The sequence below is a fragment of the Kutzneria sp. NPDC051319 genome (assembly GCF_040682195.1).
In the GTDB taxonomy this organism is placed as follows: domain Bacteria; phylum Actinomycetota; class Actinomycetes; order Mycobacteriales; family Pseudonocardiaceae; genus Kutzneria.
The window spans coordinates 1-56968 of record NZ_JBFBAM010000013.1 but is presented as its reverse complement, the minus strand read 5'-3'; the positions used below and the strand labels follow the sequence as shown (position 1 = coordinate 56968).

The 56968-nt window shown below is 70.4% G+C and carries 51 protein-coding genes (1 of these 51 cut by a window edge); 26 read left to right on the top strand and 25 right to left on the bottom strand.

All coding sequences use genetic code 11. The features are described from left to right. On the bottom strand, positions 1–1113 hold the beginning of the coding sequence (locus AB0M73_RS15840) for a BTAD domain-containing putative transcriptional regulator (RefSeq protein WP_363891332.1). Its footprint begins 1752 nt before the window's first position; the window shows 1113 of its 2865 coding nt (coding positions 1–1113); it begins with the start codon at positions 1111–1113; the stop codon falls past the left edge of the window. Positions 1114–1319: 206 nt separating this feature from the next. Here AB0M73_RS15840 and AB0M73_RS15835 point away from each other — a divergent pair, with 206 nt between their 5' ends. Further along, complete coding sequence (locus AB0M73_RS15835) at positions 1320–1799, top strand: hypothetical protein (protein WP_363891331.1); 480 nt, start codon at positions 1320–1322, stop codon at positions 1797–1799. Between the two features lie 29 nt (positions 1800–1828). Then, entirely contained in the window at positions 1829–2626 is a 798-nt protein-coding gene (locus AB0M73_RS15830; RefSeq protein WP_363891330.1) for a hypothetical protein, read from the top strand. A 29-nt stretch (positions 2627–2655) separates the two neighbouring features. On the opposite strand, the gene AB0M73_RS15825 is transcribed toward AB0M73_RS15830, so the two are convergent. Then, complete coding sequence (locus AB0M73_RS15825; protein WP_363891329.1) at positions 2656–3543, bottom strand: hypothetical protein; 888 nt, start codon at positions 3541–3543, stop codon at positions 2656–2658. 676 nt (positions 3544–4219) lie between these two features. Continuing rightward, positions 4220–5956, bottom strand: coding sequence for an ABC transporter substrate-binding protein (locus AB0M73_RS15820; RefSeq protein ID WP_363891328.1), 1737 nt, complete (start codon positions 5954–5956; stop codon positions 4220–4222). 124 nt (positions 5957–6080) lie between these two features. Here AB0M73_RS15820 and AB0M73_RS15815 point away from each other — a divergent pair, with 124 nt between their 5' ends. Next, positions 6081–6275 carry a hypothetical protein gene (locus tag AB0M73_RS15815; RefSeq protein ID WP_363891327.1) on the top strand — a complete coding sequence of 65 codons (195 nt, stop codon included), beginning with the start codon at positions 6081–6083 and terminating at the stop codon, positions 6273–6275. 9 nt (positions 6276–6284) lie between these two features. On the opposite strand, the gene AB0M73_RS15810 is transcribed toward AB0M73_RS15815, so the two are convergent. The 4 genes from AB0M73_RS15810 to AB0M73_RS15795 all read right to left on the bottom strand — a co-directional run bounded on the left by AB0M73_RS15810 (position 6285) and on the right by AB0M73_RS15795 (position 10965). Continuing rightward, positions 6285–7343, bottom strand: a complete 1059-nt coding sequence (locus tag AB0M73_RS15810; RefSeq protein WP_363891326.1) for a ferrochelatase — start codon at positions 7341–7343, stop codon at positions 6285–6287. Between the two features lie 19 nt (positions 7344–7362). Next, positions 7363–8169, bottom strand: coding sequence for a DUF4142 domain-containing protein (locus tag AB0M73_RS15805; protein WP_363891325.1), 807 nt, complete (start codon positions 8167–8169; stop codon positions 7363–7365). An 83-nt stretch (positions 8170–8252) separates the two neighbouring features. Next, on the bottom strand, positions 8253–9584 hold the full coding sequence (gabT, locus tag AB0M73_RS15800) for a 4-aminobutyrate--2-oxoglutarate transaminase (protein WP_363891324.1): 1332 nt from the start codon (positions 9582–9584) through the stop codon (positions 8253–8255). A gap of 13 nt (positions 9585–9597) precedes the next feature. After that, a complete protein-coding gene (locus AB0M73_RS15795; protein WP_363891323.1) occupies positions 9598–10965 on the bottom strand; it encodes an amino acid permease in 1368 nt (455 codons plus the stop codon). Positions 10966–11082: 117 nt separating this feature from the next. Between AB0M73_RS15795 and AB0M73_RS15790 the strand changes: the two genes are divergently transcribed. Both AB0M73_RS15790 and AB0M73_RS15785 read left to right on the top strand, forming a co-directional pair. Next, positions 11083–12522 (top strand): PucR family transcriptional regulator, encoded by a 1440-nt coding sequence (locus AB0M73_RS15790; protein ID WP_363891322.1) that lies wholly within the window; start codon positions 11083–11085, stop codon positions 12520–12522. Position 12523: 1 nt separating this feature from the next. Beyond that, positions 12524–13699 carry a helix-turn-helix domain-containing protein gene (locus tag AB0M73_RS15785; protein ID WP_363891321.1) on the top strand — a complete coding sequence of 392 codons (1176 nt, stop codon included), beginning with the start codon at positions 12524–12526 and terminating at the stop codon, positions 13697–13699. Here the strand turns inward: AB0M73_RS15785 and AB0M73_RS15780 are convergent. Together AB0M73_RS15780 and AB0M73_RS15775 are read right to left on the bottom strand one after the other, a co-directional pair. Then, positions 13659–14690 (bottom strand): adenosine deaminase, encoded by a 1032-nt coding sequence (locus tag AB0M73_RS15780; protein ID WP_363891320.1) that lies wholly within the window; start codon positions 14688–14690, stop codon positions 13659–13661. The genes AB0M73_RS15785 and AB0M73_RS15780 overlap by 41 nt on opposite strands. A gap of 39 nt (positions 14691–14729) precedes the next feature. Beyond that, positions 14730–15290 (bottom strand): TetR family transcriptional regulator, encoded by a 561-nt coding sequence (locus AB0M73_RS15775; protein WP_363891319.1) that lies wholly within the window; start codon positions 15288–15290, stop codon positions 14730–14732. Between the two features lie 235 nt (positions 15291–15525). Between AB0M73_RS15775 and AB0M73_RS15770 the strand changes: the two genes are divergently transcribed. Together AB0M73_RS15770 and AB0M73_RS15765 are read left to right on the top strand one after the other, a co-directional pair. Continuing rightward, positions 15526–17796 carry a molybdopterin cofactor-binding domain-containing protein gene (locus AB0M73_RS15770; protein WP_363891318.1) on the top strand — a complete coding sequence of 757 codons (2271 nt, stop codon included), beginning with the start codon at positions 15526–15528 and terminating at the stop codon, positions 17794–17796. Positions 17797–17809: 13 nt separating this feature from the next. Then, positions 17810–18286 carry a (2Fe-2S)-binding protein gene (locus AB0M73_RS15765; RefSeq protein ID WP_043724913.1) on the top strand — a complete coding sequence of 159 codons (477 nt, stop codon included), beginning with the start codon at positions 17810–17812 and terminating at the stop codon, positions 18284–18286. A gap of 66 nt (positions 18287–18352) precedes the next feature. Here AB0M73_RS15765 and AB0M73_RS15760 read toward each other — a convergent pair whose 3' ends face one another. Next, positions 18353–18967 carry a helix-turn-helix domain-containing protein gene (locus AB0M73_RS15760; protein WP_363891317.1) on the bottom strand — a complete coding sequence of 205 codons (615 nt, stop codon included), beginning with the start codon at positions 18965–18967 and terminating at the stop codon, positions 18353–18355. Between the two features lie 100 nt (positions 18968–19067). Here AB0M73_RS15760 and AB0M73_RS15755 point away from each other — a divergent pair, with 100 nt between their 5' ends. The 4 genes from AB0M73_RS15755 (at position 19068) to AB0M73_RS15740 (ending at position 23764) form a co-directional block, all read left to right on the top strand. Further along, positions 19068–20105 carry an aldo/keto reductase gene (locus tag AB0M73_RS15755; protein WP_363891316.1) on the top strand — a complete coding sequence of 346 codons (1038 nt, stop codon included), beginning with the start codon at positions 19068–19070 and terminating at the stop codon, positions 20103–20105. Positions 20106–20161: 56 nt separating this feature from the next. Next, entirely contained in the window at positions 20162–20698 is a 537-nt protein-coding gene (locus AB0M73_RS15750; RefSeq protein WP_363891315.1) for a PadR family transcriptional regulator, read from the top strand. Beyond that, positions 20695–21912, top strand: a complete 1218-nt coding sequence (locus AB0M73_RS15745; protein ID WP_363891314.1) for a cytochrome P450 — start codon at positions 20695–20697, stop codon at positions 21910–21912. The genes AB0M73_RS15750 and AB0M73_RS15745 overlap by 4 nt, the downstream gene beginning before the upstream one ends. A gap of 202 nt (positions 21913–22114) precedes the next feature. Continuing rightward, positions 22115–23764 carry a DUF885 domain-containing protein gene (locus AB0M73_RS15740; RefSeq protein WP_363891313.1) on the top strand — a complete coding sequence of 550 codons (1650 nt, stop codon included), beginning with the start codon at positions 22115–22117 and terminating at the stop codon, positions 23762–23764. On the opposite strand, the gene AB0M73_RS15735 is transcribed toward AB0M73_RS15740, so the two are convergent. From AB0M73_RS15735 to fabG, 4 genes are all read right to left on the bottom strand, one after another. Beyond that, positions 23747–24376, bottom strand: a complete 630-nt coding sequence (locus tag AB0M73_RS15735) for a response regulator transcription factor (RefSeq protein WP_363891312.1) — start codon at positions 24374–24376, stop codon at positions 23747–23749. The two genes, AB0M73_RS15740 and AB0M73_RS15735, sit on opposite strands and share 18 nt — an antisense overlap. Beyond that, a complete protein-coding gene (locus AB0M73_RS15730) occupies positions 24373–25503 on the bottom strand; it encodes a sensor histidine kinase (protein WP_363891311.1) in 1131 nt (376 codons plus the stop codon). The genes AB0M73_RS15735 and AB0M73_RS15730 overlap by 4 nt, the downstream gene beginning before the upstream one ends. Positions 25504–25707: 204 nt before the next feature. Then, positions 25708–26475 (bottom strand): enoyl-ACP reductase FabI, encoded by a 768-nt coding sequence (gene fabI, locus AB0M73_RS15725; protein WP_043724907.1) that lies wholly within the window; start codon positions 26473–26475, stop codon positions 25708–25710. 32 nt (positions 26476–26507) lie between these two features. Continuing rightward, positions 26508–27212, bottom strand: a complete 705-nt coding sequence (gene fabG, locus AB0M73_RS15720; protein ID WP_363891310.1) for a 3-oxoacyl-[acyl-carrier-protein] reductase — start codon at positions 27210–27212, stop codon at positions 26508–26510. A gap of 82 nt (positions 27213–27294) precedes the next feature. Here fabG and AB0M73_RS15715 point away from each other — a divergent pair, with 82 nt between their 5' ends. Both AB0M73_RS15715 and AB0M73_RS15710 read left to right on the top strand, forming a co-directional pair. Beyond that, positions 27295–30009, top strand: coding sequence for an FAD-binding and (Fe-S)-binding domain-containing protein (locus tag AB0M73_RS15715; RefSeq protein WP_363891309.1), 2715 nt, complete (start codon positions 27295–27297; stop codon positions 30007–30009). A gap of 508 nt (positions 30010–30517) precedes the next feature. Beyond that, on the top strand, positions 30518–31663 hold the full coding sequence (locus AB0M73_RS15710) for a DUF222 domain-containing protein (RefSeq protein ID WP_363891308.1): 1146 nt from the start codon (positions 30518–30520) through the stop codon (positions 31661–31663). 58 nt (positions 31664–31721) lie between these two features. Here the strand turns inward: AB0M73_RS15710 and AB0M73_RS15705 are convergent, their stop codons facing one another. Next, positions 31722–32810 carry a terpene synthase family protein gene (locus tag AB0M73_RS15705; RefSeq protein WP_043732437.1) on the bottom strand — a complete coding sequence of 363 codons (1089 nt, stop codon included), beginning with the start codon at positions 32808–32810 and terminating at the stop codon, positions 31722–31724. A 126-nt stretch (positions 32811–32936) separates the two neighbouring features. Between AB0M73_RS15705 and AB0M73_RS15700 the strand changes: the two genes are divergently transcribed. Genes AB0M73_RS15700 through AB0M73_RS15685 form a run of 4 tightly spaced genes read left to right on the top strand, consistent with a single transcriptional unit; the run spans position 32937 to position 37245 of the window. Beyond that, the gene (locus AB0M73_RS15700; RefSeq protein WP_363891307.1) at positions 32937–34226 is read left to right on the top strand and encodes an MFS transporter; all 1290 of its coding nucleotides are present in this window, start codon (positions 32937–32939) and stop codon (positions 34224–34226) included. A 9-nt stretch (positions 34227–34235) separates the two neighbouring features. Further along, positions 34236–34895 carry a response regulator transcription factor gene (locus AB0M73_RS15695; protein ID WP_363891306.1) on the top strand — a complete coding sequence of 220 codons (660 nt, stop codon included), beginning with the start codon at positions 34236–34238 and terminating at the stop codon, positions 34893–34895. 2 nt (positions 34896–34897) lie between these two features. Continuing rightward, positions 34898–36247, top strand: a complete 1350-nt coding sequence (locus AB0M73_RS15690) for a HAMP domain-containing sensor histidine kinase (RefSeq protein WP_363891305.1) — start codon at positions 34898–34900, stop codon at positions 36245–36247. Continuing rightward, on the top strand, positions 36244–37245 hold the full coding sequence (locus tag AB0M73_RS15685; protein WP_363891304.1) for a TAXI family TRAP transporter solute-binding subunit: 1002 nt from the start codon (positions 36244–36246) through the stop codon (positions 37243–37245). Before AB0M73_RS15690 ends, AB0M73_RS15685 begins: the two co-directional genes overlap by 4 nt. Positions 37246–37267: 22 nt before the next feature. On the opposite strand, the gene AB0M73_RS15680 is transcribed toward AB0M73_RS15685, so the two are convergent. Then, positions 37268–37576 (bottom strand): antibiotic biosynthesis monooxygenase, encoded by a 309-nt coding sequence (locus tag AB0M73_RS15680; protein WP_363891303.1) that lies wholly within the window; start codon positions 37574–37576, stop codon positions 37268–37270. 96 nt (positions 37577–37672) lie between these two features. Here AB0M73_RS15680 and AB0M73_RS15675 point away from each other — a divergent pair, with 96 nt between their 5' ends. Genes AB0M73_RS15675 through AB0M73_RS15665 form a run of 3 tightly spaced genes read left to right on the top strand, consistent with a single transcriptional unit; the run spans position 37673 to position 40193 of the window. After that, positions 37673–38572 carry a sigma-70 family RNA polymerase sigma factor gene (locus AB0M73_RS15675; protein WP_363891302.1) on the top strand — a complete coding sequence of 300 codons (900 nt, stop codon included), beginning with the start codon at positions 37673–37675 and terminating at the stop codon, positions 38570–38572. Between the two features lie 53 nt (positions 38573–38625). Beyond that, entirely contained in the window at positions 38626–39135 is a 510-nt protein-coding gene (locus AB0M73_RS15670; protein WP_363891301.1) for a hypothetical protein, read from the top strand. 23 nt (positions 39136–39158) lie between these two features. Then, positions 39159–40193, top strand: a complete 1035-nt coding sequence (locus tag AB0M73_RS15665; protein WP_363891300.1) for a class I SAM-dependent methyltransferase — start codon at positions 39159–39161, stop codon at positions 40191–40193. On the opposite strand, the gene AB0M73_RS15660 is transcribed toward AB0M73_RS15665, so the two are convergent. Together AB0M73_RS15660 and AB0M73_RS15655 are read right to left on the bottom strand one after the other, a co-directional pair. Continuing rightward, the gene (locus tag AB0M73_RS15660; protein ID WP_363891299.1) at positions 40175–40933 is read right to left on the bottom strand and encodes a GNAT family N-acetyltransferase; all 759 of its coding nucleotides are present in this window, start codon (positions 40931–40933) and stop codon (positions 40175–40177) included. The two genes, AB0M73_RS15665 and AB0M73_RS15660, sit on opposite strands and share 19 nt — an antisense overlap. A gap of 89 nt (positions 40934–41022) precedes the next feature. After that, positions 41023–41712, bottom strand: a complete 690-nt coding sequence (locus AB0M73_RS15655; protein WP_363891298.1) for an alpha/beta hydrolase — start codon at positions 41710–41712, stop codon at positions 41023–41025. Positions 41713–41780: 68 nt separating this feature from the next. Here AB0M73_RS15655 and AB0M73_RS15650 point away from each other — a divergent pair, with 68 nt between their 5' ends. Beyond that, complete coding sequence (locus AB0M73_RS15650) at positions 41781–42644, top strand: AraC family transcriptional regulator (RefSeq protein WP_363891297.1); 864 nt, start codon at positions 41781–41783, stop codon at positions 42642–42644. A gap of 525 nt (positions 42645–43169) precedes the next feature. On the opposite strand, the gene AB0M73_RS15645 is transcribed toward AB0M73_RS15650, so the two are convergent. Next, entirely contained in the window at positions 43170–46085 is a 2916-nt protein-coding gene (locus AB0M73_RS15645) for a tetratricopeptide repeat protein (protein ID WP_363891296.1), read from the bottom strand. Between the two features lie 314 nt (positions 46086–46399). On the opposite strand from AB0M73_RS15645, the gene AB0M73_RS15640 reads away from it, so the two are divergent. Continuing rightward, a complete protein-coding gene (locus tag AB0M73_RS15640) occupies positions 46400–47593 on the top strand; it encodes a hypothetical protein (protein WP_363891295.1) in 1194 nt (397 codons plus the stop codon). Further along, positions 47581–47895 carry a hypothetical protein gene (locus AB0M73_RS15635; protein ID WP_363891294.1) on the top strand — a complete coding sequence of 105 codons (315 nt, stop codon included), beginning with the start codon at positions 47581–47583 and terminating at the stop codon, positions 47893–47895. Before AB0M73_RS15640 ends, AB0M73_RS15635 begins: the two co-directional genes overlap by 13 nt. Here the strand turns inward: AB0M73_RS15635 and AB0M73_RS15630 are convergent. Continuing rightward, on the bottom strand, positions 47835–49829 hold the full coding sequence (locus AB0M73_RS15630) for a tetratricopeptide repeat protein (RefSeq protein ID WP_363891293.1): 1995 nt from the start codon (positions 49827–49829) through the stop codon (positions 47835–47837). The two genes, AB0M73_RS15635 and AB0M73_RS15630, sit on opposite strands and share 61 nt — an antisense overlap. Before the next feature lie 341 nt (positions 49830–50170). Here AB0M73_RS15630 and AB0M73_RS15625 point away from each other — a divergent pair, with 341 nt between their 5' ends. Continuing rightward, a complete protein-coding gene (locus tag AB0M73_RS15625) occupies positions 50171–50896 on the top strand; it encodes an SDR family oxidoreductase (protein ID WP_363891292.1) in 726 nt (241 codons plus the stop codon). On the opposite strand, the gene AB0M73_RS15620 is transcribed toward AB0M73_RS15625, so the two are convergent. The 3 genes from AB0M73_RS15620 to AB0M73_RS15610 are packed head-to-tail and all read right to left on the bottom strand — an operon-like array spanning position 50886 to position 54409. After that, positions 50886–51755, bottom strand: a complete 870-nt coding sequence (locus AB0M73_RS15620; RefSeq protein ID WP_363891291.1) for a helix-turn-helix domain-containing protein — start codon at positions 51753–51755, stop codon at positions 50886–50888. The two genes, AB0M73_RS15625 and AB0M73_RS15620, sit on opposite strands and share 11 nt — an antisense overlap. Next, positions 51748–53217 carry a carotenoid oxygenase family protein gene (locus AB0M73_RS15615; RefSeq protein WP_363891290.1) on the bottom strand — a complete coding sequence of 490 codons (1470 nt, stop codon included), beginning with the start codon at positions 53215–53217 and terminating at the stop codon, positions 51748–51750. Before AB0M73_RS15615 ends, AB0M73_RS15620 begins: the two co-directional genes overlap by 8 nt. Next, positions 53207–54409, bottom strand: coding sequence for an acetyl-CoA acetyltransferase (locus AB0M73_RS15610; RefSeq protein WP_363891289.1), 1203 nt, complete (start codon positions 54407–54409; stop codon positions 53207–53209). The genes AB0M73_RS15615 and AB0M73_RS15610 overlap by 11 nt, the downstream gene beginning before the upstream one ends. 204 nt (positions 54410–54613) lie before the next feature. Between AB0M73_RS15610 and AB0M73_RS15605 the strand changes: the two genes are divergently transcribed. Then, positions 54614–54754, top strand: coding sequence for a hypothetical protein (locus AB0M73_RS15605; RefSeq protein WP_198047486.1), 141 nt, complete (start codon positions 54614–54616; stop codon positions 54752–54754). A 90-nt stretch (positions 54755–54844) separates the two neighbouring features. On the opposite strand, the gene AB0M73_RS15600 is transcribed toward AB0M73_RS15605, so the two are convergent. Next, complete coding sequence (locus AB0M73_RS15600) at positions 54845–55075, bottom strand: RNA-binding S4 domain-containing protein (RefSeq protein ID WP_363891288.1); 231 nt, start codon at positions 55073–55075, stop codon at positions 54845–54847. A 43-nt stretch (positions 55076–55118) separates the two neighbouring features. On the opposite strand from AB0M73_RS15600, the gene idi reads away from it, so the two are divergent. Further along, positions 55119–55691 (top strand): isopentenyl-diphosphate Delta-isomerase, encoded by a 573-nt coding sequence (idi, locus tag AB0M73_RS15595; protein WP_363891287.1) that lies wholly within the window; start codon positions 55119–55121, stop codon positions 55689–55691. Here the strand turns inward: idi and AB0M73_RS15590 are convergent. Further along, positions 55681–56853, bottom strand: a complete 1173-nt coding sequence (locus AB0M73_RS15590; RefSeq protein ID WP_363891286.1) for an MFS transporter — start codon at positions 56851–56853, stop codon at positions 55681–55683. The genes idi and AB0M73_RS15590 overlap by 11 nt on opposite strands. Between the last annotated feature and the right edge of the window lie 115 nt (positions 56854–56968).

The following is a 56968-nucleotide window of genomic DNA, read 5'->3' as shown; positions in this document are numbered from 1 at the left end:
GCCGCGCAGCAGCTGCCCCAGGGCGGCGGCGGGTTGCAGCGGCGGCTGCTGCGGGTCGAAGCCACGCAGGTTGACGTAGAGCTGCCCGTCCGGGAACTGCCCGGCGATGCGGTGCGCGACGTGCACGGCCAGCGCGGTCTTGCCGATGCCCCCGCTGCCGTCGATCGCCGAGATCACGGCGACCGTCCGGTCGCCACCGACCAGCACGTCCTCCAGCTGCGCCAGCTCACCCACGCGTCCGGTGAAGCCGGGCACGTCGTGCGGCAGCTGAGCCGGCTTGGGGACGGCGGCCAGGCCGGTGCTGATCGGCGCGGCGGCCGGGGCCGGCGCGGCGGGCTTGTCGGCGATCAGGTCGCGGTGCAGTTCCCGCAGCTCGGGGCCCGGTTCGATGCCCAGCTCGTCGACCAGCACGCGGCGGGCGTCCTCGAACACCTCCAGGGCGTCGGCCTTGCGCCCGGCGCCGTAGAGCGCGGTCATCAGCAGCGCCCGCGGCCGTTCGCGCAGCGGCTGCTGGCGCACGACCGGCGACAGCTCGGCCACGGCGTCGTCATTGCGGCCCAGCGCGATCAGGGAGTCGGCCAGCGACTCGACCGTGGCCAGCCGCAGCTCGTCGACCCGAGCCCGTTCGCCCGCGACGAACGGGCAGGAGATGCCGTCGAACGGCAGCCCCCGCCACAGCCGCAGGGCCGACTGGAGCTGGACCACCGCGCCGTGAAGATCGCCTGAACTTCGCGCGATTCTTGCCCGTTCACGCAGCTGCTCGGCGCGATCGCAGTCAAGTGCGCCCGGATCGAGCCGGAGCATGTAGCCGGAATTCGCGCCGGCCGAGACCAGAAGGGCGCTGGGCGCGCGACTGGGCCGATCGGGTTCGAGGGCGCGGCGCAGGGCCGAGAGGTAGGTGGAGACACTGCCGCCGGCAGTCGTCGGCGGATCGTCGCCCCACAGGGCATCGACCAGTTCCGTGCGGCCGACGGCGCGATTCGCGCGCAGTGCCAGCAGCGCCAGCAGGGCGCGCTGCATCGGGGGACCCAGTGCGATCTCGCGATCCCCGAGGATCGCCCGCACCGGTCCCAGCACCTCGACCCGCAGCGGAACCCCGTTCGCCGCGTGCACCTTTCCACCACCTGCCCCAGCAGAGCCGCGCCGGGAGCATACAGCGCGAACGAGAATGCGAACCGTTGTCAGTTCTCTCACGGACAGTGGGCGTTGATGACGCTCGGCGAACCTGGACAACCGCCCGGCGCGCCGAAGTGGCAATCGATCACTCTTCTGGAGCAGACTGTCGCTTCCGCAGTGTGACGTAGATTACGGAGGCGCCAGTGCGCGTCGAGTTCTCCTGGGAGCCGGAAGCGGCCGATCGGCGCGACGCCCTGCGCGCCGTCGCGCCCGCGGTCCGATGGGCTCCCGCTTTCGCGGTCTGCCTGGTGGTCGTGGCGGCCGTCCTGTTGCTCGCCGACAACACCTCGGCGGCGGTGCTGAGCCTGGTGGCTGCCGCCGCGGTGGCCATCGGCGTGCCGTGGCAGGCCAGTCTGCTCTACCGCGACACCCTGTCCGCGAACCAGCGCGTGCGGGCCACCGCCGACGAGTTCGCGCTGCGCATGCACGGCATGGGCCTGCCCGACGAGCTGGCCTGGTCCTGCATGCAGAGCTGGCAGGAGACCGAGCACGGCATCGTGCTGCGCATCGGCGCCCGGGCCCACGGGCCGGTGTACGCCGTGCCGCACCGGGCTTTCGCGCTCCCGGCGGATGAGCACATGTTCCGCGAATTGCTGATCCGCCGGGTGGGTCCGACCGGCTGATCCGATCCGCCTCTGTAATGTCGTGAGGCGTGTCCTGTCCGAGCGCGACGTTGGTCGTGTGGACGTCAGCCTGGCTGCACGGCGTTGCCGCGGCCGACGACGTCCTCGACGCCCTCCAGATCTGGGCCGAGCTGCACGAGGTGGTGGCCGACGACGACGGCACCGCCACCGCGCTCGACCTCCCCGGCCCCGACGAGATGCCGGCGGCGCCCGCGATGCTGCTTGCGGCGCTGCGGCGCACCCAAGCCGGCGACGGCCGCCTGGTGCTGCCGATCCCCGGCGACACCCGCGGCCTCGGCGGCAACGGCCCGCTGAGCGCGACCGCGGTGCGGGCCGGGCAGGCCATGGTGCTGCCCGAGGCGGGCCTGGGCATCGTGCCCCGTCTGGTGGCCGATCAGGTGATCCGCTGGACGGTGTTCGACCACCCGGAGATCACTCCTCCGGAGCACATCCCGCTGGGTGAGGCCGAGCACGCGCTCTCCGGCGCCATGCGCGAGGCCGCCAGCACGCTCGTGGACCTCGATGTGGCCCGGCACCGGCCGAACGTGCGCAAGGACATCGAGTCCGTGCTGGCCTCCCAGCCCATGCCGGCGTGGCCCAACGGCATGCCGGCGCGGTCGCTTCGGGTGTTGCAGCGGGCATCCGAGGTCGCGGCCATCCTGGAGGTCGCCGCCGGCGACGCCCCCGGTGGCGCGATGTCGGCATCGGCCACGCGGGGCCGGGACGAGGCCCTGCGGCCGCTCACCGACGCCGTGCGCCGGGCGCGATGCGCGGCGGTGGACGAGGCCGTCCGGGTCCTGGGCGAGCACGCCAACAAGAGCCGGTAGGGCCCCGTCCACCGAACACCGAGCCGGGCTCAGCTGAACTGGACGGCCATCGCCAGGTTGATGAACGACGGCGTCGGGTTCGGGCCGCCGAAGCACGCCACCGCGTTGAGCGGGCTGGTCGTCGAGAACGACGGCGACGCCGTGCCGAAGATCGCGGTGAGCTGCGCGGCCGTGGTCGTCGATCCCTCCTGGACGGCCACCACGGCGTTGGCGTTGCCGCACTCCAGCGTGGAATGCCCCAGCTTGACGAAGAACAGCGTGGAGTCGATGAAGCCCGACGCCGGGTAGGTGATCGAGGTGACCCGGCCCGGCTGGGTGCTGCCGAGCGGCGGGAACTTGCCCGAGAACGGGATGAATCCGTTCACGGTCGGGTTCTGGGTCATGGTCAGCGTCACCTGGCCGGGGCCGCCCGGCTGCGGCACGAGGGCCACGATCGCCGGATTGGCGCCGTCGGCCACGATCTGCCCGGTGTCGCGGGTGGCCGAGTGCGAGTCGAAGGTCACCAGGTGGTGGTCGCCGGTGCGCTGGAAGGCGATTTCCCAGTTGCCCTGCGGGTCGGTGGCGATGGCCGGGCTGGTGCCGGGCTGCGCGTTGAGGCCGGCGCCCAGCGCGTGGCCGCTGCCGTTGATGTCGACCCAGACCCGGTCGTCGATGGCCGTGAAGGCCATGTCGAAGGTGCCGTCGGGCATCAGGATGAGGCTCGGGCTGGTGTTGCCGGCCAGGAACGACGGGGTCTGGTCGGTGGCGCCGGGGAAGACGCCGAGCTTGGCCGTGACGGTGGTCAGCCGGTCCTTGGTGTCGTGATAGGCCACCCGCACCTGACCGGCCGCATTGACCGCGATCGACGGGCTGGTGCCGGGCGCGGCCTGGAAACCCTGGCCGGCGATGTGGTCGCCCTGTTGGGCTCGCTGAACCACACCAGGCCGTCCTTGGCCACCCACGCCGCCACGAAGCCGCCGCCCAGCGACCCCGGCACCGGGGCCACCACGGGACTCGTGCCGGGGGCGATGTCCCCGTGCGAGAAGCTGCACACTCCATTGTGGATGGGGATGTTCAGGCCGTTCGCCTCGCCGCCCTCGGAGAACTCGATCTCCACGGCATGGGTCGAGCTGATCGTCATGCTCGGGCTGGTGCCAGGGGCCACCGGGTACGGGGCCGGGCTGCACGCCGTCTGTTTGACCTGGCTTCCGCCGGTGACGCTGTTGGCCAGCCACAGGGAGTGGTCCGACGCCGCGAACGCCTCGTCGAAACTGCCGTCGGGCAGCGCCGCCAGCGACACGCTGCTCTGCGGGGCCATCGCCGACGGCGTGACGTTGACCTGGCCGGCCGGGTTCATCTCGACCAGCCGGCTGGAGGGGGCCTGGAAGGCGACCTCGAAGCCCGGGGACGTGGCCGCCTGCGCGGCCGAGGGAACGAGCGGGCTGAGGGTGATGGCCGCCAGCGCCGCCAACGGCGCGGTGACTCTGTTCAATCGCTTCACCCCGACAGGTACCCGTGGGAGTTACAGCGCTCGGCTGAAGTGCCCCCCATGCAGGGAAGGACGCCTTACCCGCGTTCAACGAGGGTAAGGCGTCCTTCCCTGCATAACCGGGGTCAGCGCTTCACGCCGACCGCGGCGTAGTCGTACATGCCGTAGCCGTCGGACACGAACAGGTTGGTGCCGTTGGCCGGCCGGTACAGCAGGGACTTGGCCACCAGGCCGGGCAGGATGTAGGCGTCGTCCATGACCTTCTGGTCGACCTGGCCCCAGATCTGCTGCCGCGCGGTGGCGTCCTCGGTGATGGCCGCCTTGTCCACCAGCGCGTCCACCTCCGGGTCCTTCACGCCGAGGTTGCTGTTGCCGCCGGAGGCGCGGATCACCCGGCTGTCGACGATCTGGCTGAAGTAGCCGAAGCCCTCGGGCCAGTCGGCCTGCCAGCCGAAGACCATCAGGCCCAGCTGGTTGTTCTTGGCGTAGTCGGGCTTGCCGGCGTACAGCTTGCCGTAGTCGCCCTGCGGGAACGGCTTGATCGTCAGCTTGATGCCGACCTTGGCCAGCGACTGCTGCAGCGCCTCGGCGGTGGCCTTCTCGCGCGGCCGCTCGGCCCGGTAGGAGACGTTGGTGCTGAAGCCACCGGCCTGCCCGCAGGCCGCCAGCTCCTGCTTGGCCTTGGCCTCGTCGCCGGCGTTGTTCGGCGTCGGGTACGGGTTGAACGCCTGGGCGCCGGGGATGACCGGCGGCTGGAGGTTGGTGGCGATGGTGCCGCCGACGGTGCCGCCGTACGCGGCCTGGTAGGACGCCTTGTCCGCGCCGTACTCCACGGCTCGCCGGCAGTGCACGTTGTCCAGCGGCGCGACGTCGCTGTTGATCGCGGTGTACCAGAGCCGGGCGCTGGACGGGTTGTCGGCGTTGGACTTCAGCTTCTGGTCGCCCAGCACCTTGCCCTGCGCGGCGGCCTGCACGCCGACGCCCGTGACGTCGAACTCCAGGTCGCCGGACAGCAGCCGCTGGTCGATGTCGTCGGCGTTGGTGTTGAGCGCGACGTCGAACTCGTCGGGCAGCGCCTTGCGCAGCGGATCCGTCTTCTGGTCCCACTGGTCGTTGCGGACGAGCGTGAAGTTCTTGCCCTGGTTGTTCTGGCCGAACTTGTACGGCCCGCTCGACACCACGTGCTTCTTGTAGTCGCTGCCGGCGTCCTTGGCCGCCGGGACCGGAATGGTCGAGGGCAGCATGGCGAAGTAGTCGAACGCGGCGAACGGCTGCTTGAGGTGGAAGACGATGGTCGTGTCGTCCGGGGTCTCGATGGCCTTCAGGTCGCCCTTGTCCTTGTACGGCGAGGTGTAGCCCTGTAGATCGAGGTAGTCGTTGAAGTACGTCGGCCCGTCCGGGAACACGGTCTTGTCCAGCGACCGGGCCACCGCGTACTTGACGTCCTTCGAGGTCACGGTCGTGCCGTCCTCGAACTTCACACCCGTGCGGATGTGGTAGGTCCAGGTCTTGTCGTCGTCGCTGGCCTTGCCCAGGCCGGTGGCCAGGTCCGGCACCAGCTTGGCGCCGGCCGGGCCCGGGGCCGGCGCGAAGGTGAGCAGGCTGCGGCCGAACAGCCGGGAGAAGTCCCACTCGTAGCTGTAGTACGAGTCGGCCGGGTCCAGCGAGTCCCAGTCACCCGAGTTGGCCATGCGGACGACGCCGCCCTTGGCGTCCGAGGGGTTGAACACCTTGCCGACGGCCGCGTTGAACTGCCCGGCGCCGCCGCCCGAGCCGTTCGACCCGGAGCCGCCGCAGGCGGTCAGGCCCGTCGCGAGCACGGCAGCGGCGCCCACCGCCGCCATGATCCGCTTTCTCTGCATGATCTGGTCAACTCCTCATCTCCGGCAGGGGTTGGACGAGTTCACCAGAATCCGGCGGGCGAGGCGAGGCCGGCTCGGTGAATTGGCGTCATGTGGCACACATCGGCGGGCATAGAGTGACGTCGTGAAGACATGGGTGTTCGTCGCGCTGGGTGTGGTGCTGGTGCTGCTCGGCGCGTTGTGGTCGGCGCAGGGTTTCGGCTACGTGACCGGCAGTTTCATGACCGGATCGAAGCTGTGGGCCACCATCGGCCCGATCGTGGTCCTGCTCGGCCTGTGGTCGCTGGTCACGGGCGTGCGGCGGACCCGCTCCCGCTGAGCACTCTCCTCAACGGGACGGGGACGCTGCCCGATCGGCCGCCGGCCGCCGGGCCGGCGGCTCGCAGCACGCCACGGCGCAGAACTCGCCGTTGACGGTGCAGCCCAGCGTCGACAACGTCGACAGCTTGCGGGGCTCGGCGGCGGCGAGGTGCTCCTGGACCAACTCCAGGACCATGGCGGCGAACCGCTGGTCCGGGCCGGGCGTGGCGGCGCGGGCGAAGCCCATGCCGTGCTCCTCGGCGCGCTCGCGGGCCTCGGTGTCGAGGTCCCACACGACCTCCAGGTGGTCGCTGACGAAGCCGACCGGGCACACCACGAGGTTGGCGACGCCCTTGGCGTGCAGGGCATCGACGTGGTCGACGATGTCGGGGTCGAGCCACGGCACCTGCGGCGGCCCGGAGCGGGACTGCCAGACGACGTCGTACTCGGCGACGCCCAGCTCCGCGGCGATCAGCCGGGCGGCCTCGGCCACCTGCTTCGAGTACAGGTGGCCGCCCAGCTCCGAAGGGCCGGCGCTGGCGTCGAAGGAGTTGGGGATGGAGTGGGCGGTGAACACGAGCCGGTAGTCCTCGAAGCCGGCGGCGGCCTCACGCACGGCGTCGGCGAAGGGCAGCACGAAGCCGGGGTGGTCGAAGTAATGCCGGAGCTTCACCAGCTCGGGGGCGTTCGCGACGGCCGCCCGCGCCCGCAGGATGTCCTCGTCGTACTGGCGGCAGGCCGAGTAGCCGCCGTAGGCGCTGGTGGGAAAGACCAGCGCACGGCGAACACCGTCGGCCAACATCTCGCCGACGGTGTCCTCGATCATGGGATGCCAGTTGCGGTTGCCGAAGTAGACGGGAAGGTCCAGGCCGGCCGCCGCCAGTGCCGAGCGGATCGCCTCGATCAGGTCCCGGTTGAGCCGGTTGATCGGGGAGACGCCGCCGAAGTGCAGGTAGTGCTGCGCCACCTCGTCCAGCCGCTCCGGCGGGACGCCGCGCCCCCTGGTCACGTTCTCCAGGAACGGGCGGACCTCGGCCGGTCCCTCCGGGCCACCGAAGGACAGCAGCAGCAGCGCGTCGACACTCACGGCCTCCATCTAAGCGCTGTCACTCCGGGATCGCAGACCCGGCCCTCCGCTTGCCGCTGGAGCCGCCCCGGCGCAGGATCGGCACCAGGATCGCCAGTCCGGCCATCAGCGCCGCGATGATGAACACCCCGATGCTGCTGTTGTTGTTGGACGTGATCTGCGCCGCGGTGGTCACCGGGGTGACCGGCGGCGCGGTCGGCGAGTTCAGCGCGCTGTAGTTGACCAGACCGGTCTGCTCCAGCACGGTGATGTGGTCGAGCACCGTGGCCATACACTGGTTCGCGAAGTCGCGGATCAGCGAGTTGCGGGTGCCGGTCCGCACTTGCGAGAGCAGCTGGTAGACCGAGCCGTGCTGGTCCCGCAGCGGCCCGACGAAGGCCCGGTCGAAGTCGATGCCCGGCCGCTGTTGCTGCATGTTGGTCAGGAAGCCCTGCTGTTCGGGCAGCGGCTTCGTCGGCAGCGTCACCCCGAGCTGCTGGGCGATCTGCACGTTCATCTTGTTGAGCATGGTGTGGCCCTGGATGAGGTGCTGCCCGGCCAGCCGGACCGACGGGTTGCTGGTCATGGTCTGCGCCATCTCGCCGCTGGGCAGCTCCCACGAGCCGGCCAGCGCGACCTTGACCAGCATCAGCCGGTCCGCGGGTCCCACCGGTCCCCACTGGCTCTGTGTGACCTGGGTGCCGACGTCCAGCGGGTTGCTCGGGTCGATCTGACCGGGCGGCGTCGCGGCCTGGGACTGGCCGACGGAGCAGCCGGAGAGCGGCAGGAGGGCGCCGATCCCGAGCACGACGAGGACGGCGGCCTTGCGCACCGCGCGAGAGATCACCGGTCCGACCACCTTTCCTGGATGCGATTGCTATCCGGCATTACGGGGTGGACCGGTGACCCGATCACTCGCGACGGTCGCCGTTACCTTATCGTGATCTGAATCGCTTCAGCGAGCACGTCGAGACCGTCGTTCAGGACATCCGCCGGGATCACGAGCGGCGGCAGCAGCCGCAGCACGTTGCCGTGCGTGCCGGCCGTGAGCACCACGACTCCCCTTGCGTGGCAAGCCTTCGCGATCCTCCCGGTCAGTTCCGGGTCCGGCTCCAGGGTGCCCGGCTTCACCAGCTCCACGGCCAGCATCGCGCCCCGCCCGCGCACGTCGCCGATGGCCGGGAAACCGGCGGCCAGCTCCCGCAGCCGCGGCAACGTGATGTCCTCGATCGCCTTGGCCGCGGCGTTCAGGTTCTGCTCCCGCATGATGCGGATGGACGCCAGCGCGGCGGCGCAGGCCACAGGATTGCCGCCGTAGGTGCCGCCCAGGCCGCCGCCGTGCACGGCGTCCACGATCTCGGCTCGGCCCGTGACAGCGGCCAGCGGCAGGCCGCCGGCGATGCCCTTGGCCGTGGTGACGAGATCGGGCACCACGCCCTCGTGGTCGCTGGCGAACCAGGATCCGGTGCGGCAGAAGCCGGTCTGGATCTCGTCGGCCACGAACAGCACGCCCCTGTCCCGGCACCAGTCGGCCACGGCCTTGAGAAAGCCCGGCGCCGGCACGATGAAGCCGCCCTCGCCCTGGATCGGCTCGATCAGCACGCAGGCCACGTTGTCCGCGCCGACCTGCTTGTCCAGCAGGTCCAACGCCCGCGCCGCGGCCTGCTCCCCGGTCAGCCCGGCGGGGTCGCGGAACGGGTAGGACATCGGCAGCCGATAGACTTCGGGCGCGAACGGCCCGAAGCGGTGCTTGTACGGCATGTTCTTGGCCGTCAACGCCATCGTGAGGTTGGTGCGGCCGTGATAGGCGTGGTCGAACACCACCACCGCCGGCCGCCCGGTGGCGTGCCGGGCGATCTTGACGGCGTTCTCCACCGCCTCGGCGCCCGAGTTGAACAGCGCCGACCGCTTCTCGTGCGAGCCGGGCGTCAGCTCCCCGAGCTGCTCGCACACCTGCACGTAGGCCTCGTACGGCGTGACCATGAAGCAGGTGTGGGTGAACTTGGCGACCTGCTCCTGCACCGCCGCGACGACCTCCGGCGCGGCGGCGCCGACGCTGGTCACGGCGATGCCGGAACCCAGGTCCACCAACGTGTTGCCGTCCACGTCGTGCAGCAGGCCGGCGCCGGCGGACTCGACGAAGACCGGCAGCGTGCTGCCGACGCCGGCGGCCACCGCCCGCTGCCGGCGCTGCTGGGCGGCCTGCGACTTGGGCCCCGGGATCTCGGTGACGAGGTGGCGGGCGATAGTGGGCGTAGCCACGAGGTTTCCTTTCTTATACAGAGGTTCGGACCCGGGCGCGCTGCCGGACGAAGCTCACGACCAGGACCAGCGCCGCGACGAGCAGGCTGAGCAGCAGTTGCGAGCGGGCGTCGGCGTCGAAGGCCATGCCGGCCAGCAGCACGATCATCGCCACGATCGACACCCAGGTCAGGTACGGGTACCCCCACATGCGCAGGGTCAGTCGCTCCGGCGCGTCCCGCTCCAGCTGGCGCCGCATGCGCAGCTGGGACACGGCGATCACCAGCCACACGAACACGGCGATCGCGCCGGAGGAGTTGGTGAGGAACAGGAACACGGTGTCCGGCGAGATGTAATTGAAGACCACCGTGACGAAACCGACCACAGTGGACACCAGCACCGCCGCCGTCGGCACGCCCGTCCTTCCGATGCGGCCCAGGAACCGCGGCGCGTCATTGCGGTTGGACAGCGAGAACATCATGCGGGACGCCGTGTACAGGCCGGAGTTCAGGCAGGACAGCACCGAGGTCAGCACGATCACGTCCATCACGACACCGGCGGCCGGCAGCCCGATCCGGTCCAGCACCGCGACGTACGGGCTCTTGGCCACGCCGGCGTCGTCCCACGGCAGCAGCGTCACCACGATGGCGATGGAGCCCAGGTAGAACACGATGATCCGCCACACCACCGAGCGCACCGCCGACCGCACGGCGTGCCCGGGGTCGGCCGACTCGCCGGCGGCGACGGTGGCGATCTCCGCGCCGAAGAAGGAGAACACCACCACCAGCATCGCCGCGAACACCGGTGAGGCGCCGTTGGGCAGGAAGCCGCCGTGCCCGGTCAGGTTGGACAGGCCGGGCGAGCTGAAGCCGGGCAGCAGCCCCAGGATCGCCACGATGCCGACCAGCAGGAACACCGCGATCGCGGCGACCTTGATGGAGGCGAACCAGAACTCGAACTCGCCGTAGGAGCGGACCGAGAACAGGTTGGTGACGGTCAGCAGGGCCATCAGGATCAGCGCGCACGTCCACTGCGGCACGCCGGGCAGCCAGCGGTGCACGATGGTCGCGCCGGCGGTCGCCTCGACGCCGAGCACGACGACCCAGAAGAACCAGTACAGCCAGCCGATGGTGAAGCCGGCCCACGGGCCGATGGCGCGGTCGGCGTAGGCCGAGAACGACCCGGTCTCCGGGTTGGCCGCCGACATCTCGCCGAGCATGCGCATCACCAGGATCACCAGCAGGCCGCACACCGCGTAGGCGATCAGCGCGCCCGGCCCGGCCTGTTTGATGGCGGCGCCGCTGCCCACGAACAGGCCGGCGCCGATCACCCCGGCAATGGCGATCATGCTCAGGTGACGTCGTTGCAGGGTGGACGCCAGCTTCGGCGGTGACGTGCTCACGGGCGGCTCCTCATGGCAGGGCTGTCGGTCAACGGTGGTCGGCGGGACCGCCGCGGCCAAGTAGCCTGTTTGGACAAGTCGAGGAGAATTGTTCGCCGAACTGTCGAGGACCGCCGAGTGACGCCCACTCTCGCCGCGCTGGTGGACCGGCCCGACCTGGGTCTGCTGGTCCGTGCCGGCGCCGCGCACCTCGACCGGCCGGTGCAGTGGGTGCACACCAGCGAGCTGGCCGATCCGACGGCGTTCCTGGAAGGCGGCGAACTGCTGCTGACCACGGGTCTGTGGGTGCGGTCCGGGGCGGCGGCCTACATCAGGCGCCTGCACGAGGCCGGGGTCGCCGGGCTGGGGTTCGGCACGGGGCTGACGCACGCGGCCGTGCCGGCGGCGGTGATCAAGGCGGCCGAGGCGGTCGGGTTGCCGGTGATCGAGGTGCCGCGGCAGGTGCCGTTCATCGCGATCAGCAAGGCGGTGGCCAAAGCCGTCGCCGCCGCCGAGTACGCTGCCGTGACCAGGGCTTATCAGGCCCAGCGGGCACTGACCTCGGCGGCGGTGAGAGCTGACGGCGTGACAGCCGTTACCCGGCAGCTGGCCCGCCGCCTCGATGCCTGGGCCGTGCTGCTGGACCCGCGCGGGTCGGTCCGAGCCGGCGACAGCCCGCTCCTGGACGCGCTGCGCGCGGAGCTCCCCCGGTTCCACGCCGGGCCGGCCAGCCTCACGTACGAGTCGGACGGCGTGGAGATCACCGTGCAGACACTCGGCGCCGGCGAGCGGATCCGTGGCTTCCTCGCGGTCGGCCGGGCCACCCGCCTGACGCCGGCCGATCAGCAGGTCCTGACCACCGCGGCCTCGCTGTTGACGGTCAGCTTCGAACGGCCGCAAGCCGTGGAGGCCGCGACCCGGCGGCTGCGCGGCGGGCTGCTGCGGCTGTTGCTGGCCGGGGAGATGGAGCTGGTGGCCGAGATCGCCGCCGATCTGTGGGGCGAGCTGCCGGCGGCCCCGGTGCGGGTCGTGCTGGCCGCGGGGCCGTCGCGCCACCGGCAGACCGCCGTCGACCGGGCCGAGGACACCGACGCCTTCCATGCCCCGCACGGGGATTCGCTGCTGCTGGTGATCGCCGCCGACGCCGAGCCGGCGCTGCCGGGGCTGCACGCCGGCGTCTCCGATCCCGTCGACTACGCCGGCCTGGACCAGGCCCTGAAGCAGGCGCAACGGGCGCTGGCCACGGCCGCCCGGACCGACCTGCCGGTGGTTAGGTTCGCGGAGCTGGCCGACGACGGCGTGCTGCGACTGGTCGATCCCGAAGTCGCGGGCGTGTTCGCGGACCGCTTGCTCGCCCCGCTCGTTGAACACGATGCGACCGGTCGTGGCGAGCTGATCGCGTCGCTGCGGGCCTGGCTGGCGCACAACGGCCAGTGGGATCCGGCCGCGGCGGCGCTCGGCGTGCACCGACACACGCTGCGGCACCGGCTCGCCCGGGTCGGGCAGCTGCTCGGCCGGGACCTGGACTCGGCCGACACACGCGCGGAACTGTGGTTGGCCCTGCGTCTGAAGGACTGAGATGGACACGATCGCGGCACAGCAGCTGGCGGCGGGTGTGCGGACGCGGGTGCCGGGGCTGGCCGACGAGCTGGTGCGCATCATCGCCGTGCAGAACCCGGGCTACCGCCGGGTCGGCGTGGTGTCCGACGAGGACCTGCGCAAGTCCTGTCACGACAACATGTCCAGCGTGCTGGCGCTGATCGGCCGTGACGACGCGACCGAGGAGTTCTACGCCGCCGCCCGCTGCACCGGCCGCCGCCGCGCCGAGCAGCGCATGCCCCTGGACGACGTGCTGCGCTCCTTCCGCCTCGGCGGGCGGCTGCTGTGGCAGGCACTGGTCGACCAGGCCCGGTCCGACGGCAGCGTGGACGCCGAAGGCCTGTTGGAGATCGCCAGCTGGCTGTGGGAGGTCGTGGACTCGACGTCCGCGCATGTCGCCGCCGCCTATCACGCCGCCGAGCAGCAGCTGGTGCGCATCGACGAGCAGCGCCGCGCCACCCTGTGGGAGGGCCTGCTTCGCGGCCGGGCCAAGGACCTCGCCTTCGCGCACGAGGCCGCCCGCATCATCGGCGTTCCTGTCGACGGTCCGTACGCGGCGGTCGTGGCCGATGCCGACGCCTCCCCCGCGCTGGGCCGGCTGCTGGCGGAGCACGGCATCCACTCGGCCTGGCAGCTCCGCGCCCACACGCTGGTGGGGCTGCTCTCCTTGGATTCACCCGAACTGGGCATTGTGCTCAAGGTGCTGCGCGACGCGCTGACCGTGCCGGCCGGGGTGTCGCTGGTGGTGCACGGCCTGGCCGACGTGGACGTGGCCTACCGCCAGGCCACGCTGGCCCGGCGCTCCGTGCAGCCGGGCCGGGTCGAGGTGGCGGCGCTGGCCGACCGCCTGCCCGAGGCCATGGTGCTCAGCTCGCCGGAACTGGCCGAGGAGCTGATCCGGCTGCGGCTGGGGCCGCTGCTGAAGATCCCCGCCGGCGAGCGGCGGATCCTGTTGGACACCTTGGAGACCTGGGTCGCCACCGCCGGCTCGGTCAGCCGCACGGCCGAGCTCGTGCACTGCCACCGGAACACGGTGATCAACCGGCTGACCCGGATCGAGGCCGTCACCGGCAACGACCTGTCCGACGTGCCGCATCTGGAGTTGTCCTTGGCGCTCAAGGCTTCCTGGCTGCTGCCGCCGGGCCCGCTGGCCTGATCTCGTCCACCGCGGCGATGTGGGCGGCGATGCGGTGCGGCTCGTCGAAGGAGGCTTGGAAGCTGTTGCGGGCCAATTCGGCCAGCGCCGTCTCGTCCAGCCCGAGATGGGTTCGCACGGCTTCGTAGTTGTCGTTGACGTAGCCGCCGAAGTAGGGCGGGTCGTCGGAGTTGACCGTGACGAGCACGCCGGCCTCGGCCATGGCCCGCAACGGATGCGCGGCCATCGACGGCACCACCCGCAGCGCCACGTTCGACAGTGGACAGACGGTCAGCGGGATCGCCTCGTCCCGCAGCCGGGCCAGCAGGGCCGGGTCGGTGGCCGCGGCGACGCCGTGATCGATGCGTTCGGCCCGGCAGATGTCCAGCGCCTCGCGGATGTAGTCGGCCGGGCCGTCCTCGCCGGCGTGGATCGTGGTGCGATGGCCACGGGCGCGGGCGGTCGCGTAGTAGTCGGCGAACTTGGCCGGCGGGTTGCCCCGCTCGGCCGCGCCGAGCCCGATGCCGAGGATCCGGTCGCCCCACGGCTGGATCAGGTCCAGCACCTCCAGCGCGGCGGCCTGCGGCCGGTGCCGCTGAGATGTGATGAGCAACGCGCCGTCGATGCCGAGATCGGCCCGCGCGTCGGCGATCGCCGCCAGCACGCTGTCGATCTGGTCGGCGATCGGCACGCCCGCGTCCAGAAACGTCTGCACGCCCAGGAACATCTCGGCCCGCCGGACGCCGTCGGCCGCCGCGCGGGTCAGGTAGGCGTGGGCCAGTTCGTAGAAGTCCTGCTTCTTGCGCAGCACCGAAGCCGCGCGGAACAGCAGCGGCAGGAAGTGCTCCAGGCCGGTGAACGTGTAGGCCGCGCGGGCCTGGTCGACGTCGGCCCAGGGCAGGTCCACGCCGTTGCGGGCGGCCAGCGTGAACAGCAGCTCCGGCTCCAGCGTGCCTTCCAGGTGGACGTGCAGCTCGGCCTTGGGCAGTGTCGAGATGAACGCGTCGGTCATGGGCCCGCCTCCCGGCGAAAGTGAACTGATCGATTCACTTTACCGCAGCAGGCCGGCGACCGCTCCGGCGTGGACGGCGTCGATGCGGGCCCTGGGCTCGCCGCAGACCAGCTGCATCTGCAACCCGCGCCACAACGCCACCACCGCTACCGCAGTGCCGCCCGGATCCTCGAGGTCCGGCGCCGCCCGCAGCGCCTCGGCGACCACGGCAATCCATCGATCACGGGTCTGGGCCAGGAACTCGGCGTGCTGGTCGGGCCGGTCGACGGCCGCGCCGAAACGGGAGAAGAACAGCCGCAGATGCGGCAGCCGCGCCGGATCGGCGATGTGCCGCCAGGCCGCGACCAGCCGGTCCGCCGGGCTGCCCGGCGACCGCAGCAGCTCAGCCAGCCGGTCGAGCAGCTCCGTGCCGCCGAGAATGTCGTCGACCGCCGCCGCGAGCAGCTCGTCCAGCGAGCCGAAGTGGTAGAGCAGCATGCGGTTGTTGGAGCCGATGCTCCGGGCCAGCTCGCTCAGGGACAGGCCGTTCACGCCCCGCGCGAGGACCAGCTCGCGCGTCAGGGCCAGCAGGCGAGCCCGCTCGCCAGGACCACTCGCCACCGGCCGATCGTAACCAGCCGCCGAACGGCTGTGCACAATGGCCGGTCTCCGCAGTCACGGGCCTTTCGGACCGTCCACACGGCATCCGCGTCGGTTCCGGCATCCGGCCGCCGGATCCGCGTTTCCCGCGCGCCGCACCGGATCCGCCCGTTGTGCAGCATGCACAATCTGACTGGGCCAGAAGTAGGCACGCCCGTCATGGCGACCCCCTGTGATCGGTGCCACACTCCGCGCCATGGCCGAAGACCTCCGTCGCCGTAGGTTCCTCGCGTATCTCCTCGCCGCACCGACCCTCGCCGTCGCCGTGCAGTGGATCGATCCGCAGCGGGCCGACGCCGCCGTCCCCACCCTGCCGCAGCCCGAGGAGATCTTCGACCTCGGCGACCTGCAGAACCTCGCCGCCGCCCCGACCGCGAACCTGGTGTCCGTGCAGGTGAACCGCGACGGCTCGGTGGCCTTCGCGGTGCCACGGGCCGAGGTCGGCCAGGGCATCACCACCGCCGTCGCGATGATGGTGGCCGAGGAGATGGACCTCCCGCTCGACAAGGTCACCGTCACCCTGGCCGACGCCCGCCCGGAGCTGCTGATGAACCAGCTCACCGGCGGTTCCAACTCGGTGCGCAGCATCTACACCCCGGTCCGCACCGCCGCCGCCGTGGCCCGCCAGCGGCTGGTCGCCACGGCCGCGAAGCAGTGGGGCGTCAAGGATTCCGAGCTCACCACCCGCGACGGCGTGATCAGCCACGCCAGCGGCCGGACCGCCACCTACGCCTCGCTGGCCGTGGCCGCGGCCAGCTCCAAGGTCGAGGCCGCGACCGTGCAGCTCAAGTCCACTTCGGACTTCACGGTGCTGGGCACGCCGCAGAACCGCATCGACGCCCGCGAGGCCGTCATGGGGCGCAAGACCTTCGGCATGGACATGCAGGTGCCCAACGCCAAGCCGACCATGGTCCGCCGGCCGCCGACGATCAACGGCACCGTCCGCTCGCTCAACAACAAGGCCGCCGTGCTGGCCATGCCCGGCGTCACCGACGTCGCCGTCGTCTCCCGCGGCGTCGCCGTGCGGGCCGACACCTTCGGCCAGTGCATCGACGGCCTGCGGGCGCTGGACGTCACCTGGGGACCGGGCACAGTGGACGGTGAGTCCGACGAAACCGTGCTGGCCAAGCTGAAAGCGGCCGAGCTGCCGATGCTGGTGCCGGGCCTGCTGACGGAGGTGCTCGACGCCGAGTTCACCTTCGCCTTCGCCAGCAACAGCCCCCTTGAGCCGGACAACGCCATCGCCGACGTGCGCAAGGACTCCGCCGAGATCTGGTCCAGCCTCAAGGTGCCGATCGTGGCCCAGGAGAACATCGCCGCCCAGCTGGGCCTGCCGATCGGCGCGGTGAAGGTGCACGTGGCCCAGGGCGGCGGCTCGTTCGGCCGGCACCTGTTCCACGACGTCGCCGCCGAGGCGGCCGAGATCTCGCAGAAGATGGGCAAGCCGGTCAAGCTGATGTGGTCGCGCACCGACGACTTCCGTCAGGGCCGCACCCACCCCATGTGCACCTCGCGGATCCGCGTCACCCACGCGCTGGGCAACGTGATCAGCTACGAGCAGCGGCACACCAGCGTGCAGACCGAGTTCAGCCACGGCCTCGGCGAGATGCTCACCTCCTTCGCGGCCAAGCTGCCCATCGCCGGCAACCTCAGCTTCGCCGAGTCGATCTTCCTGCTGACCCAGTCGTCCCCGTACAACTTCGGCGTCACCACCCAGCTGCTCAACGAGATCCCGCTCAAGTTCAACACCGGCTCCATGCGCAACATCTACTCGCCCAACGTGGTCACCGCGCAGGAGCTCGTGGTGGACCGGCTGGCCGTGAAGATGGGCAAGGACCCGGTGTCGATGCGCCGCTCCTTCCTGCGGGACAACCGGTTGAAGGCCGTGTTCGAGAAGGCCGTCACCGAAGGTCAGTGGGGGCGGGCCCTGCCCCAGGGCGTGGCGCAGGGCATCGCCGTGCACGCCGAGTACCAGGCCGCCGTGTGCTGCCTGGTGGAGATCGACTGCCGGCCCGAGACCGTCAACCGCCCCGTCACCGACGGCGTCACCGGGCCTCGGGTGACCAAGGCGCTGATCGTCGTCGACCCGGGCTTCGCCATCAACCCGCGCGGGCTGGAGGCGCAGATGATCGGCGGCATGAACGACGGCATCGCCATGGCGCTGACGTCCAGCCTGCACATGCGCGACGGCATCCCGCTGGAAGGCAGCTGGGACAACTACTTCTACACCCGCCAGTGGAACACGCCGCTGGAGATGCGGGTGGTGATCGCGCCCAGCGGCGGCACTCCCAGCGGCGCCGGCGAGCTCGCGGTCGCGCCGTCCATGGCCGCCGTGGCCTGCGCCTACGCCCGGGCCACCGGCACCGCGCCGACGTACTTCCCGATCAACCACGGCACCCTCGGCTTCGAGCCCTACCCGACCGAGCCGTCCACGCCTGAATCGCCGACCAACGGCCTCGACTCCTGAGGAGACCCGCCGCATGTCCAGTCACACCTTCGTGCTCAACGGCGAGCGGGTCACCGTCGAGGTCGCCGACGACGTCCGGCTGCTGTGGGTGCTGCGCGACCTGCTCGGCGTCACCGGGCCCAAGTACGGCTGCGGGCTCAACGTCTGCAAGTCCTGCACCTCGCACATCAACGGCAAGGCCTTCAACCCCTGCTCCGTGCCCGTGTCGGCGATCAAGGCCGACGACGAGATCACCACCATCGAGGGCCTGCCGGCCACCGTCGGCCAGGAGCTGCACCCCATGCAGGAGGCCTGGCTGGAGCAGGACGTCGCCCAGTGCGGCTACTGCCAGCCCGGGCAGATCATGACCGCCGTCGCCCTCGTGCACCGCGTCCGCGCCGAGGGCCGCGCCATCACCGACGCCGACCTCGACCAGATCCGCAACATCTGCCGCTGCGGCACCTACTCCCGCATCCGCACCGCCATCCGCTCCGGCGCCGCCAAGATGTGAGCCGCTGCTCTGCCACATGCGCTTCCCCTGTGCGTCCAGGTGACACTCAGGAAGCGCATGTGGCGTTCACGTGGGGCGACGGTAGACGCCGTGCCACCAGATGAGGGCCAGTTCGCGGGCGAAGGCCTCGTCCCGGCTCGCGTCCTCATTGGTGATGTGGTCGAAGATGGCCCGCTCGCCGCCCGGCACGATGACCCGGGTGGCGTGGACCAGGTCCACGCCACCCGGCGTGCGTCCGGCCGCCTGCTCAGCCCTCAGCACGTCGATCGTGCGCTCCGTGAACTGGGCGAGCCGCTGCCGCCAGAAGTCCCGCACGATCGCGTCGTAAGTGGCGACCTCCGCGACCGCCAGCAACACGGCGGCGTGCTCCCGGTACACCCCCATCACCGCCACGAACGCGGCCGCCATGCCGTCCGCGTCGGTCGTCGGCTCCCAGGCCGAGGCGATGCCGAAGGACGTGTCCATCAACGTCGTGGCCAGCCGCACGAGCAGCTCGGTCTTGTCCCGGAAGTGGGCGTAGAAGGTCGAGCGGGCGACGCCGGCCTCGGCCGCGATGTGCTGGATGCCGAGCTCGGTGAAGTTCGCGCCGTCGTCCAGCAGCCGCCGGGTGGTGGCCAGGATGTCCGCCTCGGCCGAGGCTCGTCGCGCGGCGTTCGACGCGCGTCGGGTGATCGAGGGCATGGGCAGAACCTAGTGCACGTCCAGCCACTGCGACACTACACAGTGTCCGGACAGTGTGTAGTGTCGAAGCGGATGGACGTCGCACCAGAGGAGTGATCCCGTGAAGTACCGCCTGCTCGGCCGCACCGGAGTGTGGGTGTCCGAACTGTCCCTCGGCACCATGACCTTCGGCGGCGCGGACCACCCCGTGTACAGCATGATCGGCGCGCTCGGCCAGGCCGAGGTGGATCGGGTCGTGGGCACGGCGCTCGACGCCGGGATCAACTTCATCGACACCGCCGACGCCTACGCCGACGGCGAGTCCGAGCAGCTGCTCGGGCAGGCCATCGGCAAGCGCCGCCGGGACGTGGTGCTGGCCACCAAGCTGATGGCCCCGGTCGGGCCGGGCCCCAACGACCAGGGGCTGTCCCGACTGCACGTGGCCCGGGCGCTGGAGGACAGCCTGCGCCGGCTCGGAACCGACTACATCGACCTCTACCAGATCCACAACTACGACCGGGTGACGCCGATCGAGGAGACGCTGGGCGCGCTCGACGACGCGGTGCGCCAGGGCAAGGTCCGCTACATCGGCGCCTCCAACCTCGCCGCGTGGCAGATGAGCAAGGCGCTGGGCATCTCCGCGCGGCACAACCAGGCCGGGTTCGTGGCCAATCAGATCCACTACTCGCTGGTGTCCCGCGACGCCGAGCGCGACCTGGTGCCGATGGCCGAGGACGCGGGCCTGAGCCTGACCGTGTGGAGCCCGCTGGCCAGCGGCTTCCTGTCCGGCAAGTTCACCCGGGACGGCGTGCCCGACCAGGACACCCGCCGGGCCCGGGTCGGCGGCGACTTCGTCCAGTTCGACCTGGACAAGGGCTACCGGATCGTGGACGTGCTGCGGACCGTCGCCGCCCGGCACGAGGTGAGCCCGGCTCGGGTGGCCATCGCCTGGCTGCTGGCCCAGCGCGCCGTCACCAGCGTCATCATCGGCGCCCGCAAACTCGACCAACTGGCCGACAACATCGCCGCCGTCGACGTGGCGCTCACCGAGCAGGACCTGGCCGAGCTCGACGCCGTCAGCGCGCCACCGGTCGCCTACCCGAACTGGATCCAGGACGCCTTCGCCCCGAGCCGCATTCCGGCCGGATCGGTCGTCTGACCCACCTTTTCGGACGTCCACCCTAGGTCACCATGACATAGCCCCTCCCCTATGTCATGGTGACCTACGTGTGGGTGGAGATCGTGATGCTGGCCAGCCTCGCCAACCGGCCGTCGCACGGCTACGAGCTGCGGCAGCGGGTCGAGCAGAGCCTGGGCACGACGCTGTCGAACAACTCGCTGTATCCGACGCTGCGCCGGTTCACCGAGGCCGGCGCGGTCACCAGGACGCCGCAGGCCCAGCAGGGCCGGCCGACCCGGCACGTCTACGAGGTCACGCCGGTCGGCCTGGAGATGCTGCACGACATGCTGGCCGAGCTGCCCGACGAGCTGGCCGCCGACCAGGGCGAGTTCATGGCCCGGCTGGCCAACTTCGACCGGCTCGCCGTCGACGAGCGCCTCGCCGTGCTGGACGCGCGAGCCCGGGCGCTGCTGGCCCGGGTCGCGCGTAACGACGAGCTCGTCGCGGGCATCGAGCCGGACGGCTGGACCCGCGTCGTGCTGGACGAGGTGGTCCGCCGCACCCACACGGAACTGCGTTGGCTCGACACCTTGCGGGTCCGCGCCACGTCACCACTGGGAGGACTGACATGACGACCACCGAGACCCGCCCGCAGCTACCGTTCGACCGGCCCAGCGTGCTGGACATCGCCCCGCTGTACGCCGTGCTGAACAAGGAGGCCGACCCCGTCGAGGTGCTCACCCCGGCCGGCGACCCGGCCTGGATGGTCACGCGCTTCGAGCAGGCCCGCATGGTCCTCGGCGACGCCCGCTTCGGCCGCAGCCACCCGGAACCCGAGCGGGCCTCCAAGGTCTCCGACGCCGCTCTCCAGTCCGGCCCCTCCGTCGACTACGACGAGGAGCAGGCCATCCAGACCCGCATGCGCAAGCTGCTCGTGCCGGCCTTCTCCGCCGGCCGCATGCGCAGGCTGTCCGACCACGTCCAGAAGCTGGTCGACGCCCTGGTCGACGAGGTGATCGCCCAGCACGACGCCGATCCGTCGCAGCCCGTGGACCTGCACGCCCTGCTGTCCCTGCCGCTGCCCGTCCAGGTCATCTGCGAGCTGCTCGGCGTGCCGTACGCCGACCGCGACTACTTCCACGAGATGTCCACCCGCCTCGGCCGCATGGACATCGGCGTCGAGGCCGCCGCCCAGGCCTGGGACGACCTGCGCGCCTACATCCTGAGGCTGACCGAGGCCAAGCGGTCCGACCTGAGGCAGGACGTGATCAGCGACCTGATCAGGGCCCAGGCCGACGACCCCGGATTCACCGACGACCTGCTGGTCGGCTTCAGCACCGGCCTGCTGTTCGCCGGCCACGAGACCACCATGAGCCGCCTCGACCTCGGCGTCGTGTTCCTGCTCGCCGACCTGGCCCGCCGCGACCGCTTCGCCGCCGACCCCGACGGGCAGGCCCAGGCCACCGTCGAGGAGGTGCTGCGGATGAGCGCGCCCAACGGCATCGGGCACCTCCGCTACGCCCACGAGGACGTCGCCGTCGGGGGCATCACCATCAGGCGCGGCGACTGCGTCCTGGTCAACAGCGGCGTCGCCAACCGGGACGCCGACGTCTTCACCGACCCCGACCGGTTCGACCCCGACCGCAGCCCCAACCTCCACCTCGCCTTCGGGCACGGTTGGCACTTCTGCATCGGTGCCAGCCTGGCCCGCACCGAGCTCCGCATCGCCCTGTCGACGTTGTTCCGCCGCATCCCCACCCTGCGGCTGGCCGTCGCCCCCGAGGACCTTCAACTCCGCCCCGGCTCCATGTCCGGCGGCATCCTCGCCCTCCCCGTCACCTGGTGAACCGCGAGTCCCGCTCTCGGGCAACTGAATGTCGAGTTCCGGAACTCGACACATGACTGCCTGAGAGCGGGACTCGCGGTGTCGGGGGGCAGGCGTAGGGCGTCAAGGTCCAAAGGGGACAACGACTCTCCACTTCGGACGCACCGATCCGGATTGCCCCGGGCTGCGGCGGCCCCGCCCTCACGGCGGTAACGTCGACACCATGTCCCCGGTGCAGCGCAGCGTGCGCGAGATCTGCGATCGGTACGTCGACGACTACGCGGCACTGGATCCCGTCGCGGCCACGATGCTGGGCATCGCGGGCCACGACGCCGAGCTCACCGACTACTCCCCCGCCGGTCACGCCGCCCGCGCGGCGCTGGCCAAGCAGGCGCTGGCCGAGATCGCCGGCGTCGAGCCGCTGGACGCCGACGAGCGCGTGGCCAAGGCGGTGTTCACCGAACGGGTCGGGCTCGACGTGGAGATCCACGACGCCGGGCTGCCCCTGGCGGCGCTGAACGTGGCCGTCGGCCCGGTGCAGGACCTGCGCATGGCCTTCGACCTGATGCCGACGGAGACGCCCGAGCACTGGGCCGACATCGACGCTCGCATGCGCCAGGTTCCGGCGGCGCTGGCCGGGATCCGCGCCTCGCTGCTGGCCGCGGCCGACGCCGGCCGCGTGTCGGCGCTACGCCAGGTCAGCAAGGTCGCCGACCAGTGCGAGACGTGGGCCGGACTTGGCTCCACACCGGGGTTCTTCACCGCGCTCGCCGGCTCCACCGCCGCTGCCCGCGCCGCCGAGGAGGCATTCGCCGAGTTCGCGGGCTTCCTGCGGGCCGAACTCGCGCCGCTCGCGCCGACCAAGGACGCCGTCGGCGAGGACGCCTACCGGCTCTGGTCCCGCTACTTCGTCGGCGCGGACGTCGATCTGCGCGAGGCCTACGACTGGGGCTGGCAGGAGTTCGGCCGCATCGAGGCGCAGATGCGCGCCGTGGCCGAGCGGATCAAGCCGGGCGCGACCGTGGCCGAGGCTGCCGACGAGCTCGACACCGATCCCCGCTACCAGGTCAGCGGCCGCGACGAGTTCGCCAAGCGGCTGCAGGCCATCGCCGACAACGCCCTGACCTCGTTGCGTGGCAAGCACTTCGACATCCCCGACCGGCTGATGGCGTTCGAGAGCCGCATCGCCCCCTCCGGCGGCATCGTCGGCGTCTACTACACCGCGCCGAGCGAGGACTTCAGCCGCCCCGGCCGCATGTGGTGGTCGCTGCCGCCGGACAAGCACGAGTTCGTCACGTGGCGCGAGGTGTCCATCGTCTACCACGAGGCCGTGCCCGGGCATCACCTCCAGATCGCCACCGCCATCAACCAGGCCGGCACGCTGACCAAGTACCAGCGGCTGATGACCTTCGTCTCCGGCCACGGCGAGGGCTGGGCCCTCTACGCCGAACGCCTGATGGAGGAGCTCGGCTACCTGTCCGACGACGGCGACCTGCTCGGCATGCTGTCCGGCCAGCTGTTCCGGGCCGCCCGCGTGATCGTGGACATCGGCATGCACCTGGAGCTGGAGATCCCGGCCGGCGTCGGCTTCCACGAGGGCGAGCGCTGGACTCCCGAGCTGGGCCTGGAGTTCCTGCTGACCCGCACCGTCACCGAGGACGCCGTGGCCCGGGCCGAGATCGACCGCTACCTCGGCTGGCCCGGCCAGGCCCCCTCCTACAAGCTCGGCGAACGCCTGTGGCTGGCCGCCCGTGACGACGCCCGCGGCCGCCAGGGCGACGCCTTCGACCTCAAGGCGTTCCACCGGCGGGCGCTGGAGATGGGCGGCATGGGCCTGGACACGTTGCGGGAGCAGCTAGAAAGCGCCGGGTGACGAGCTGACGTGCAGCGCGAGCTGGGTCCGGTCCCGCAGGCCCAGCTTGCGCAGCGTGTTCGAGACGTGGTTCTTCACGGTGCCCTCGGTGATGTACAGCTCGGCGGCGATCTCCCGGTTCGACGCCCCCGCCCCGACCAGCCGGGCGACCTCCGCCTCGCGGCTGGACAACGCCGGCTGGAGCGGTGCCTTCCCGCGCAGCTGGGCCACCACCCGGCCGGCGACCTGGTCGCTGAGCACGGTTCCGCCGCCGGCCGCCCGGTGGATGGCGGCGACCAGGTCCTCCGGCGACGCGTCCTTGAGCAGAAAACCCCTTGCCCCGGCCTTCAAAGCCCCGAACAGGTACTCGTCCTCGTCGAACGTCGTCAGCACGATGCTGGCCACCGACGGGTGCGACCGGGTCAGCTCGGTGATCAGCTCGATGCCGTCCATGCCCGGCATCCGGGCGTCCACCAGGGCCACGTCCGGCCGGCACAGCGGCACGACGGTCAGCGCATCGGGCCCGCTGCCGACGTCGGCGACGATCTCGATGCCGTCCTCGATCTCCAGCAGCTTGCGCAGCCCGCTGCGCATCAGGATCTGGTCGTCGACCAGCAGCACGCGCACGCTCATCGGCGCCGCACCGGCAGGTCGGCCAGCAGCTCGAAACCGCCGGCGGGGGCGTTTCCGGCGACCAGCAGGCCACCGGCCGCCTCGGCCCGCTGCCCCAGCGACGACAGCCCGAAACCCTTGGTCAGATCGCGCGCGCCGTGGCCGTCGTCCCCGATCCGCAGGCGCACCCGCTCGTCGCTGAACGACAGCACCGCCTCGGCGTGACGCGCGCCGGCATGCCGCAGCACGTTGGTCAGCCCCTCCTGAAGCACCCGGTACAGCACCACCTCAGTGTCGCCCAGCAGCGGCTGTTCCGGGCCGCAGACCTGGAACTGGACCTCGATTCCCGTGCCGTCGAAGGTCCGGGCCAGCTCGGCCAGCGCCTGGCTGCCGGTCCGCCCCTCCAACGCCAGCGGCCGCATCGCCCGCACCCAGCGTCGGGTGTCGGCCAGCGCCTCCCTGGTCAGCTCCTTGGCCTGCGCGACCTCGTCCCAGGCCTGCTCGGGCCGCTTGTCACGGAAGCGTTCGGCATTGGTCAGACCGACCTGGATGACCGTCAGGTAGTGCCCGACGGAGTCGTGCATCTCGCGGGCCATCCGCGCCCGCTCCTCGGCCACCGACAGCTCCCGCACCTGGTCGGCGTAGGCACGGAGCTCCTGGTGCGCCTCGGCCAGCTCGCCCAACAGCCGCTGCGTCTCCGTCCGCCGCCGGCGCGCCTCCGTCACCGCCGAAGCCAGGCCGGTGACAAACACCGTCAGCACGACCACGACCAGGCTCTGGATGCAGGCCCCGAGCAGCGTGTAGCCGGGATAGGTCAGGGTGTCGACGAACGTGAACGCGACGAAGCACGCCGCCATCACCACGGTCCACCGCACGCCGAACACGAAGGTGCAGTTGGCCAACGCCAACAGCAGCCAGATGTCGGTCGAGTTGTAGGAGGACAACAGACTCAGCGCCAGCATGCCGCCCAGGAACGGCAGCACCGCCAGCCGACGCGGCAGCGGCGCGGTCGGATCCCACGGCATCGTCAGCCAGGCCAGCGACAACAGGCCCAGGCAGGCCAACGGCCACAGGCCGTACGGCTGCGGCTGCTGCGCGAAATTGGTGATCTCGGCCCCGGAGACGACCACCACCGCGGCCCAGAACATGGCCCCGTACAGGGCCGGACGGCCAGCGGCCCGGTCGGGGGGCCACCCTACCCGACCGGGCCGTCGAGACTCCTGCGCCGGCGATGATGTCGTCTGTTCGGAGCCCACGCGAGTACGGTAGCCAGCCAGGACCCCGGAAAGCATCGCCCCGGCGGCATGCCGTCGTCCCATGACCAAAGTCATGGGCCCCCGGGACCTGCGGCCCTACATGCCGACCGCGTGCACTCCACCGTCGACCCAGACCATGGAACCGGTGGTCGCGGGCAGCCAGTCCGACAGCAGCGCGCACACCGACTTGGCCACCGGCTCCGGGTCGGTCGGGTCCCAGCCCAGCGGCGCCCGCTCCGTCCACGACTTGTCCAGCTCCACGAAGCCCGGGATGGACTTGGCGGCCATCGTGCGGACCGGGCCCGCCGCCACCACGTTCACCCGGATCTTGCGCGGGCCCAGGTCGCGGGCCAGGTAGCGGGTCACCGACTCCAGCGCCGCCTTGGACACGCCCATCCAGTTGTAGGCCGGCCAGGCCACCCGGGCGTCGAAGTCCATGCCGACCACCGAGCTGCCCTCGGTCATCACCGGCAGCAGGGCCTTGACCAGCGACTTCAGCGAGTACGCCGAGACCTGCACCGCGGTGGCGACGTCCTCCCACGGGGCCTCGAGAAAGTCCGAGCCCAGCGTGGACGGCGGGCCGTAGGCGATCGAGTGCAGCACGCCGTCGACGCCGTCCAGGTGCTCGCGCACCCGATCGGGCAGCGCGTCCAGGTGCTCCTGGTTCGTCACGTCGAGCTCGATCACCGGCGCCTCCTGGGGCAGCCGCTTGGCAATCCGCTCCACCAGGCTGAGCCGGCCGAACCCGGTCAGCACCACCTTGGCGCCCTGCTCCTGCGCCACCCGGGCCACGTGGAAGCCGAGTGAGGCGTCGGTGATCACGCCGGTGATCACCAGGCGCTTGCCGTCGAGCAGTCCGCTCACGTGCGTTCCTCTCCTGCGATTCTGAAGGTGATTCAGTGGCCCATGCCGAGGCCGCCGTCGACCGGCAGCACCGCGCCGTTGACGTAGGCGGCCCCGTCGGAGGCCAGGAAGGTGACGGCGGCGGCGACCTCGGCCGCCGCGCCGAAACGACCGTTGGGGATCTGCGCGAGCGCCTTGTCCTTGACGTCCTGCGACAGCACCGCGGTCATGTCCGTCTCGATGAAGCCCGGCGTGATCACGTTGGCCGTGATGTTGCGCGAGCCCAGCTCACGGGCGATCGAGCGGGCCACGCCGATCAGGCCGGCCTTGCTGGCCGCGTAGTTGACCTGGCCGGGGCCGCCGTTGAGGGCGACCACGGACGAGATGTAGATGATCCGGCCGAAACGAGCCCGCAGCATGGCCCGGGTGGCGCGCTTGGTGACCCGGAAGGCGCCGGTCAGGTTGGCGTCCACGACCCGGGTGAACTGCTCCTCGGACATGCGCATCAGCAGCGTGTCGTCGGTGATGCCGGCATTGGAGACCAGCACCTCGACCGGGCCCTGGTGGGCCTCGACCTCGGTGAACGCCTGGTCGACCTGCTCGGCGTCGGTGACGTCGCACTTCACCCCGAACAGGCCTTCCGGCACCGCCGAGCCGCGGTGGGTGATGGCGACCTTGTCGCCCTGCGCGGCGAACGCCTGCGCGATGGCCAGGCCGATGCCGCGGTTGCCGCCGGTGACCAGTACGGACCGTGCCACTGCTGCTCCTCGTCTCGCGGGTGTCGCGCACGAGGCTATCTGTTACCGGCTGGTCGGCCCGCATCGGTGTTAAGTGATGGTCATGACGTCGAGGCTGGTCGAGCGACTGCGGGCCGAGGTGGACGGCGAGGTGCTCGCCGATGCCGGGACACGGGCCATGTACGCGGCGGACGCGTCCAACTACCGGCACGTGCCGATGGTCGTGGCCCGTCCTCGGACCGTGGACGCCGCCGTGGCAGCCGTGGGCGTGGCCGCTGAACTGGGCGTGCCGATCACCAGCCGGGGTGCGGGCACCAGCATCGCCGGCAACGCCTGCGGCGAGGGGCTGGTGCTGGACTTCTCGCGGCACCTGCACCGGGTGATCGACGTGGATCCTTCGGCGCGGACGGCCGTGGTGCAGCCGGGGGTGGTGCCGGATGTGCTGAACGGCATAGCGGGGAAGCACGGCCTGCACTTCGCCCCCGATCCGTCGACGCACAGCCGCTGCACGATCGGCGGGATGATCGGCAACAACGCCTGCGGGGCGCATTCCGTGGCGTGGGGCAAGACCGTGGACAACGTCGAGTCGCTCGATGTGCTGCTGCCGGACGGAACCCGCTTCGACGCCGGGCCGGTGACATCCGATGCGCTGCCCGTGCACGGGCGTTTGCGGGCGCTGCGGGACGACGTCATGGCGGCCGTGCGGACCGGGTTTCCTCAGATTCCGCGGCGGGTGTCGGGTTACAACCTCGATCAGCTGTTGCCGGAGCACGGTTTTCATGTGGGACGGGCGCTTGTCGGGAGCGAGGGCACCCTTGTGACGGTGCTGGGGGCGACCGTTCGGTTGGTCGAGGTTCCTCGGTCGCGGGCGTTGGTGGTGCTGGGATTCGAGGACACCTATGCCGCCGCTGATCAGGTGGTGTCGTTGCTGTCGTTGGATGTGCTGGCGATCGAGGGCGTCAACGAGGCCATCGTGTCCATCCTGCGGCAGCGCAAGCCCGGGACGCCGGGATTGCGAGATCTGCCGGCCGGGCGGAGTTGGCTGTTCGTCGAAACCGTTTCGCCGGACGCGGTCGTCGCGGCCATGCCCGGGGCGACAGGCTCCGTGGTCGTGACGGATCCCTTGCGGATGCGGGAACTCTGGCGGATCCGCGAGGACGGCGCCGGCTTGGCGACCCGGATGCCCGACGGCGCCGAGGCGTGGTCGGGCTGGGAGGACGCCGCCGTGCCGCCCGATCGTCTCGGGGCTTACCTGCGCGACTTCGACCAGTTGTTGGGCCGACATGGGCGTCGCGGGCCGACATATGGGCACTACGGTGATGGTTGTCTGCATGTGCGCATCGACTTCGACCTGCACGGGCCGGGCTATCGGTCGTTCATGGAGGAGGCGGCGGATCTTGTCGTCTCCCACGGCGGTTCTCTGTCCGGCGAGCACGGTGACGGCCAGGCGCGGTCGGAGTTGTTGCCGCGTATGTACTCGCCCGAGATCATGGCCGCCTTCGGTCGGTTCAAGGCCATCTTCGATCCCCGGGGGCTGATGAATCCCGGGCGGATCGTGGACCCTTTGCCGTTGGACGCCGATCTCCGGGTTGTTGTTGCCCCTGCTCGGATTCCTCTGCGGACGTCGTTGGCCTTGCACGCCGACTCCGGCTCCTTGGCCGCCGCTTCGAGGCGTTGCGTCGGCGTCGGCAAGTGCTTGACCACGTCAGGTGGGGTGATGTGCCCCAGCTATCGGGCCACCCGCGAGGAGAAGCACTCCACCCGCGGCCGGGCGCGCCTGTTGTTCGACATGCTCAACGGTTCTGTTGTGCGGGGCGGCTTCCGTTCAGTTGAGGTGCGGGATGCTTTGGACCTGTGCTTGTCCTGCAAGGGATGCAAGCGTGACTGTCCCGTGGATGTGGACATGGCCACCTACAAGGCCGAGTTCTTGCACCAGCACTATCGGGGACGGCTTCGACCCATGTCCCACTACTCCATGGGTTTTCTCCCGTTGTGGCTGGCTGTTTTTCCGGGGTTGGTTCGTGCACTGGGTGATGTCCGGGTGGTGAAGCGCTTGGGGGGTATCGACCCTCGCCGTGCCATGCCGGCTGTCGCCTCTCGGTCTTTTCGGTCACGGTTCCAGAGTTCGACAGCCGGCGATCCCGTGGTGTTGTTCACCGACACCTTCACCGATCACTTCGATCCCCAGGTCGGTGTTGATGCCGTCCGGGTTCTGGAGCATCTGGGCTTTTCGGTTTCGCTGCCCCGCAAGCGAGTCTGTTGTGGACTGACGTGGATGTCCACCGGGCAGCTCGGCGTGGCTCGCCGCGTACTCCGCCGTACCGCTCGGGTCATGGACGGTTCCTCGGCGCCGGTGGTCGGTTTGGAGCCTAGCTGCACCGCCTTTCTTCGTAACGACGCCTTGGAGCTCACCGACGACCCCGCCGTGCAGCGGCTGGCCGGCCGCGTTCGCACCTTCGCCGAGCAGATCGCCCCCGTCATCGGTCCTTTGGGCTCCGCATCTGCCGTCATGCAGCCCCACTGCCACCAGCACGCCGACCTGGGCCTTGACGCCGACCGCCAGGTCCTGACCGCTGTTGGCGTCAAGGCTGACGTCCTCGACGCCGGTTGTTGCGGCCTGGCCGGCAACTTCGGCTTCGAGAAGGGTCACTACGACGTGTCCGTGGCCGTCGCCGAACACGCCCTGCTGCCGGCGATCCGCGCCACCGACGCCACCGTCCTGGCCGACGGCTTCAGCTGCCGCACCCAACTCCGCCAGCTCACCGACCGGAAACCCGTGCACCTGGCGACATTGTTGGCGGGGATGATCGGTTCTTAGGGTGTGGGGCGTGGTTCTGGGGGGCGGTGGGCTCTGGGCGTTGGGGTGCGTTGGGTGCGTTGGGTGTCCGCACCGCGCAGTTGCCTGTCGGTTGGTTACCAGGTCCGCGCCACCAGACAGGTTCGGTGGCCTGCTCCGGCGTCTGCACTCCCTGAGGGCCTCGACCGGTGCCGGCCCACGAACCCCGGTCGTGGTTCGGGTGTCCGCACCGCGCAGTTGCCGGCCTCTACGCACAAAGCACAATCACTCTGTTCGGCATGCGGTTCCGGAGTGAGGGGACGCGAGGCAGGTGGGTGGGCTGGTTGCGTTGCGCGACAAGGGTTGAGCGGGTGCGCGTGTTTACAGAAGGCTTGGGACGGGTCGAAGGGTGGGGGTTCGATCATGGTGAGGGAAGTGTTGCAAGAGAGGCTGGAAAGCGCTTTCCAGCGAAGGGACTGGAGGTCGCCACGATCGTGTATAGGTTGGCATGTAACGGAAGTCGATCACATAAGGGTAGTAGAATGGGGGTATGTCAGCAAATCCTGAATTCCCTGCCGACACCGAAGGGTGGCAGCACGGCGAACTGGAGCTGTGGCAAGCCGGCGAAGAAGCCGAGAGGCGGTGTCGGACGCTCTATATCCAGCAGCTGGAGCGGGTGTGGGAGGTGTGGGACCGGTCGTGCCGGTCGAAAGAGGACCGGACCTCGATCGTGTCGACAATGGTGATCCGCTGGCGGCTCACGGTCAGGGAAGCCCGTGAGCGGCTTCGGTACGCGGAGTTGTTCCACAGCGGGGCGATCCGTGAGGCGGGCCGCGGCGGGGTGTTGGATCGGCAGCATCTGAAGGTCATCCACGAGACGTTGCGGATAGCGCCGGCGGTCGAGCGGGACCGGGTTGAGGCATCGCTGCTGGAGAACGTCCAGTTCGACGAGGGCGAGTTCAAGAACATCGCCCAGCGGATCCTGTTCCACCTCGACCAGGACGGCAAAGCCCCGGACGACCGGGAGTTGCGGGCGCCGAAGCGGGAGTTCCGCTTCGAACGCAAGCTGGACGGCAGCATGGTGTTCTGGGGAAAGCTTGACCAGGAGTACGGGGCGAAGATCGCGGCCATGCTCAGCGCGCTGGCCAAGCCCACCTCCGGCACAGACCCCCGCACCACCGCCGAGCGGCAAGGCGACGCGTTCGCGGAGATCATCGAACTGGCCTCCCGCAGCGAAGGCCTGCCCGAACAGGGCGGGGAACGGCCACATCTGACGTTGTCGATGTCGTTCCAGGACTTCGTGGACAACACGGGTGTGGCGAAGGTCGAAGGCGGCGGCGTGATGAGCGCAGCCGAGGCACGGCGGATCGCGTGTGACAGCACGGTGATGCGCCTGGTGCTGGGAGCCAACGAAGAGATCCTGAATGTGGGGCGGCAGCAGCGCACGGCCCCGAAGGCGATCCGCAAGGCGCTGATCGAGCGGGACGGCACCTGCGCGTTCCCCGGCTGCCAGACCGAACCTGCGCGATGCCACGCCCACCACGTGGTCGAATGGGCCAATGGAGGACCCACCAGCCTCGACAACATGGTCCTGCTCTGCGGAGCCCACCACCGATTGATCCACCACAGCCGGTGGACGGTGAAGATGGTGGACCAGCGGCCGGTGTTCTCCGACGGGCTGGAAAATGCGGGCTAAGGTCGACGACGCCTGCAAAGCCGCGAAGACAAGGCCCGGCGCGGAAGGACCACGCCCGCTACCGAACCCCCAGCTCCGGATCCCACCACCAAGCGATGGAGGGGATCGCCGGCGGAACATCGGCCTCAAAGGGAGCGACGTCCGTCCACGAGCCGACGGTGTGCACGGCGTCGGGCGAGCGGCCGTCGGGGTTGCGGTAGCGCTGGGCCTGGAGGCCCCACTCCATGTTGCCGCGAAGCAGGCGGGAGAGGCAGTCCAGGTAGTTGCGAAGCTCCTCGCTGGCGGTGGGCAGCACGGCGTCGCGGAGCTGGACGAAGCGGTGGGTGAGGCGGTTGTTCAAAGCCACGGACTCGGCGAGGGCGTCGGAAACGGAACAACGGCGCTCAAGGGCGATGATGTCGACCAGGTTCAGGTGGCAGTTGGAGGGAGCCTCCCGCTGCGCGAACCAGGTCTCCTTGCCGTACGAAAAGAGGTCGTCGTCCCAGGCGGCGATGGTGAACGACAGCTCGGACAAGGCGCGCACGGCCGGGGAGTCGAGCTCGGAGGAGGGGATCTCGGCGCCGTCGACGATCTCGATCCAGCTGGTGGTGGCCAAGCCGCCGGCGGTGTGCTGGCGCATGTGGGCGTAGTCGTTGAGGCTGGGGGTGACGTCGGCGAGGCGGCAGCGGAGCTCCCACAGGACACCGAGGTACCAAGCGCGGTGCCCGTCGACCAGGCGCCGGATCTGGGTGGGGGTGCCGAACTTGTGGGCCCGCATGGCCAGGTCGCGAACGGGGGCCAAGAACAGGTCGGCGGTGGCCCCCAGATTGACGTCGGGCACCTCCAGCACCCGGACGACGCGGGTGGCGATGTCGACGAACTGCTTGCCGGCGGCGTCGGGCACCACCTCGTCGCAGTTGATGTCGTCGAAGGCGAACATCAAGAAGCACCAGTCGACGGCCATCTGCAGCCGCTCGGTCACCCCCTTGGGCATGATCCGGCCGTAGAACCCGGCGCAGTCGTTGGCCCGCAGCCGAGGCCCGGCCAAGCCGAACCGGGTCAGCCAGTCCGCGCCCTGGCCCTCCAGCAGCTCGGCGTCCGGATGGGTGTCCACCTGCACCGGGCAGTACCGCGGTGGCAGCTCCACGAGCAGCTGGTCGTCCGTCATGGCGGCCAGGGTGGCCTCCCGAACGAGCCCCCACATCACGCGATCGCGTAGGTAGCCACCCTAAGCGGATGTAAAGCGTTGACCGTTCGCCTTGTCGCCGTCGGGAATCAACCCGACATTGAGCCCATGACTGTGAACGTCAACGAGGACGTGCGGCCCAGGCGTGGCGTGATCGGCAACGTGCTGCGCGGATCCATCGGCAACCTGATCGAATGGTACGACTGGTACGCCTACACGGCGTTCAGCCTGTACTTCGCCAAGGTGTTCTTCCCGGCGGGAGACGCCACGGCCCAACTGCTGAACACGGCGGGCGTGTTCGCGGTGGGCTTCCTGATGCGGCCCATCGGCGGCTGGATCATGGGCCGCTACGCCGACCGCTACGGGCGACGGGCGGCGCTGACGTTATCCGTGGCGATGATGGCGCTGGGCTCGCTGGTCATCGCGCTGACCCCCGGGTATGCCTCCATCGGGGTGGCGGCGCCCCTGCTGCTGGTGGTGGCCCGGCTGACCCAGGGCATCTCGGTCGGCGGCGAGTACGCCACCTCGGCGACGTACCTGTCCGAAGTGGCCACGCCCGGCAAGCGAGGCTTCTACTCCAGCTTCCAGTACGTCACGCTGACGGCCGGCCAGCTGGTGGCGCTGGGCGTGCAGATCATCCTCCAGAACACGCTGTCCACGGCCGAGATGGCGTCCTGGGGCTGGCGCATCGCCTTCGTCGTCGGGGCGTTCGGCGCGGTGGCCGTGATGTGGCTGCGACGCACCATGGACGAGTCGCAGGCCTACCTCAGTCAGGCCTCGGGCGAGCGGGGCAGCCTGCGGGTGCTGCTGCGGTACCCGAAGGAATGCCTGCTGGTGTGCGGCCTGACGCTGGGCGGCACGGTCGCCTTCTACACGTACACGACCTACCTGCAGAAGTTCATGGTCAACACGAGCAAGATCGACATCAACGCGGTGACCTGGGTGAACTTCCTGGCGCTGCTGGCCTTCGTGGTGATCCAGCCGCTGGCCGGGGCGCTGTCGGACCGGATCGGCCGGCGGCCGCTGCTGCTGTTCTTCGGCATCGCCGGCACGCTGCTGACGGTCCCGCTGCTGACGCTACTGGCCGGCACCCGCACGCCGGCGCTGGCGTTCCTGATCATGCTGGGCTCGCTGGTGATCGTCACGGGGTACACCTCGATCAACGCGATCGTGAAGGCCGAGCTGTTCCCGACCAACGTGCGGGCCATGGGCGTCGGCCTGCCGTACGCGCTGACGGTGGCGATCTTCGGCGGCACGGCCGAGTACATCGCGCTGTGGCTCAAGCAGGCCGGGCACGAGTCGGTGTTCTTCTGGTACGTGGCGGGCTGCGTGCTCGTGTCCCTGATCGTGTACGCGACCATGCGGGAAACCACCAAGGAATCCGCCCTGGATGGTTAGGTGGGGACCGTGCGTGTGCTACTGGTCGAGGACGACGACGGGGTCGGCGACGCCCTGGTCGAGGCGCTCGGGGCGGCCGGCCACCGGCCGACCCGGGCCAAGCGGGGCGCGGACGCGCTGACCGGGCACCACCACGCCGACCTGGTGCTGCTCGACCTCGGCCTGCCCGATCTGCACGGCCTGGACGTGCTGCGCAAGCTCCGGAAGATCACCGACATGCCGGTGCTGGTGCTGACCGCGCACGGCGACGAGCGGTCCGTCGTGCGCGGCCTGCGCCTCGGCGCGGACGACTACCTGGTCAAACCGGTCCGGCTGGCCGAGCTGCTGGCCCGGATGGAGGCGGTGTCGCGGCGGGCGGCGGCGCGGGCGACCCCGCCGCCGACGGTGGTCGAGATCGGTGACGTGCGGATCGACATCCAGGCCCGGCAGGTGCATGCCGGCGATGAGCTGATTCCGTTGACGTCCAAGGAGTTCGACGTGCTGGCGGTGCTGGCCGTCCGGCACGGGGCGGCGGTCAGCCGGCAGCAGCTGATGGACGAGGTGTGGGGCGACGCGTACCTGGCGATCTCGCGGTCGCTGGACGTGCACGTGGCCCAGCTGCGGGCCAAGCTGCGACGGCCGGGGCTGCTGACCACGATCCGCAACTTCGGCTACCGGCTCGGCGGCTGACCGTGCGGGCCCGGCTGCTGGTAGTGCTCCTGGTCTTCTCGGTCACGGCGGTGGCGGCGTTCGCCTGGCCGCTGCTGGCCGTGACCGCCCGCGAGCGCACCCAGCAGCTGTCCATCGGGCGGACGGCCGACCTGGCCCGGTTCGCCGGCCTGGCCCAGCAGGACGACACCGAGCAGCTGGTCAGCGAGGTCACCCGGTACACCGCCCTGTACGGGGAGCCGGTGATCGTGGTCGACGCCCAGCGGCAGCCCATCGTGGCCGCCGGGCTGAACGTCGACGACCGCGAGGTGGCGCCCATGATCGACGCTGCCCTGCGCAACCAGCCCGCGCCGCCGATCGACACCGTGATGCCCTGGTCCACTTCGGACGTTCTGTTGGCCACGCCCATCGGCACCGGCTCGCGCGTGATCGGCGCGGTGGTGATGCGGGCCTCGGTGCGGGCCGCCGCTGCCGACGTTTTTCGGGGCTGGGCGGTGATTCTCGCCGGGGCGTTCGCCGCCCTGGTCGGGTGCGTGCTGCTGACTCTCGTTGTGGCGCGGTGGGTTCTGCGGCCCCTGGCCGAGCTCTCCCGCGGTCTCGGCGCCGTCGCCGCCGGCCAGCCCCACGCTCACGTTCGTGGCCGCGACGGACCCCGCGAGCTCCGGGAACTCGCTTCGTCCTTCAACCGCATGTCCGACGCCGTCAGCGAGGCCGCCGAGCAGCAGCGCCGATTGATCAGCGACGCCTCGCACCAGCTCCGCAACCCGTTGGCCGCCTTGCGTCTTCGCGTCGACTCGCTCGCTCCTCGGGTCGTCGTCGAAGGCAGGCCTTCGTACGAGTCGGCCGTGCGGGAGGTCGAGCGGCTGGAGTCCTTGTTGGACAGTCTGCTGGCCATGGCCCACGCCGAGCACACCGCCACCCGTCTCACCGTGTCGGCCGACACCGAGGTCTGCGTCGCCGCCGTGGTGGTGCTGGAGCGCATCGACGCCTGGTCCGTCGCCGCCTCCGAGGCCGGCGTTTCCTTGGTGCAGGGCGATGTCGACACCTCGTTCGAGGTCCGCTGCCCCGAGCACGACCTCAGCCAGATCCTCGACGTCGTGTTGGACAACGCCATCAAGTACGGCGGTACTCGCGTGATCGTCTCCTGTGTTGCCAAGGCGATCACCGTGGTGGACAACGGGCCCGGTCTCACCGCCGAGGAGCTTCCCTTGGCCACCACCCGTTTCTGGCGCTCTCGCGACAACGGCCATGCGCGGGGCAGTGGCCTGGGGCTGCCCATCGCCGACCGGCTGATCACCGCCCGCGGCGGGCAATTGTTGTTGCAGGCCGGTGAAACCGGGGGTTTGGTTGTGACGATAGAGCTGCCGTCGTGAAGCGCCGCGCTCTGCTCACGGACGCCGCCGGAGCGCCGCGGCGGGCCAGCATGCCGGTCGCCGTCGTGAAGCGCCGCACCTTTCTCACCGCCGCCCTGGCCGGAGCCCTCGCAACGGCATGCACCGGTCCCGGACCAACTCGCTCCCTCACCATCGCCGCCGGCGAGTCCGGCGGCTTCTATCTCGCCTTCGGCCGCCTGCTGGCCGCCGAGATCAACGCCCAGCAGCCCTGGCTGCACTGCATCGCCGTCGAAACCACCGCGAGCCTCGCCAACATCGACCTGCTCCGCACGGGCAAGGCCGATCTGGCCCTGGTCCTGGCCGACACCGCCCGAGCCGCCAGCTCCGCCCAAGCTCCCTTCACCACGGCCGTCGGCCTCAACGCCCTCGGCCGCGTGTACGAGAACTACCTGCAACTGGTCGTCCGCAACGACTCCCCCCTGACCACAGTGTCCGATTTGGACGGGAGAACGGTGTCCCTCGGCGCGGCCGGCTCCGGAGCCTCGCTCACCGGCGACCGCATCATCGCCGCCGCCGGCATCACCCCACGCGTGCAGCATCTTCCGTTAGCTGACGCCGTTTCCGCCCTCTCCGCCGGCACGATCGACGCCCTGCTGTGGTCCGGCGGCGTGCCCACGCCCGCGCTGGCCGAGCTCGACGCCGCCGTCGGCATCCGCCTGCTGTCCCTCGACCGCGTCCTGCCGGCCCTGCGATCCCGCCACGGCGTGCTGTACGAGCAGCTGCCCGTTCCGTCCGGCGCCTACCGCTTCGTGCACCAGGTCCCCACCATCGGCGTCGCCAACCTGCTGGTCAGCCTGCCCACGCTGCCGGACGACGTCGCCGCCGCCGTGGTCGACGTCCTCATCGACCGCGCCGACCAGCTCATCCCCCAGAAGGCGCTGGGCACCCAGTTCCTGGACATCCAGACCCTCATCGGCACCGCCGACCTCCCCCTCCACCCGGGCGCCGCCGCGGCCTACCGCCGGCACCACGGCTAGCGTGGCGCCGGCGGCATCGGCCTCAGCTTCCCGCTAGAAAGCCGTACTCACCCACCAGGGTGACATCGGAGAACTCGGGCCCCTCGGCCGAGCGGGCCCCGAAGTCCTGCTGGAACTCCTTGAACGCCGCCGACCGCTGCAACGGGTTGTCCTCGCCCTCGTACGCCGCGACGTGCACGAACGTGACGCCGTCGGCCAGCCGGAACGTGGCGTAGCGCAGACCGCCCGGGTCGTCGGCGTTGAGCTCGCGGTAGACGGCCTCGACCAGCCGCTGGTTCTCCTGCGCCGCCTCCGGCTTGGTGCGGTAGCGGACCATCACTGCCTTGTGCACTGGTTCCTCCCGGTTTGTGGGTGTCGCCAGTACCTACTCGGCGGGTCGGCCGGACTCATCGCGATGAGTTCCGGCGGTTGGACGAGTATGCACACCGTGACGTTGGATCTGGATGGCCACCGGCGTGAGCTGCTGGCGCACTGCTACCGGATGACCGGCTCCGTCGTGGACGCCGAGGACCTGGTGCAGGAGACGATGTTGCGGGCGTGGCGGGCCCGCGACGACTTCGACCCCGGGCGGGCCTCGCTGCGCACCTGGCTGTACCGGATCGCCACCAACGTGTGCCTGACCGCGTTGGAGAAGCGTGTCCGCCGGCCGCTGCCGTCCGGCCTCAGCGGCGCTGCCCTCGACCCCGACACCCGGCTCGTGCCCAGCCCCGAAGTCCCCTGGCTGCAGCCCTTTCCCGACGGCGACCCCGCCACCATCGTCGCCTCGCGGGGCAGCATCCGGCTGGCCCTCGTCGCCGCCATGCAGCACCTCTCCGCCCGGCAGCGGGCCGTGCTGCTGCTCCGTGACGTCCTCGCCTGGCCTGCCGCCGAGGTCGCCGACCTGCTCGGCACCTCGGTCGCCGCCGTCAACAGCCTGCTCCAGCGGGCCCGCACCCAGCTCGCCGCCGCCTCCCCCGCCGAGGACACCGTCACCGAGCCGCCGGACGTCGAGCAGCGGGCCACCCTCGACCGGTTCGCCGCCGCGTTCGAACGGTCCGACCCCGCCCTCCTCAGCCGGCTGCTGGCCGCCGAGGTCACGCTGGAGATGCCGCCGCACAGCACCTGGTTCGCCGGCCACCACGCCGTGTCGACCTTCCTCGGCCGTGTCGTCCGCTCCGGCTCCTGGCGTCTGCTGCCCACCTCCGCCAACACCCAGCCCGCCTTCGCCACCTACCTGGACGGCCACGAGCACGGCATCACCGTCCTGTCGCTGCGCGGTTCCCGAATCGCCGGGATCGTGTCGTTCCACGACTCCACGTTGTTCAGGTGGTTCGGTTTCGGCTCGTGACATTCAATCCCCACTGAAGCCACGGAGTCCCCTACACCTGTTAGATTCCCGGCATGCACCGCTGGCTCAAGGTTCTCGCCCACGTGGTCGAGCCCTCCCACAACGCGGCCGGCGCCGTGCACGGCACGGCGATCTGCGCGGCGCTGATCGCCACGGTGCAGGAGCAGGACAAGCTCATCGCCACGATCGTGACGGTGCCGGCGACGCTGCTGGTCTACTGGATCGCCTTCTCCTACGCGCATTTCCTGCACGAGGGCATCGCCGGCGGCTCGCCGTCGTGGCTGCGCGGCCTGCGGCACTCGCTGGCCGAGGAGTTCTCGATCGTCGAGAACGCGCTGCTGCCGCTGATCGTGCTGCTGCTCCTGGCGGCGGCGGGCGTGCCGATCGACACGGCGGTGTGGATCGCGCTGGGCTCGGCGGTGGCGCTGATGTTCGGCTGGGGCCTGCTGGCGGCCGGCCGAAGCGGGCACTCGGGGCGGGCCAGCGTCGGAATCGGCCTGACCAGCGCGCTCGTGGGGGCACTCATCATCGTGTTGAAGGTCGCGGTGAAGGCCCTGTCCTGAGCGGATCTGGCAGGCTGGACGGCATGGAGCCGACCGACCTGTCCGCCCGCGTCTTCCAGAACGCCGTCGGCGCGTTGGAGCTGTACACGATGTACCTCGGCGAGCGCCTCGGCTACTACCGGGCGCTCGCGGACGGCGGCCCGCTGACGTCGGCCGAGCTGGCGTCGCGCACCGGCACCGCCGAGCGGTACGCCCGTGAGTGGCTCGAACACCACGCCGCCGCGGGCCTGCTCGACATGGCCGAGCCGGGCCGATATCTCCTGCCCGAGGAGCACATTCCGGTGCTCGCCGACTCGTCGAGCCTGCTGTTCGCCACCTCCATGAGCGTCGAGCTCGTCCGCGCCGCCCGACGCCTCGGCGACGTCGTCGACGCGTTCCGCACGGGTGGCGCACCGCCGCCGATGACCTGGGAGCCGGAGGGCCGCTGGCCGTCGAACAAGCCGGTGTTCATGAACCTGCTGGGCCAGCAGTGGCTGCCGGCCATTCCCGACGTCCACAAGCGACTGTCCACTTCGGCCCGCGTCGCCGACATCGCCTGCGGGCTCGGCTGGTCCAGCATCGCGATGGCGCTGGCGTATCCGGAGATCACCGTGCACGGCCTCGATCTCGACGCGCAGGCCATCGAGTCCGCCGCGCACAGTGCCGACGAGTCGGGCGTGTCCGACCGGGTGCGGTTCTCCGCCGCCGACGCCGCCACCGGCCTCGACGGCCCGTACGACCTGGTCGCGATCATCGAGGCCCTGCACGACATGTCCCACCCGGTCGCCGTGCTCGCCGCCGCCCGGAAGTCCTTGGCCGACGGCGGTTTTGTGCTCGTCATCGACGAACGGACCGACCCCGAGCCCACCACTCCCGCCTCCCAGCGCGAGCAGTACCTCTACGGCTGGAGCGTCATCTCCTGCCTGCCCGACGCCATGGACACACCCGATTCCGCCGCCACCGGCACCGTCATGCGGCCCGAGACCGTGCGCCGGTATGCGGCGGAGGCCGGCTTCGCCACGATCGAGATGCTGCCCGTCGGGGCCGACAAGTGGTCGTTCTACCTGCTGTCGGACTGAAAGTTCCGGCGTTCGTACAGCGGCCGCAGGCCGGCCCTGGCCAGGTTGTTGAACGACGAGTTCTTGGCCCCGGACAACGGCTTCCCCGTCTCCGCGACGAGCCGCGAGCAGCCTTCCGCCGCCGCTTCCTTGGCCCGGCGGCTGATCAGCGCGGACTGCACACCCCGGTTCCGGTGCGACTCCAGCGTCGCCGCCGTCGTCAGGTACCCCAGTTCCCCTTGCCGGTAAAGGCATGCCGCCCCGACCGCCGTCGCACCGTCCCACGCCACGAAATGCCGCGCGCCCGGCCGCCCCACCGACCGGATCAGCATCTCGACGAGATGCTCCCCCAGCCCGAACCCGCTCGCGATCACTCCTGCCCAGTCCCCCGCCTGGTCGGGGCCGATCTCCGTGATCGAGAACGCCGTGTCATCGCGGTGCCGGACCGCCCCGATCTCGCACCCCACCTTCAGCCACGAACCGGTCTCCACCAGGCCATTGGCCGCACGGATCTCGTCCCACCCCGGCGGAAACGCCCACGGCGCCAGCTGCAACTCGCCCGCTCCCCGGTGGAAGTCCAGTATCGCCAGCAGCTCCTCGTCCGTCAGCCGCCGGTCGAAGCCGAACGCCCTGGTCCAGAAGTGTCCCGGATCTCGTTCAGCCCTGGCCGCCACCCCGCCGCCCACGCGACGCACCGTTATGCCGTCGGACAGGCACTCCGCCACGAAGGCTGCTTCCACGCGCTCGGCTTCACGGTTCACATCCACCGACGGTAACCGAGAAACCCTCGACCGACCCGCACACGGCGACCGCCCGTGCAGCCGAGACTGCACGGGCGGCACACCAGCGGTCAGCTCAGGTCACGGACGGCCTCGTCGATCAGGTCCACGATCGGCACCGGCTGCGAAGCCAGCGAGGCGTGCGCCGCCGGCAGCTCGATCACCTTGCGGGCCTCCATCCGTGCCGCCATCCGGCGCTGGTTGTCCGGGTGGATCATCCGGTCCTCGGTGGACACCTGGTGCCACGCCGGCTTGTGCCGCCAGGCCGGTTCGGTCACCGGGGCGACGTAGGCCGCACCCAGCGGGGCCTTCTGGGTGACCGCCATGACCAGCGCCTCCTCGTCGGGCAGGTCCTGGCAGAAGCTCTCCTGGAACTTGTCCTGGCGGATCCACAGGTACCCGTCCGAGTCCGGGGCGATGTTGGCCCCGCCCGGCGCCGGCACGACCTCGCCGATCGACGCCAGGCTCTCCCCCTTGTCCGGCGCGAACGCCGCCACGTAGACCAGGCCGACCACGTTGGGCAGGTCGCCGGCCTCCGTGATCACCGCGCCGCCGTAGGAGTGGCCGACCAGCAGCACCGGCCCGTCCACCTGCTTGATCATCTGCTGCGTGCGGGCCGCGTCGTCGGCCAGCGAGGTGAGCGGGTTCTCCACCGCGTGCAGGTCCCCGTAGCCGCGGCGGCGCAGCTCCGGGATCACCTTCGCCCAGTGGGCCGCGCCGCCCCAGAAACCATGCACGAGCACGATCGTCGGCGTGGACATGTCGGGTTGCCTCCTGCGGTCGAATCGGGTGGACTCGTCCACGTTACGAGGAGGATGGGACAAGAAACATGCCTGAGAAGCCGGATGACTTTGCCGTTCCTCCAGCCGATGCCCTCTCGGACCTGCTGCAGGCCGTCCATCTGGAAGGCGGTGGGATCGTCCGTTCGGTCACCGACCACCCGCGCCGCGACCGCCACCTCGTCGGCGCCCGGATGCTGCACCTCGTCGAGCAAGGCTCGGTGCGCCTGGAGTTCCGCGGCCACCCTGCCGTCGACCTCGGCCCCGGTGACATGGCCCTGCTCGCCCGCGGCGACGCCCACACCGTGCAAGTCTCCGAGGCCACCTGGTTCACCGGCCACTTCCTCGTCGACCACCTCGTCGCCGATCCCCTGCTCGGCGTCCTGCCCGCCGCCGTCGTCGTCCGCGGCGACTCCGGCGACGTCCCTTGGCTTCCCCTCGGCCGCCAGCTCATGCTCTCCGAGCTCGCCGATCCCCAGCCCGGCTCCCGCGTCATGGTCGCCCGCCTGCTCGACCTGTTGTTCATCCGTGCGCTACGGGTGTGGGCCGCCTCCGGCGAGCAGGCCAGCCCCGGTTGGCTCACCGCCGCCATGGACCCCGCCATCGGTCCCGTGCTCTCCGCCATCCACCGCGACCCCGCCCACGACTGGTCCGTCGACCACCTCGCCGCCCTCGCCTCGCTGTCCCGCTCCGCCTTCGCCGCCCGCTTCGCCACCCTCCTCGGCCAGCCGCCCGGCGCCTACGTCACCCGCCAGCGCCTCGAACGCGCCGCCCACCTGCTGGCCTCCACCCCCGAGTCCGTCGCCCGCATCGCCGCGCGCGTCGGCTACACCTCCGAGGCCGCCTTCAGCCGCGCCTTCACCCGCGCCTTCGGCGATTCCCCCCGAACCTGGCGAAAGAACGTGTCCTCCTGAAACAGCCCGCCGCGGGTCCCTGTCCCCACGGCGGGCGCCAAGCGTTCCCTACAGCGTTTCGGCGTACGACGGTTCCTACTTCTCGAAACCGACTCGCCAGCAGTCAGGCTCCACCGAGACGGTCTTCGCCGCTTCGGTGGCGACTACATCATTCCGGGCGGCGTCGGTAGACACATCCGTCTGACCGGTGGCGGCCATAGCCGTCATTGCGGCGCCCGCGATGAACGTCGTTAGCAACTTCAGGATGCCCTTTCGTCAGGTCCCCGGATGTTTGACTGCTCTAGCAATCGAACACTATCGGATCCACACGAAAGAGGTCTCAAGGGGGTCCCAGAGTGACGGGTCTGTGAACCTTCATTCACCTCGTACCGAAAGCCGAGGTCAAACCCTCACACCATCGAGGCGCACGTGCACGAGCCGGACACTACCGCACCGAACGTCACCCAGGCGGGTGAATCGACGTGATTCGACACCCACGCCGAGCAGCATCGACTGAACCGTAGAAATTGAAACTGATTCACATTCTCAGGCGTTGCGACGGACCGTCCGCGGCGCCTCGGACCGACGCTCCGGCACGGAAGTGGCGCTGGGGAGCTCGTCCAGGCGGGCCTGGACGGCCTGGGCCTGAAGATCACCCCGGTCGACGTAGATGCGCAGGGCCGCCCGCCACGAGGCCTCGGCGGTGTCCAGGTCACCGGCACGATGGCGGACCTGTCCGAGCAGATCGAGCGCACGGGCCTCGTCCTCGGCGTGCCAGGTCTGGCGGGCCAGCTCGACGGCCCGAAGGGCGTGGGCGGTGGCCTCGCCGCGGTCACCGCCGCGGTCGAGGTAGAGCCGAACCAGCCGGATGCGGGCCTCCCGGGCCCCGGCCAGGTCCTGGATCCCCTCCAGCAACGTCACCGCCTGCTCGCAGTAGCCCTGCGCGCTCACGAAATCGCCACGCTCGGCGATCAGCGCGCCGATTTCCGACATACAGGCACCCTGCCCGGCGATGTCGCCGTTCTCCTCACGCATGTTGAGCGACTGATGCAGGAACTTCGCGGCCACCTCATACCGACCGCATGACCGGAAGGTGACACCGAGCCGATACATGGCGAAGGCCTGCACATTGACGTCGCCCGCGCGACGGGCTGCCTCCAGTGCCCGCTCGAAATAGGGAATGGCGGCAACGTACTGTTTCCTCGACGCCTCGACTCGCCCAAGATTGTGTTGCGTCGCCGCTATCACGTTGTCGAGCCCGAGCCGCTCCGCGATCCTCGTCGCCTTTTCCAACCAGGGGCGCGCACCGTCAAAATCTCCGACATGCATCAGGAAATCGGCGAAATTGTTGGCCGATGCGCCCTCCGCGAATTCCCCGGCGTGCACGGACAACGCTATGGCCAACTCCCACACTGTGCGGGCCGCATCCATTTTACCGATCCTGAGCAGCGCCGGCCCTACTACCTGGGGTGTGCGCCAGTAGGTGAACTGATCACTGGCGAGCGCGGACGACACCAGAGCGACCAGATTGTTCTGCTCGGTCTCGAACCACCGGCGAGCCTCGTCCGCGTCGGCGAACGTCAACGGTGTCACCCCCGGCTCCACCTCCAGCGGCGGCACCCCGGCGTCGAACGAGAAGACGGCACGGTCGGCGGCGTTGGCCGAGTGGAAGTAGAAGTTCTGCAGCCGTGACTGGGCCGCGTCCCGCTCGGCGGCGAAGTCGCCCGCGCCCGCCAGGACCGCGCCGTAGCCGCGAATCAGGTCGTGGAACCGGTACCGGTCGAGGTCGCCGTCCTGGTCGAGCAGATGGGCGTGGACCAACTCCTCCAGCTCGGCCTCCACGTCGCCGCCGGCCAGGGCGGCCGCCGCGCCGACGCTGAAGTCCAGCCCGACGTGCAGGCCCAGCAACCGGAACAGCCGCTGCGTCTCGGGACTCAACGCCAGGTACGAGAGCTCGAAAACCTTGGCCAGACTGGTTTCCCCGTCGCCGTAGCCGCCCAGACGCAGCAGGCGCTGCCCGCGCAGCCGCTCCGCGAACGCGTCCAGCGGCACCCCTGGGCGCCGCCCGACGTGGTCGCCGACCAGCGTGATCGCCAACGGGAAGCCCTCGCAGAGACCGGCGAGCCGGGCCGCCGCCGCGGCATCGGAGGCCGGCCGTCCCATCCGACCGACCAACAGCGCGACGCTCTGCTCCGAGGTGAGCGGAGGCACCGTGATGAGCCGCGCGCCGTTGGACAAGGCCAGGCCGACCAACCGATTCCTGCTGGTCACGAGCACGAAGGCCGCGCCGAGCAGTGGCAGGACCGCCTGGATCTCGGCCGACGCCTGCGCGTTGTCGATCAGCACCAGCATGCGGTGCCGGTCGGTCATCAGCTCCCGCAGACGCCCGGCTCGCGCGTGAGTGGGGACCTCCTCCACGGCGACGCCCAAGGCGCCGAGGAAGACGTCGATGATCTCGGTCTCGCTGATCCGTGGACCGCGGCCGAAGCCGTTGAGGTCGACCCGCATCGAGCCGTCAGGAAACCGGTGGCGCCGAGCCCAGTAGTAGGCCAGCGCTGTCTTTCCCACGCCACCCGGCCCGCCGAGCACGGCCACGCGGATCGGGGAGGCGAGTGCTGCGTCCAGCTGCGCCACCAGATCCTGGCGGCCGGTGAAGTCGGGCACCGGATCCGGCAGCTGGTACGGGCGCACCCGCGGCTGCCCGACGTGGTCACGGCCGGCGGTGAGCCGCTCGTGGAAGCGCTGGATCTCGGCGGCGGAGTCCTCGTCAACGTTGTCCCGCATGCGTTTGCGGAACCCGAGGAAGAACGACGTCGCTTCATCGACGCGCCACTGGGCGTACAGGGCGCGCAGGCGCTGCTTGGCGGCCAGCAGGTTGTCGCCATGGTCGCGGTCCAGCTCGTTGAGCAGGCGCAACGCCTCGGTCGGATCCCCGATGTCGACCAGCGAGGTGATCAGGCTGATGTTGGCCGGGATCCACTCGTTCTCGAGCACGCGCTGCCGCCAGTTGCGGGCGCGCTCGCTGTCCAGCTCCAGCAGCGGCGTGCCGCGCCACAGGGCGAGGGCCTGCCGGGCCAGGTCGCACGCCTGGTCGTGTTTGCCGGCGGCGCCCAGCCGCCGCGCCTGCGCCATGGCCTCGCCGAACACGAAGTAGTCGACCTTCGAGTGCTCGACGACCAACCTGTAGGCGTGGTGTTCGCTGACCAGTTCGACCTGCGGCAACTCCCTATTTAAGGGAATACGAATTCGGCTCGTGTGGTTGTGCAGGGCCGACGTCGGATTGCTCGGCGCGTCGCCGTCGCCCCACACCCAATCGGTCAGCGTTTCGACGGACATGCTCCGGCCTGGCTGTGTGGCCAGCGCCGCCAGCACGGCATGCTCTTTCGGCCGGCCCCAGTCGGCGCGCAGCCGACCGCCGACCCGCAACGCGGTCCCACCCAGAATGCCTAGAATGACGTCCATTTTCGCGCACCCCCTGCGCCGGCACGTTCCGAGTGTGCCCCCGCTAGGAACGGCAAGCGAGTTTCGATTCCATATCGTTCTCCATTGCGCGGGGTTCGATGCACGTGCAGCGAACCGATCCGTGACAGCGATCTGACAGCGCACCGGTTCTCGATCTTCGCTCCGCTTCCCCATTTCACGGGGAAGAACCGAACACATCGGCCAGTATCCGCCCGCGAACTGGGGGTATCACCGACGCGGCGATTTTGCCGGCGATCTGACAATCCTGGCCCCCAGCCTCACTGCCACGGGGTTTCAACGAGGGGAGAAAGGCGATGGACGGGCAGACATGGGTGCGGGCGCCGATCGGGGCCGAGGCGGCCAAGCGAGTCACGGTGGCCGGCTGCCGATCGGTGTTGGTGATGGTGCCGACGATGACGGCTGGCACGCGGCTGAGCGAGGTGGTGCCGTTGCTGGAGGCGGACCACCGGGTGCAGACCGTGTACACGGTGCCGGGCGCGATGGAGCGGTGGCATGGCCTGGACGACTACGTGCACAGCCTCGGGGCGCTGGTGTTGCCGTGGGGGCAGGCGATGCGGGAGCAGTACGACCTGGTGCTGACCGCGAGCCACCGGGAGATCGAACACGTGCGAGGCAGGGTGATGACCCTCTCCCACGGGGTCGGCAGCGTGAAATCCAGGCGGTACAGCCGAAAGGCCGGCGGGGCGACGCGGGGAACGACGGGGCTGGATCGGGAGGTCCTGACGTATCGGGGACGCGTGATCCCGGCGGCATTGATGCTGAGCCACGACGTGGAGCTGGCGGTGCTTCAGGAGAGGTGCCCGGAGGCAGTGCACACCGCTGTGGTGGCGGGAGACCTCTGCCTGGACCGCATGGTGGCGAGCCGGCGGTTCCGCGACGCCTACCGCACGGCGCTGGGAGTGGACCAGGACGAGTGCCTGGTGACGGTCAGCTCGACCTGGGGCCCGGAGTCGACGTTCGGGCAGCACCTGGAGCTGTACCAACGACTGTCCACGCTGGGTGTCAAGGTGGTGGCGCAGCTGCACCCCAACGTCATGGCGGTCCACGGGCGTGGCACGGTGCTGGGCTGGCTCGGTGACAGCATCGGCGCGGGGTTGAGGGTGCTTCCCCCGGATCGCGGGTGGCAGGCGGCGGTGATCGCGAGCGACGTTGTGATCGGCGATCATGGCTCGTGCACGATGTACGCGGCGGCCAGTGGCACACCGACGCTCATCGCGACCGAGCCGCCGCCGTTGTGGGCCGGGAGCCCTGCGGATGTGTTGGTGCACAACACACCTCGGCTTGATCACGACCAGGAGCTCTGGCCGCAGCTGGCGAAGGCCATGGCAGGTCACCGGGGCCCGGACACCGATCTGGCCGAGCTGATCACCGCGCGGCCGGGCCGGTCGGCGGCGATCGTCCGGTCCACAATGTACGGTCTGCTCGGGCTGCCCGAGCCGGCGCGGGCGCTGCCGGCGAATCCGGTGCCGATGCCGTGGACTTCCTGATGGGGAACGGTCTGGTCGCCCGAGCCGACGACGAGCGATGGCGGTCGTTCGCCGATGTGGTTGTGCAACAGGAGGTTGCGACTGATCCGATCGAGGCGGCGAAGCGGATCCTGGCCGAGCTGCCTGGGTGTGCGGTGGTGGCGGTGGCGATCAGCCCGGGCGGTTGCGTCGTGATGGCCCGTAGCCGAAAGCCGCTGGTGGTGCTGGGAGCGGACGATATCGAAGCGGTGGCGGTCACGGCTTATGAGGCGCTGCTGAGCTTGGCGGCGACCTCGGAGGCCTTGGGATCCGCCGGACCGTAGAGGTCGATGGCCTCGGTGTAGGCCCGCCGCGCGGCCGGGAGGTCACCGGTCCGCGCGGCGAGGTCGCCGACGGCGGTGAGGATCTCGGCCTGGAAGTAGGCGGAACCCAACTCCCGCATGAGGTCGAGAGCCTCGGCCAAGGGCGGCGCAGCCGACTCGGGGTCGGCGGAGTCGAGGGCGGCGAGGCCGAGGAACATCAGAGCCCGGGAGTGCTGGGTGCGGTCGTTGAGCGACGCGAAGGCGGTAGCTGCGGCCCGCAACTCGACAACGGCCTCGTCGTGACGGCCGAGCTTGGCGAGCACCTGGCCGATTCGTCGGCGGCACAAGGCGACGTCACGAGCCGACCCGATGGTCTCCTGCATATCCCTGGCCCGGGCGTAGTGATCGATCGCCTCGGTGAGCCGTCCGGCGTCACGGGCCGCGCGGCCCAACCGCGAGTGGGCAGTGGCGAGGATGCGCTCGTCCCCCACGGCTTCGGCCAGCCGCAGGGCCCGGGCGTTCTGCTCGACGGCCGCCAGGTGGTCGCCGAGCTTGGCGTGCACGTAGCCGAGCTGCAACCGCAGCCGGGCCTCGGCGACCGGGTCGGCGAGCCGGTGCGCGGACAGCACACTCGCGCCGAACAGGTCGGTCGCGGCCTGATAGTGCCTGCTGTGCAAGAAGAATCCCCAGAACGCCTCGCCGAACTGCCAGACGAGGTCGTCCCAGCCCCGCTCGACGGCATCCGCGACCACGGCACGGAGCGTGGCCCGGTGGGCGGTGAGCCACGCCAAGGACTCGATGTCGTTGCGGAACAAGGAAAGTGGCCGTCCGTAGCGCGGGCCGGTGCGGCGGCGCAACGGGTGCAGCGCGAGATCGGCCGACACCAGAACGTCCAGGTACCACTCGGCAAGACGACGGCCGGCGTCGGCGTGCTCGGTGGGCGTGAGCTGGTCACGGGCGTGTGCACGAAGCAGATCATGGAAAACGACGGTGCGGTCGTCGACCTCTCGGATCAGGTTGGCGTCGATGAGGAGGTCGAGCAGGGACTCGGTGTCGGACGGGGGAAGGCCTGCGCACGCGGCCGCGGCGCCGATGTCGAAGTCGCCGGCGGGATGGATGGAGCAGAGGCGGTAGAGACGGGCAGCAGCGGGCGGAAGTTCGCGGTAGGAGAGGTCGAACAGGGTCCGCACGGAAGGCTCCCCTTCGAGGGTGAGGCCGGCGAAGAGCCGCTCGCGGAGGGTGGCGGCCTCCCGGGCCAAGGTGCGACGCGGGCGGGAAGACAGGCGGGCGCCGACGACGGACAGTGCGATGGGGAGCCCACCACAGAGGCGCGCAAGCTCCTGGGCGGCACCGGGTTCGGCGGCGGGGCGGCCGTCGTCGACCACCTTGGCCAGCAGTTCGACGGAGGCCGGCAGGTCCATCGGATCGACCTCGACGAAGCGAGCGCCGTCCAGGGCCAGGCCGGCCAGGCGCTGGCGGCTGGTGACGACGGCGATGCTGGCGCCGCCGGGCAGCAACGGCCGCACCTGCGCGGCGGACAACGCGTTGTCGATCAGCACGGTCAGGCATTTCCCGGCGACGAGCGAGCGATAGAGACCGGTTTTGGCTGCGAGTTCGAGCGGTATCAGATCTGGTCGGGTGCCGAGGGCGATCAGGAGCCGTTCGAGGGCGGCATCGGCGGCGACGGGACCGTCGTCGGAAAAGGCGCGGAGATCGACGAAGAGGTTTCCGTCGGGGAATTCACCGGTCAGGCCCTGGAGCCAGCGCAGGGCCAGCGTGGTCTTGCCGACGCCGCCGACGCCGTGCAGCACCACCACCAGGGGCGACTCGGACCGCCAGTGGTCGAGGCGGTCGAGTTCCCGTTGGCGGCTGGTGAAACTGCGGGGAACAGGTGGGAGCTGGGCGGGGACGACGGGGGCGGCGGCCGGGTCGAACACCTGGACTATTTGCCGCACGTCACGAGCCTGGACGACATTTCCGCGTACGGAACCTGAATAGGTATTGTCGTGTTCGGCGCCCCGCATCGTTTTCCCCGTCCCCGAGTCGGATTCTCCAGTACAGCTCATGACGAGCGACCCGGGGCAGGGGTGCGAGCATTCTCACCGACACCGTTGGTGCTATCGGGTCAGTTCGGGGAACAATACGCCCGGTCAGTGGAGTGGCTCCGACTGGAGACATTGACCCTAGCAGGCTCGATGGTGCCCGAGCTCACCGACCGCGAACGCGACGTCTGGTCGAGGTGGCCGGCGGTATGTGACTTGCGCTGGAGCGCGCTCCAGGTGATGGGATGAAACCCATGACGAAGAACGGGCGGGTGGCGCTGGTGACGGGCGCCAACAAGGGAATCGGACGGGAGATCGCCAAAGGGCTGGCCCAGCTGGGGTTCACGGTGCTGGCCTCGGCCCGGGACCGGCAGCGCGGCGCGCAGACCGTGGCCGAGTTGGCCGATGACGGCCTGGACGTGCGGTTCCAGCTGCTGGACGTGACCGACGAGGCCTCGGTCGACGCGGCCGCGGACCAGGTGGCGGCGGAGTTCGGCTGCCTGGACGTGCTGGTGAACAACGCGGCCATCGCCAACGAGCTGGAGGTGCCGCCGAGCCTGACACTGGTGGACGACATGCGCCGGGTGTTCGAGACCAACGTGTTCGGCGTGGTGGCCATGACCAACGCGGTGCTTCCGCTGCTGCGCAAGTCCGACGCGGCACGCATCGTGAACGTGTCGAGCCGGCTGGGTTCGCTCTCCCACATGGCCGCAACGGATTCCCCGTTCGGGCTGCACATGGCGTACTCCAGCTCGAAGTCGGCGCTGAACGCCGTCACCGTGCACTACGCGCGGGAGCTGGCCGACACCCAGATCAAGGTCAACGCCTGCACCCCGGGCTACGTCGCCACCGATCTCAACGGCAACCGCGGCCTCCGCACGCCGGCCCAGGGCGCGAAGATCGCCGTCGAGCTGGCCGTGCTGGCCTCCGACGGCCCGACCGGCGGCTTCTTCGACGACGACGGCCCGGTCAGCTGGTAGGCACCACATCCTTGCGGGTCAAGCGATCCCCGCACGTCGAGCAGTCCAGCGCCGCCTCGAAGTCCGTGCCGCAGGGCAGGTGCCGGTAGACCAGAGCCGGCCCTTCCTCGGCCCGGTACCACCGCTGCGCCCAACCCACCAGGCACATCACCACCGGGAAGAAGGCCAGTCCCTTGCCCGTGAGCCGGTAGTCGTCGGACAGCACGCCGAGGGAGCACAGCGTGCGGATCCGGTCCGCGACCATGGTCGGCGAGGTGTTCAGGCACCGCTGGAAGTCGTTGAACCGGTGCACCCCTTGGAATGCCGCTCCGACGAGGGCGGCGGACCAGCGGTTGCCGATAAGGGCCGTGGTCTCGGGGAAAAGCCCGGCGTCCCCCACGGACCGCCGCCTGGTCGTCGCCTCCGGCACGGAGCGTTCCCAGGAGCCGCTGGGGCCGAAGCCGCCTTCGAGGGAGTGGTCGATGGCCAGAACGCCGGTGTCACAGGCGGAGCAGACCAGCACAGGGTCGAAAGGCTTGCCGCACAGGCGATGCACGCGGCCGGGGAGGCGCTCGGGGTGGCTGGGGACCCAGCGGTCCTCCCAGGCCCAGATGCTCAGCAGCACGGACCAGACGTCGGCCCCACGCTCGGTAAGGCGATAACCGTTGCCCCGCACGAAAAGCCCGGCCTCGGTGAGCCGCGACAGGCGGGCCGCCAACACCGCGTTGGAGATGGGCAGGCGGGCCCGCCAGTCGACGAAGCGGCTGGCGCCGAGCAACGCCTCGCGCAGGATGAGCAGGGACCACTCGTCGCCGAGCAGCCCGAGCGTCACCCCGATGGCGTTGCGCTGCCCGGCGGGGATTTCGGTGACGTCAAGCATGCCAACCCGGTAGCGACGACCCGGGGGCCCACGTGGAGTGGGTGCCGCTGGAAACGCGTTCGGGCAAACGAATCCGGGCTACGGGGCCGTCGGAGACACGCTGGGCGTCGAAGACGAGGCACTCGGAGCGGTCGTTGGCCATGTCGGTGGTGAGCGTGACGAGATAGGCGTCGTCCTCGGCCGTGGAACCGACCCGAGGGGCGACGGCGGTCTCGCTGCCGTAAACGCCGTCACCGAAGGAGAAGCGCTCCTCAGAGCCGGTCGAGAGGTCGTGCTTGACCACGCCGTCGAAGAGGAACCAGCCGGGCTTGCCGGTGGCGGCGTAGGTGTAGCGGTAGGGCCGGCCGCCGACAGCCGGGTTGATCATGCCGAACTCGGTGATGGAATCGGTGAGCTGCTCCTCCTTGCACTGCCCGGTGGCCAGGTTGAGCCGCCAGCGGTGCAGGCGGGTCTGCATGCGGTCCAGGGCCAGGAAACGGAAGATGCGCTGGATCGAGCCGGGCTGGCCGTTGTCGGCGGGCATGGGGTCGTGCTGGAAGAAGCCGTCGAGCACGATCTCGTCGCCCTCCTCGTACGCGTTGACCCAGTGCAGCACATAGGTGGGCTCGGCCTCGAACCACAGCACCTCGTCGCTGCCCCCACGGCGAGGAATGACCCCCAGCCGCAACGGCATGTCCCGGTGGAACCGCGGCACGTGGGCGCCCTTGGCCATCAGGTCGGCGTCCCAGAACATGGGGCAGTCGTTGAGGATCGCGTAGTTCTCGGTGAACGCCATGTCGTGCGGAAGACGCGGCCCGGGCAGGGGCACGTCGACGTAGTGCACCAGCTGGTCGGCCGCGTCCACCACGCCGTAGTGCAGGTACGGCGCGGAGGTGTTGTAGTTGAAGAACAACAGCTCGCCGGTGGCGTCGTCGACCTTGGTGTGCGCGGACACCCCGCATTCGGGCACCCACGAGGACTTGCCCAGGGTCTCCAGCGTCAACGGGTCGAGCCGGTACAGGTCACCGCACTGGTAGAAGCTGCTCAACGCGATTCCGTTGTGCACCACGATGTCCGTGCTGGAGGAGTCCTTCATGCGCCCCCGCGCGCCCCAGCCGTCCCGTGTGGACATGCCGGCCCGCTCAGCGATGCCGGCCCACAGCGGGCCGCCGGCCTCGTTCTCGGCCAGCAGGCCGTCGGTGCGCACGAAACGGTTGCGGTAGAAGGCCTTGCCGTCCCGGAACCCGACCATGTGGATCATCGCGTCGCCGTCGAACGGGTGGTACCGCTCGATGGCCGGGTGCACGGGGTTCTCGGTGTTGCGCAGGTAGACGCCGTCCAGGTCGGCCGGCAGCTCGCCGATCACCTCCAGGTCGTCGGCCCGCCACTCGGTGTGCTGCGGCCGCCACGGCCCGGTCCGGTACGGGTGGTCGTCGTCCGCCGGCAGCGTCGACAGCATCCGCCCGACGATCTCAACGTCCATCCTGGCTCCCCACCACAAAAGTCACGGTTGTCGTCGTGCTGCCGCCGATGTTCAGGGTGGCCATGCGCCGGGCGCCCTCGATCTGGCACTCCCCGGCCCGGTCGGTCACCTGCCGGGCGGCGTCCAGCAGCATGCGCACGCCGGTGGCGCCGACGGGATGGCCGCCGCCGATCAGGCCGCCGGTGGCATTGACGGGAATCCGCCCGCCCCGTTCCAGCTCGCCGTTCTCGACGGCTTTCCAGCTCTCGCCCGGCCCGGTCAGGCCGAAATGGTCGATCGCCAGGTATTCGGACATGGCAAAGCAGTCATGGGTCTCGATGCCGTCGACCGAATCGACCCCGGCCCGGCCATAGGCGTCCAGAATGGCCCGCCGGACGTGCGGCAGCACATACGGCTCGTCGCGGCTGCGGTCGAACTTGGCCTGCAGCGGCAGGCCGACGGTGCGGTGCCCCCAACCGTCGACGCGCGCGGCCCCGGCCGAGCCGGCCCGCGGATGCCGGTCGGAGACCAGCACGACCCCGGCGCCGCCGTCGGTGACCTGGCTGCACTGCTGGCGGCGGACGCGGCCCTCGACGACCGGGTTGGCCGTGTCGTCCTCGGTGAAGCTGGCCGGCCCGAACTCCCAGGCCCGGGTCTGCGCGTTCGGATTGGTCCGCGCGTTGCGGAAGTTCAGCTCGGCGATGGCGTTCAGGTAGGTGTCGTCGAGGCCGTAGCGGCGGTCGTACTCGTCGGCGAGCAGGCTGAACATGTGCGGCCACATGTACTTGGCCTGCTGCCCCTCGTGTCCGACCCACGCCGCCGCCCCGAGGTACTGGGCGCTCAGGTCGCCGGGCACGGTCTTCTCCAGCTCCACACCCAGCACGAGCGCGCAGTCGTAGCGGCCGGACTCAAGGTCGGCCATCGCCGCCAGGATCGCCACGCCGCCGGATGCGCAGGCGGCTTCGTGCCGGGTGGCGGGCACGCCCCACAGCCGGTCGTCGACCGTGGCCGGCATGCCGCCGAGCTGCCCCTGCCCGGTGAACAGCTGGCCGAACGCGTTGCCGACGTGGATCACGCCGATGGCCGCCGGATCGACGCGGGCGTCCACCAGGGTCTCCTGGACGACCTCCGCGACCAGGTCGGAGACCTCCAGCCCGGCTCGGGGCCAGTTCCGCGCGAAGTCGGTCTGATGACCGCCGAGCACCCACACCATGCCGGCGATACTACAACTAACAGAGTGACGTGGGTTACCCCCGAACCGGTGGCGTCAGGCGGACGACCCGAACCGGTTTCATGACTGCCCGAGAGCGGGACTCGCGGTGGAGGCCGACCCGACGTCGACCGCGTCCCTACGCGTTCGACCAGGACTTTGACGGGTTCCTGACACGACCTGACGGAGTGTCCGTAGGCTGTCCGGGTGACAAAGCCAGGGGAGCACCAACAGAACGGGCGGCATGCCGCGGCCGAGGGGGCCGAGCGGCATCCGCTGATCGACATGGACCGGGATCCCACGCCCGGCAAGGCCGACCACGCCCGTCAGGGCGAGGACGACGAGTAACCACACCCCCGCGAGTCCCGCTCTCCGTCACACCGAAAGTACGAATCCGTTTCACGCTTTCGGTGTGACGCTGGGCGGGACTCGCCGGGGTCAGGGGCGGGCGGCGAGCCTGACCTGCTGGTTCTCGACGGCGACCACGTCGCCGTCGGCCAACTGACGGCCGCGCCGGGACTCGGCGCGGCCGTTCACCGTCACCATCCCGTCCTCCAGCAGCTCGCGGGCGTGCGTGCCGTCCTCGGCGAGGTCGGCGAGCTTGAGGAACTGACCGAGCCGGATCATGTCGTCGGCGATCTCGACGGTCCGGATGGGTGACGTGGGCATGCGGACATGATCTCGCACCCCTCTCCGGCGCTAGGCTCGGCACGTGGCACAGGAGCATGTGGTCCTCCTGGACGAGGACGGTTACAACGTCGGCACCACCCCCAAGGCGACGGTGCACCACGGCGAGACGCCGTTGCACCTGGCCTTCTCCAGCTACCTGGTCGATGACGCGGGCCGGGTCCTGCTCACCCGGCGGGCGCTGTCCAAGGCGACCTTCCCGGGCGTCTGGACCAACAGCTGCTGCGGCCATCCGGCCGACGGCGAGTCCATGGCCGACGCGGTGCGCCGCCGGGCCAAGGACGAGCTGGGCCTGGACGTGGGCCAGGTGGAGCTGATCCTGCCGCGGTTCCGCTACGTCGCCGAGCAGGACGGCATCGTCGAGAACGAGATGTGCCCGGTGTTCCGGGCCCGCGCGTACGGCGAGGTGGCCAGGGACCCGGCCGAGGTCGAGGACGCCCGCTGGGTGACCTGGCCGGAGCTGCTGGGCATGCTCGACGACCCGCGGCTGTCCACCTGGTGCCGACTCCAGTTGCAGCAGCTCAGCGAGCTGGGCGAGCACCCGGACGATTGGCCGGTGGGTGACCCGGCGCAACTGCCGCCGGCCGCTACGCCCTGACCAGCGTCCGCAGCCGGGCCATGGCGGCCGCCCCGAGCAGCGGGCCGATCGACAGCAGCGGCACGGCCAGCCGCCAGCCGACCAGGTCGGCCAGCACCGGCAGCGCCTGAATCGTCACGACGCTGACCAGGAAGCCGATGGCCGTCTGCGCGGTCAAGGCCGTGCCGACGTACTCCTGGTCGGCGACCTCGGTCAGCGCGGCCGAGAACTGCGCGGAGTCGGCGATCACGGTCGCACCCCACACCGCCAGCACGATCAGGAACAGCCAGGGCACGTCGAACACCGCCACCGACAGCAGGCCGCTGACCGCGCTGAACAGCATGGCCAGCATCGCCACGTAGGCCCGGCCGTGCCGGTCGGCCCAGTAGCCGGCGACCAGGCAGCCGACCAGCCCGCACCCGCCGGCGATCACGAACGCCGCCACGCCGATGCCGGCGCGTCCCTGCACGGCCCCACTGGCCGCGAGGTAGGCCGGCAGCCAGGACCACAGGGCGTACAGCTCCCACATGTGCCCGAAGTAGCCGAGGTTGACCAGCCGCTGCTTCCGGTCGGCGAACATCCTCAGCACGTAGCGGGGATCGGGAACCCGAGTCGGCCTCATCGCCGGCCCCGATCGCATGAACGCCAGCGCGACCGCCGCGCCGACCACGGCCAGCACCGCCGCCGCCAGCAGCACCCCTCGCCAGGGCAGCGTGGTCAGGCCGTTGATCAGCTGCGGCGCCGCCGACCCGACCGACAGTGCCCCGACGACCAGGCCCAGCGCCAGCCCTCGGGCGTTGGGCAGCCAGGACACCACGATCTTCATGCCGGGCGGGTACACGCCGGCCAGGCACACGCCCGTGAGCAGTCGCAGCGCCAGCACTGTCCAGGCGTCATGGGCCGCCAGCGCCAGCGCCGCGGTGGCCGCCGCGCCCAGGACGGCGCTGAGCGCGATCAGCACGTTCGGCCGGATCCGGTCGGCCAGATTCGCCAGCGCCGAAGCCACCGCGCCGATGGCGAAGCCGACCTGCACGGTGGCGGTCAGCCACACCGACTGCGTGCCGCTGAGCGTGAAATCGGCCCGCAGCGCCGGGGCGACCGCGGAAGCGGAGAACCACAGCGCCAGCACCAGGATCTGAACGAGCGCCACCAGCCCCAGCTGGAACCGCGGACCATGGACCATTCGGGCGACGCTAGTGCTCCGGACGCCCGCCGCGCGAGCGGGCACCCGAGTGACCCCGTTCTTATGCAGGGAAGGACGCCTTACCCGCGTTCAACGAGGGTAAGGCGTCCTTCCC

Bases quoted from the DNA above. Each gene is read 5' to 3' on its own strand.
- AB0M73_RS15820 (WP_363891328.1), bottom strand. From the start codon at position 5,956: ATGCAGAGAAAGCGGATCATGGCGGCGGTGGGCGCCGCTGCCGTGCTC.
- AB0M73_RS15785 (WP_363891321.1), top strand. From the start codon at position 12,524: ATGGACACGATCGCGGCACAGCAGCTGGCGGCGGGTGTGCGGACGCGG.
- AB0M73_RS15780 (WP_363891320.1), bottom strand. From the start codon at position 14,690: ATGACCGACGCGTTCATCTCGACACTGCCCAAGGCCGAGCTGCACGTC.
- AB0M73_RS15770 (WP_363891318.1), top strand. From the start codon at position 15,526: ATGGCCGAAGACCTCCGTCGCCGTAGGTTCCTCGCGTATCTCCTCGCC.
- AB0M73_RS15765 (WP_043724913.1), top strand. From the start codon at position 17,810: ATGTCCAGTCACACCTTCGTGCTCAACGGCGAGCGGGTCACCGTCGAG.
- AB0M73_RS15760 (WP_363891317.1), bottom strand. From the start codon at position 18,967: ATGCCCTCGATCACCCGACGCGCGTCGAACGCCGCGCGACGAGCCTCG.
- AB0M73_RS15750 (WP_363891315.1), top strand. From the start codon at position 20,162: ATGGTGACCTACGTGTGGGTGGAGATCGTGATGCTGGCCAGCCTCGCC.
- AB0M73_RS15745 (WP_363891314.1), top strand. From the start codon at position 20,695: ATGACGACCACCGAGACCCGCCCGCAGCTACCGTTCGACCGGCCCAGC.
- AB0M73_RS15740 (WP_363891313.1), top strand. From the start codon at position 22,115: ATGTCCCCGGTGCAGCGCAGCGTGCGCGAGATCTGCGATCGGTACGTC.
- AB0M73_RS15735 (WP_363891312.1), bottom strand. From the start codon at position 24,376: ATGAGCGTGCGCGTGCTGCTGGTCGACGACCAGATCCTGATGCGCAGC.
- AB0M73_RS15730 (WP_363891311.1), bottom strand. From the start codon at position 25,503: ATGTTCTGGGCCGCGGTGGTGGTCGTCTCCGGGGCCGAGATCACCAAT.
- AB0M73_RS15715 (WP_363891309.1), top strand. From the start codon at position 27,295: ATGACGTCGAGGCTGGTCGAGCGACTGCGGGCCGAGGTGGACGGCGAG.
- AB0M73_RS15710 (WP_363891308.1), top strand. From the start codon at position 30,518: ATGTCAGCAAATCCTGAATTCCCTGCCGACACCGAAGGGTGGCAGCAC.
- AB0M73_RS15705 (WP_043732437.1), bottom strand. From the start codon at position 32,810: ATGACGGACGACCAGCTGCTCGTGGAGCTGCCACCGCGGTACTGCCCG.
- AB0M73_RS15700 (WP_363891307.1), top strand. From the start codon at position 32,937: ATGACTGTGAACGTCAACGAGGACGTGCGGCCCAGGCGTGGCGTGATC.
- AB0M73_RS15670 (WP_363891301.1), top strand. From the start codon at position 38,626: ATGCACCGCTGGCTCAAGGTTCTCGCCCACGTGGTCGAGCCCTCCCAC.
- AB0M73_RS15665 (WP_363891300.1), top strand. From the start codon at position 39,159: ATGGAGCCGACCGACCTGTCCGCCCGCGTCTTCCAGAACGCCGTCGGC.
- AB0M73_RS15655 (WP_363891298.1), bottom strand. From the start codon at position 41,712: ATGTCCACGCCGACGATCGTGCTCGTGCATGGTTTCTGGGGCGGCGCG.
- AB0M73_RS15650 (WP_363891297.1), top strand. From the start codon at position 41,781: ATGCCTGAGAAGCCGGATGACTTTGCCGTTCCTCCAGCCGATGCCCTC.
- AB0M73_RS15645 (WP_363891296.1), bottom strand. From the start codon at position 46,085: ATGGACGTCATTCTAGGCATTCTGGGTGGGACCGCGTTGCGGGTCGGC.
- AB0M73_RS15640 (WP_363891295.1), top strand. From the start codon at position 46,400: ATGGACGGGCAGACATGGGTGCGGGCGCCGATCGGGGCCGAGGCGGCC.
- AB0M73_RS15625 (WP_363891292.1), top strand. From the start codon at position 50,171: ATGACGAAGAACGGGCGGGTGGCGCTGGTGACGGGCGCCAACAAGGGA.
- AB0M73_RS15620 (WP_363891291.1), bottom strand. From the start codon at position 51,755: ATGCTTGACGTCACCGAAATCCCCGCCGGGCAGCGCAACGCCATCGGG.
- AB0M73_RS15615 (WP_363891290.1), bottom strand. From the start codon at position 53,217: ATGGACGTTGAGATCGTCGGGCGGATGCTGTCGACGCTGCCGGCGGAC.
- AB0M73_RS15610 (WP_363891289.1), bottom strand. From the start codon at position 54,409: ATGGTGTGGGTGCTCGGCGGTCATCAGACCGACTTCGCGCGGAACTGG.
- AB0M73_RS15600 (WP_363891288.1), bottom strand. From the start codon at position 55,075: ATGCCCACGTCACCCATCCGGACCGTCGAGATCGCCGACGACATGATC.
- AB0M73_RS15590 (WP_363891286.1), bottom strand. From the start codon at position 56,853: ATGGTCCATGGTCCGCGGTTCCAGCTGGGGCTGGTGGCGCTCGTTCAG.